Annotated in this window: 38 protein-coding genes and 1 pseudogene; 13 read left to right on the top strand and 26 right to left on the bottom strand. The window is 73.6% G+C overall.

The features are described 5' to 3' along the window. The 10 genes from FKN01_RS28155 to FKN01_RS28110 all read right to left on the bottom strand — a co-directional run. Positions 1 to 1,364: homocysteine S-methyltransferase family protein (locus FKN01_RS28155; protein WP_185993020.1), on the bottom strand; the 1,364-nt coding region annotated here is incomplete at its 3' end. Continuing rightward, positions 1,361 to 2,344 carry a carbohydrate kinase family protein gene (locus FKN01_RS28150; RefSeq protein WP_143625439.1) on the bottom strand — a complete coding sequence of 328 codons (984 nt, stop codon included), beginning with the start codon at positions 2,342 to 2,344 and terminating at the stop codon, positions 1,361 to 1,363. The genes FKN01_RS28155 and FKN01_RS28150, both read right to left, overlap by 4 nt. Positions 2,345 to 2,386: 42 nt before the next feature. After that, a complete protein-coding gene (gene metK / locus FKN01_RS28145) occupies positions 2,387 to 3,598 on the bottom strand; it encodes a methionine adenosyltransferase (protein ID WP_143625437.1) in 1,212 nt (403 codons plus the stop codon). 46 nt (positions 3,599 to 3,644) lie between these two features. After that, complete coding sequence (locus FKN01_RS28140; protein WP_143625435.1) at positions 3,645 to 5,708, bottom strand: condensation domain-containing protein; 2,064 nt, start codon at positions 5,706 to 5,708, stop codon at positions 3,645 to 3,647. A 279-nt stretch (positions 5,709 to 5,987) separates the two neighbouring features. Continuing rightward, a complete protein-coding gene (locus tag FKN01_RS28135; protein WP_143625433.1) occupies positions 5,988 to 6,821 on the bottom strand; it encodes a 4'-phosphopantetheinyl transferase superfamily protein in 834 nt (277 codons plus the stop codon). Continuing rightward, on the bottom strand, positions 6,818 to 8,599 hold the full coding sequence (locus FKN01_RS28130; protein ID WP_143625431.1) for an acyl-CoA dehydrogenase: 1,782 nt from the start codon (positions 8,597 to 8,599) through the stop codon (positions 6,818 to 6,820). The genes FKN01_RS28135 and FKN01_RS28130 overlap by 4 nt, the downstream gene beginning before the upstream one ends. 131 nt (positions 8,600 to 8,730) lie before the next feature. Continuing rightward, entirely contained in the window at positions 8,731 to 9,687 is a 957-nt protein-coding gene (locus FKN01_RS28125) for an aromatase/cyclase (protein WP_143625429.1), read from the bottom strand. Positions 9,688 to 9,751: 64 nt separating this feature from the next. Next, on the bottom strand, positions 9,752 to 10,546 hold the full coding sequence (locus FKN01_RS28120; protein ID WP_143625427.1) for an SDR family NAD(P)-dependent oxidoreductase: 795 nt from the start codon (positions 10,544 to 10,546) through the stop codon (positions 9,752 to 9,754). Continuing rightward, on the bottom strand, positions 10,543 to 12,261 hold the full coding sequence (locus tag FKN01_RS28115) for an FAD-dependent oxidoreductase (RefSeq protein WP_143625425.1): 1,719 nt from the start codon (positions 12,259 to 12,261) through the stop codon (positions 10,543 to 10,545). Before FKN01_RS28115 ends, FKN01_RS28120 begins: the two co-directional genes overlap by 4 nt. A 35-nt stretch (positions 12,262 to 12,296) precedes the next feature. Further along, positions 12,297 to 13,883: a class I adenylate-forming enzyme family protein gene (locus FKN01_RS28110; protein WP_143625423.1), complete on the bottom strand. Its 1,587-nt coding sequence runs from the start codon at positions 13,881 to 13,883 to the stop codon at positions 12,297 to 12,299. Positions 13,884 to 14,120: 237 nt separating this feature from the next. Between FKN01_RS28110 and FKN01_RS28105 the strand changes: the two genes are divergently transcribed. Further along, positions 14,121 to 14,609, top strand: coding sequence for a nuclear transport factor 2 family protein (locus tag FKN01_RS28105; protein ID WP_143625421.1), 489 nt, complete (start codon positions 14,121 to 14,123; stop codon positions 14,607 to 14,609). A gap of 6 nt (positions 14,610 to 14,615) precedes the next feature. Here the strand turns inward: FKN01_RS28105 and FKN01_RS28100 are convergent, their stop codons facing one another. The 6 genes from FKN01_RS28100 to FKN01_RS28075 all read right to left on the bottom strand — a co-directional run bounded on the left by FKN01_RS28100 (position 14,616) and on the right by FKN01_RS28075 (position 20,179). After that, positions 14,616 to 15,515 carry an MBL fold metallo-hydrolase gene (locus FKN01_RS28100; protein WP_143625419.1) on the bottom strand — a complete coding sequence of 300 codons (900 nt, stop codon included), beginning with the start codon at positions 15,513 to 15,515 and terminating at the stop codon, positions 14,616 to 14,618. After that, complete coding sequence (locus FKN01_RS28095) at positions 15,516 to 15,779, bottom strand: acyl carrier protein (protein ID WP_143625417.1); 264 nt, start codon at positions 15,777 to 15,779, stop codon at positions 15,516 to 15,518. It abuts the gene before it with no gap. Between the two features lie 94 nt (positions 15,780 to 15,873). Then, the gene (locus FKN01_RS28090) at positions 15,874 to 17,259 is read right to left on the bottom strand and encodes a beta-ketoacyl synthase N-terminal-like domain-containing protein (protein ID WP_313906182.1); all 1,386 of its coding nucleotides are present in this window, start codon (positions 17,257 to 17,259) and stop codon (positions 15,874 to 15,876) included. Further along, complete coding sequence (locus FKN01_RS28085) at positions 17,256 to 18,521, bottom strand: beta-ketoacyl synthase (protein WP_143625415.1); 1,266 nt, start codon at positions 18,519 to 18,521, stop codon at positions 17,256 to 17,258. Before FKN01_RS28085 ends, FKN01_RS28090 begins: the two co-directional genes overlap by 4 nt. Then, positions 18,518 to 19,273: a thioesterase II family protein gene (locus FKN01_RS28080; RefSeq protein ID WP_143625413.1), complete on the bottom strand. Its 756-nt coding sequence runs from the start codon at positions 19,271 to 19,273 to the stop codon at positions 18,518 to 18,520. Before FKN01_RS28080 ends, FKN01_RS28085 begins: the two co-directional genes overlap by 4 nt. An 84-nt stretch (positions 19,274 to 19,357) precedes the next feature. Beyond that, positions 19,358 to 20,179 carry an AfsR/SARP family transcriptional regulator gene (locus FKN01_RS28075; RefSeq protein ID WP_143625411.1) on the bottom strand — a complete coding sequence of 274 codons (822 nt, stop codon included), beginning with the start codon at positions 20,177 to 20,179 and terminating at the stop codon, positions 19,358 to 19,360. 303 nt (positions 20,180 to 20,482) lie between these two features. On the opposite strand from FKN01_RS28075, the gene FKN01_RS28070 reads away from it, so the two are divergent. Beyond that, a complete protein-coding gene (locus FKN01_RS28070) occupies positions 20,483 to 21,430 on the top strand; it encodes an AfsR/SARP family transcriptional regulator (RefSeq protein WP_143625409.1) in 948 nt (315 codons plus the stop codon). Here FKN01_RS28070 and FKN01_RS28065 read toward each other — a convergent pair. From FKN01_RS28065 to FKN01_RS28035, 7 genes are all read right to left on the bottom strand, one after another. Beyond that, a complete protein-coding gene (locus FKN01_RS28065) occupies positions 21,412 to 21,954 on the bottom strand; it encodes a phosphopantetheine-binding protein (protein ID WP_143625407.1) in 543 nt (180 codons plus the stop codon). The genes FKN01_RS28070 and FKN01_RS28065 overlap by 19 nt on opposite strands. 108 nt (positions 21,955 to 22,062) lie before the next feature. Then, entirely contained in the window at positions 22,063 to 22,896 is an 834-nt protein-coding gene (locus FKN01_RS28060; RefSeq protein WP_143625405.1) for an AfsR/SARP family transcriptional regulator, read from the bottom strand. A 108-nt stretch (positions 22,897 to 23,004) separates the two neighbouring features. Continuing rightward, on the bottom strand, positions 23,005 to 24,597 hold the full coding sequence (locus FKN01_RS28055) for an acyl-CoA carboxylase subunit beta (protein WP_143625453.1): 1,593 nt from the start codon (positions 24,595 to 24,597) through the stop codon (positions 23,005 to 23,007). Between the two features lie 10 nt (positions 24,598 to 24,607). After that, the gene (locus FKN01_RS28050) at positions 24,608 to 24,835 is read right to left on the bottom strand and encodes an acyl-CoA carboxylase subunit epsilon (RefSeq protein ID WP_143625403.1); all 228 of its coding nucleotides are present in this window, start codon (positions 24,833 to 24,835) and stop codon (positions 24,608 to 24,610) included. A gap of 84 nt (positions 24,836 to 24,919) precedes the next feature. Next, positions 24,920 to 26,917 carry a condensation domain-containing protein gene (locus FKN01_RS28045; RefSeq protein ID WP_185993019.1) on the bottom strand — a complete coding sequence of 666 codons (1,998 nt, stop codon included), beginning with the start codon at positions 26,915 to 26,917 and terminating at the stop codon, positions 24,920 to 24,922. 62 nt (positions 26,918 to 26,979) lie between these two features. Then, on the bottom strand, positions 26,980 to 27,786 hold the full coding sequence (locus tag FKN01_RS28040; RefSeq protein ID WP_143625401.1) for an AfsR/SARP family transcriptional regulator: 807 nt from the start codon (positions 27,784 to 27,786) through the stop codon (positions 26,980 to 26,982). Between the two features lie 357 nt (positions 27,787 to 28,143). After that, a complete protein-coding gene (locus FKN01_RS28035) occupies positions 28,144 to 28,728 on the bottom strand; it encodes a ScbR family autoregulator-binding transcription factor (protein WP_143625399.1) in 585 nt (194 codons plus the stop codon). A gap of 462 nt (positions 28,729 to 29,190) precedes the next feature. On the opposite strand from FKN01_RS28035, the gene FKN01_RS28030 reads away from it, so the two are divergent. Next, positions 29,191 to 30,147 carry a ScbA/BarX family gamma-butyrolactone biosynthesis protein gene (locus tag FKN01_RS28030; RefSeq protein ID WP_143625397.1) on the top strand — a complete coding sequence of 319 codons (957 nt, stop codon included), beginning with the start codon at positions 29,191 to 29,193 and terminating at the stop codon, positions 30,145 to 30,147. Positions 30,148 to 30,362: 215 nt separating this feature from the next. Here FKN01_RS28030 and tpg read toward each other — a convergent pair whose 3' ends face one another. Both tpg and tap read right to left on the bottom strand, forming a co-directional pair. Next, positions 30,363 to 30,917: a telomere-protecting terminal protein Tpg gene (gene tpg, locus FKN01_RS28025; protein WP_143625395.1), complete on the bottom strand. Its 555-nt coding sequence runs from the start codon at positions 30,915 to 30,917 to the stop codon at positions 30,363 to 30,365. 12 nt (positions 30,918 to 30,929) lie between these two features. Then, the gene (gene tap / locus FKN01_RS28020; protein WP_143625449.1) at positions 30,930 to 33,065 is read right to left on the bottom strand and encodes a telomere-associated protein Tap; all 2,136 of its coding nucleotides are present in this window, start codon (positions 33,063 to 33,065) and stop codon (positions 30,930 to 30,932) included. 534 nt (positions 33,066 to 33,599) lie between these two features. On the opposite strand from tap, the gene FKN01_RS28015 reads away from it, so the two are divergent. The 4 genes from FKN01_RS28015 to FKN01_RS28000 all read left to right on the top strand — a co-directional run bounded on the left by FKN01_RS28015 (position 33,600) and on the right by FKN01_RS28000 (position 38,201). Continuing rightward, positions 33,600 to 34,715, top strand: coding sequence for a bifunctional DNA primase/polymerase (locus FKN01_RS28015; protein WP_313906181.1), 1,116 nt, complete (start codon positions 33,600 to 33,602; stop codon positions 34,713 to 34,715). A gap of 17 nt (positions 34,716 to 34,732) precedes the next feature. Then, complete coding sequence (locus FKN01_RS28010; RefSeq protein WP_143625445.1) at positions 34,733 to 36,220, top strand: phage/plasmid primase, P4 family; 1,488 nt, start codon at positions 34,733 to 34,735, stop codon at positions 36,218 to 36,220. Continuing rightward, positions 36,217 to 36,609, top strand: a complete 393-nt coding sequence (locus FKN01_RS28005; protein ID WP_143625393.1) for a DUF6009 family protein — start codon at positions 36,217 to 36,219, stop codon at positions 36,607 to 36,609. Before FKN01_RS28010 ends, FKN01_RS28005 begins: the two co-directional genes overlap by 4 nt. 80 nt (positions 36,610 to 36,689) lie before the next feature. Continuing rightward, positions 36,690 to 38,201: an FAD-dependent monooxygenase gene (locus FKN01_RS28000; protein ID WP_260697041.1), complete on the top strand. Its 1,512-nt coding sequence runs from the start codon at positions 36,690 to 36,692 to the stop codon at positions 38,199 to 38,201. A 28-nt stretch (positions 38,202 to 38,229) separates the two neighbouring features. Here the strand turns inward: FKN01_RS28000 and FKN01_RS27995 are convergent, their stop codons facing one another. Continuing rightward, the gene (locus FKN01_RS27995) at positions 38,230 to 38,901 is read right to left on the bottom strand and encodes a ScbR family autoregulator-binding transcription factor (protein WP_143625391.1); all 672 of its coding nucleotides are present in this window, start codon (positions 38,899 to 38,901) and stop codon (positions 38,230 to 38,232) included. A gap of 125 nt (positions 38,902 to 39,026) precedes the next feature. Between FKN01_RS27995 and FKN01_RS27990 the strand changes: the two genes are divergently transcribed. From FKN01_RS27990 to FKN01_RS27965, 6 genes and pseudogenes are all read left to right on the top strand, one after another. Further along, a complete protein-coding gene (locus FKN01_RS27990; RefSeq protein ID WP_143625389.1) occupies positions 39,027 to 39,893 on the top strand; it encodes an NAD(P)H-binding protein in 867 nt (288 codons plus the stop codon). A 677-nt stretch (positions 39,894 to 40,570) separates the two neighbouring features. Beyond that, positions 40,571 to 41,596 (top strand): bifunctional DNA primase/polymerase, encoded by a 1,026-nt coding sequence (locus FKN01_RS27985; protein WP_143625441.1) that lies wholly within the window; start codon positions 40,571 to 40,573, stop codon positions 41,594 to 41,596. Beyond that, entirely contained in the window at positions 41,593 to 43,131 is a 1,539-nt protein-coding gene (locus tag FKN01_RS27980; protein ID WP_143625387.1) for a phage/plasmid primase, P4 family, read from the top strand. The genes FKN01_RS27985 and FKN01_RS27980 overlap by 4 nt, the downstream gene beginning before the upstream one ends. 123 nt (positions 43,132 to 43,254) lie before the next feature. Continuing rightward, on the top strand, positions 43,255 to 43,626 hold the full coding sequence (locus FKN01_RS27975; RefSeq protein ID WP_143625385.1) for a DUF6009 family protein: 372 nt from the start codon (positions 43,255 to 43,257) through the stop codon (positions 43,624 to 43,626). 173 nt (positions 43,627 to 43,799) lie between these two features. Next, complete coding sequence (locus FKN01_RS27970; RefSeq protein ID WP_143625383.1) at positions 43,800 to 45,038, top strand: ParA family protein; 1,239 nt, start codon at positions 43,800 to 43,802, stop codon at positions 45,036 to 45,038. Further along, a pseudogene (locus FKN01_RS27965) lies at positions 45,035 to 45,745 on the top strand (ParB/RepB/Spo0J family partition protein); the annotation flags it as partial. The gene FKN01_RS27970 and the pseudogene FKN01_RS27965, both read left to right, overlap by 4 nt. Positions 45,746 to 46,448: the final 703 nt, after the last annotated feature.

The raw sequence follows: 46,448 nt of genomic DNA, 5'->3' as shown, positions 1-46,448 counted from the left end.
GTGACCTTCGCGAAACGCGACTCGGGCCCGTCCCCGTCCTCGTAGTTGACCGAGTTGACGACGGCCCGCCCGCCCAGCCGTTCCAGGCCGGTCCGCAACACGTCCACCTCGGTGGAGTCCAGCACGATCGGCAGCGTCGACGCGGTCCCGAGGCGCCCAGCGAGCTCGTCCATGTCGGCGACGCCGTCGCGGCCCACGTAGTCCACGCACAGGTCGAGCATGTGCGCGCCCTCGCGGACCTGCTCCCGGGCCATCTCCACGCAGTCGTCCCAGCGGCCTTCCAGCATGGCCTCGCGGAACTTCCTGGACCCGTTGGCGTTCGTACGCTCACCGATCGCCAGGTACGCCGTGTCCTGGCGGAACGGCACCGTCTGGTAGAGCGACGCCGCGCCCGGCTCCGGCTGCGGGGCCCGGTCCGGCGGCACGATGCCCCGTACGCGCTCCACCACGGCCCGCAGATGGTCCGGCGTCGTCCCGCAACAGCCGCCCACCAGCGACAGGGCGTAGTCCCGTACGAACGTCTCCTGGGCGTCCGCCAGGCCGTCGGGCCCGAGCGGGAAGTACGCGCCGTCCGCGCCGAGCACCGGCAGACCCGCGTTGGGCATGCACATCAGCGGGGTCGCCGAGTGCCGGGCCAGGTGGCGCAGGTGCTCGGTCATCTCGGCCGGACCGGTCGAGCAGTTCAGGCCGATGAGGTCGATGCCCAGCGGTTCCAGGACCGTGAGCGCCGCGCCGATGTCCGAGCCGAGGAGCATCGTCCCGGTCGTCTCGAAGGCGAGCGAGCAGATCAGCGGGACCCGCACCCCCAGCGCGTCCATCGCGCGCCGCGCGCCGACCAGTCCGGCCTTGGTCTGGAGGAGGTCCTGCGTCGTCTCCACGATCAGCGCGTCGGCGCCGCCGGCGAGCAGCCCCTCGGCGTTCGCCTGGAAGCCGTCCCGGATCGTGGCGTACCGGATGTGGCCGAGCGAGGGCAGCTTGGTGCCCGGGCCCATGGAGCCGAGGACCCAGCGCTGCTCACCGGTGGAAGCGGTGACCGCGTCGGCGGCCTCGCGGGCGATGCGCGCACCGGCCTCGGACAGCTCGTGGACGCGCTCGGGGATGTCGTACTCGCCGAGGGCCGCCGTGTTCGCGCCGAAGGTGTTCGTCTCGACGCAGTCCACGCCCGCCGCGAAGTACGCGTCGTGGACCGAGCGCACGATGTCGGGGCGGGTCACGTTGAGGACCTCGTTGCACCCTTCGAGCTGCTGGAAGTCCTCCAGCGTCGGGTCCTGCGCCTGGAGCATGGTGCCCATCGCGCCGTCGGCCACCACCACGCGCGTGGCGAGCGCGTCCCGCAGGGCGGCGACCCGCTCCGCCGCGGTCATGACGCACCGCCCAGGACGGGGGCGAGCGCGTCGGCCGCCTCGGGGCCGTACTGCCGCCGCAGGATGTCCAGCAGGCGGCCGGCCTCCGGCTCGTAGGCCTGGGAGCCCACGGCCCCCAGCGCCAGCGAGGCGACCGCGCAGCCGAGCCGCGCAGCCTGCTCCGGGCCGGCGCCCCGGACCGTGGCGGCGAGGAAACCCGCGCGGAACGCGTCGCCCACCCCGGTCGGGTCGGCCGTCTCGACGCCCTCGATGCCCGGCACGGTCAGGGCGCCGGCGCCGGCGCTCTCGATGCGGACGCCCCGCGCGCCGAGCGTGGTGACCCAGGCTCCGACGCGGCCCAGCACGTCGTCGCGGTCCCAGGAGGCGCGTTCCAGCAGGAGCGCCGCCTCGTACTCGTTGGTGAACAGCCACCGGGCGCCGTCGACCAGCTCGCGCACCTCGTCGCCGTCGAGGCGGGCGAGCTGCTGGGAGGGGTCGGCGGCGAAGGGGACGCCGAGGGTCCGGCAGGCCGCGGTGTGCCGCAGCATGGCCGCCGGGTCGTCGGGTGCGACGAGGACGAAGCCCACGCCGCCGGCCCGGGCCGTCTCCGCCGCCAGGTCGATGTCCCGGGCCTCCGCCATGGCGCCGGCGTAGAACGCCGCGATCTGGTTGTCGTCCCGGTCGGTGATGCACGAGAAACGGGCGGTCTGCCGCTCGTCGCTCACCCGCACACCACCGGTGTCGACCCCGTGCTCCTTGAGCCACACCTCGTACGTGGCGAAGTCGCTGCCGACGGCGCCGACCAGCAGCGGGTCCAGCCCGAGCGAGCCGAGCCCGAAGGCGATGTTGGCCGCCACTCCGCCGCGCCGCACCTCCAGGTCGTCCACGAGGAACGAGAGCGACACATGGGCGAGCTGGTCGGCGATGAGCTGGTCCGCGAACCGGCCCGGGAAGACCATCAGGTGGTCGGTGGCTATGGAGCCTGTCACCGCGATACGCATACGAATCCCTGTCCCTCTCGACTGGGCACCGGTGGACGCCGGTCAGAGACCGGCGGCGGCCTTGAGCTGTTCGACGCGGTCGGTGCGCTCCCAGGCGAAGTCCGGCAGTTCGCGGCCGAAGTGCCCGTAGGCGGCGGTCTGCCGGTAGATGGGGCGCAGCAGGTCCAGGTCGCGGATGACGGCGGCCGGGCGCAGGTCGAAGACCTCGCGGATGGCGCTCTCGATCCGGGCCTGCGCGACCTTGGCGGTGCCGAAGGTCTCCACGAAGAGACCGACCGGCTCGGCCTTGCCGATCGCGTACGCGACCTGGACCTCGCAGCGGGTGGCGAGGCCGGCGGCGACGACGTTCTTGGCGACCCAGCGCGTGGCGTAGGCGGCCGAGCGGTCCACCTTCGACGGGTCCTTGCCGGAGAAGGCGCCGCCGCCGTGCCGGGCGTAGCCTCCGTACGTGTCGATGATGATCTTGCGGCCGGTGAGGCCGGCGTCGCCCATCGGGCCGCCGATCTCGAAGCGGCCGGTCGGGTTGACGAGGAGCCGGTAGTCGTCGGTCTCCAGCTTGATGCCCTCGTCGGCGAGTTCGTTCAGGACGTGCTCCACGACGTGCTCGCGGACGTCGGGGACGAGCAGGCCGTCGAGGTCGATGTCCGCGGCGTGCTGGCTGGAGACGACGACCGTGTCCAGGCGCACCGGGCGGCTGCCCAGGTAGCCGATCGTCACCTGGGTCTTGCCGTCGGGGCGCAGGTAGGGGACGGTGCCGTTCTTGCGTACCTCGGTGAGGCGGCGCGAGAGCCGGTGCGCCAGGTCGATCGGCAGCGGCATCAGGCTCGGCGTCTCGTCGCACGCGTAGCCGAACATCAGCCCCTGGTCGCCGGCGCCCTGCTGGTCGAGCGCGTCGTCGCCGGAGCCGTCGACGCGCTTCTCGTACGCGGTGTCGACGCCCTGCGCGATGTCAGGGGACTGCGCGCCGATGGAGACGGAGACCCCGCAGGAGGTGCCGTCGAAGCCCTTGGCGGAGGAGTCGTAGCCGATGTCGAGGATGGTCTGGCGCACGATGCCCGGCACGTCCGCGTACGCCGATGTCGTGACCTCGCCGGCGATGTGGACCTGCCCGGTCGTGATCAGGGTCTCCACCGCGACGCGGGAACCCGGGTCCTGTGCGAGGAGCGCGTCCAGGATCGCGTCGCTGATCTGGTCGGCGATCTTGTCGGGGTGTCCCTCGGTCACGGACTCCGAGGTGAACAGACGTGTCGTCATGACTCTCCTGAGGTGTGAGGTGGGGCGGTTGGCGTGACCGCGGCGGTCACCGGGTTCGGCGGACCACCGTTTCGAGGATGTGGGCGAAGGTCCCGGCCGGCGTCGCGGTGCCGGTGAGGACCACTCCGGGCGGCCTGCGCCCGGCCGCGACGAGTTGCCCGGCGAGCGCGTAGGCGCGCTCGCCGCCGCCGCAGAGCGCGCCGAGCACGAGGGGCCCGCCGAGGCCGGCCAGCGCCCCCACGACGGCCTCGGCGGCCGGGGCGGACGCGTCCGCGTACGGCGGTGGCCGCAGCAGCACCACGGCCTCCGGCCCCCGGTAGGCGTAGGCGACCCGGGTCAGCGTGGACAGCGGGGTCCCCGGCGCCCGGAGCAGGCAGACGGTGCCGGTGCCGGGGCGCGCGGCGGGGCGCAGCTCCGTCAGCGCGGCCACCCGCCGGGCGCCCGGCCGTCCGCGCGGCGCCCGGTCCGGCGGTCCCGCGAGGAGCGCGAGCGCCCCGCCGACCGTCGTCGCGGGCGTCGCCGTGCGCGGCAGCTCGCGCAGGGCGTGCGCGGTCCGGGTGAGCAGGTCCTCGGCCTGGGCGAGGCCCGACCCGAGGCAGGTGGCGGTGAGCACGAGGCCCCCCTCGTCGTCCCGGTGGGCGACGAGCGTGAGCGGGAACCCGGTGCGCGCCCCCAGCGTCTCGGGGGTGCTGACGCGGACGCCCAGCGCGGCGAGCGCCGGTGCCAGGTCGCCGGGCGGGCGCGGCCGGTTCTCGAAGACGACGAGGCTGCCGGTGCGCGGGGCGGCCGCCGGCGCGGCGGGGCCGCCGGGGCGGGTCCAGGACCGGACGCGCCCCTGCGACACCCACTCGTACCCGGACACGTCCAGGGCCTGGTCGCGCAGGCGGGCCGGGAGGTCGGCGAGCGGGGCGTGCGGGTTGACGCCGGCGGTCATCGGCAGCGGGTTGCGCAGGGCGGCGGGCAGCCGTTCGACGCCGTCGAGGAGGATGCCCCGGCCGGAGACCGCCGCGCTGAAGCTGATGTCGGCGGCGCCCTCGTGGCCGCCGGCCCGGTAGAGGGCCAGCGCCCACACGGCGTGCAGGGCGCTGCTCTCCGGGCAGCCGAGGCCCCCCGCCCACGCGGCGAGCCGTTCGCTCTCCTCGGGCGTGATCCGGGCGCGGACCTGGCCGGCGCCGGCGCCCGCGGGCGGGTACGTGGCGGGGCCGGGCGGGGCGTCGCGCCAGAACTCGCGGGCCGGGGCGGTGTCCTGGGCCGCGAGCCAGCGCGTGTAGTCGCCGAGGTCGGGGCGGCGGGTGCCGCCGGGCAGCTCACCGCCCGCCAGGTAGGCGCGGTAGAACTCGTGCAGCAGCAGCCGCACGCTCCAGTCGTCGAGGAGCGCCGGGTGGAAGCTCAGCAGGAGGCGGGTGCTGCCGGCCGCGTCCGGGCCGCCGCCCAGGAAGGTGACGCGCAGCGGTCCCGGGCGGCGCGGGTCGAGGCCCCGGCGCCGGTCGGCCTCGACCAGCGCGTGCCAGTCGACGCTGCCGGGCGGGAAGCGCAGCACTTCGGGTCCCGCGCCCTCGTGGCAGACGATCCACGGCTCGGGCCCCTCCTCGAAGGCGGCCCGCAGCACGCTCTCCCGTTCGGCGACGGACTGCCAGGCGGCGCCGAGCCGGTCCGGGTCGAGCGGCCCGGACCAGGTGACCGCGAGCTGTTCGCACCAGCCCTCGGTGCCGGGGTGCGCGTCCGCGTCCGCGAGGAGTTCCCGTTGCAGCGGCGTCGGCTCGATCCGGGGCGCGGGCCCGGGGCCGCTCTCCGTGACGGTGAGCAGGTCCGCGAGGAGCCCGGCGGGGAAGGGCGCGTCGCCGGCGGCCGGCCCGTCCGGGGTCAGGCGCAGGGTGTGGTGCCCGTCCTCGGCGGGCTCCAGGCTCGGCAGCCAGGAGCAGGCGGGGCGCGTACCGAGCCGGCCCAGGCGGTCGAGGGCGGCCTCGACGCGGTGCGGGTCCACGGGGCCGCGCAGCTCCAGGACGGGCGGTGCGGCCGGGTCCTGGCCGGCGAGGTCGAGGACGACGGTCATCGGGCCGCCGGGGGTGGCCCGGGCGGGGGTGGTGTGCGAGGAGTGGTCGGTGGCCATCGTCCTGCGGGGCACGCATGCGGGAGCGCGGCGGACCGGCTGCGGCGCGCATGCGGGAGACCCCTCCCCTCCCCTCTGTCGGCGAATGCGGAACGAGTATGCGAGGGCCCGCCCACACGGCACCGACACGGCACTGACACGGCGGTGGTCCGGTGGTGGGGCGCCGTGATCCCGCAGGGTTCCGTCGGGGAGGCGACCGGTTCCGTACCGTACGCGGGCATGCGAAGGCCCCGCGTCTTCCTCCAGCGGGACTGGACGCGGGGCCGAGTGCGGCACGATTCAGCCGAGCAGTTCGGTGACCGCCCCCGCGAAGCCCGTGTCGAGCATGGTGCGGACCGTGGTGTCGGCGGAGGCGGCCAGGCCGGTGTCGTGGCAGGCGACGCTGAGCAGGTACCGCCCGCCCAGGACCCGGTGGGTGGCGAACGCCCACTCGCCGTCGGCGGCGGGCCGGCCGTCGGGCGCGAGCAGTTCGCCGCCGCCCGCGGCGAAGCCGAACTCGGTGAAGTCGAGCCGCAGCCCCTGCCCGAGCGCCTTGGTGTAGGCCTCCTTGAGCGTCCACAGCGGCAGCAGCCGGGCCGTCCGCTCGTCCTCCGGGAGGTGTTCCAGCGCCTCGCGCTCGGCGGGCGTCAGCACGTGTCCCCGGAGCAGGTCGTACGACATGGGCCGGGTGGCGGGTTCGACGTCGACGCCGATCCGGCCGTTGCGGCTGATGCCGACGGCGATCATGTCCTCGGTGTGCGTGAGGCTGACGTCGATCTGGTCGAGGCTGCGCAGGTAGGGCCGGCCGCCGATCCGGTACGCGAGGTCGAGCTCGGCCGGTCCGGTGCGCAGGGCGGCGGCGGCGGTGTACTTGGTGACGAGGCGCGAGGCGAGGAACCGGTAGCGCAGCGTGGGGTCCTGGGTGCGCCGGTAGCGCTGCCAGTCGCCGCCGAGCAGCTGCCGCAGCGCCGGCTGGGTGACGGCCGCCCCCAGCCACTCGCCCCAGGTGGTGTGGACGACGGCGTTGCCGTGCCGGTCCATGGCCTCGCGCACCAGGTGCCAGGGCGCGCCGGGCCCCGAGACGTGGAGGGGTGCGCTGATCCGCCCGGCACCGGGCGCGGGGATGCTCGTCATGGCCTGCCTTCGTACGGGAGCGCGTCGAGGTCGTAGCCCAGGCCCTGGCCGTGCCGGCGGAGCAGCTCGTCGAGCACCTGGTCCTGGACGCCGTCGGGCAGGGCGGGCACGGGGATGCCGAGGCGCTGCCCGGCCCGGGTGAGGGCGAGCACGGCCCAGGCGGGGTCGGCGAGGAACGGGTCGGCGCCGTCCTGGCCCTCCCAGACGGCGAGCACCGCGGCGGCGCCGACGATCCGGCTGTAGCGGTCGCTGAGCCGGACGACGGCCGGGTCGGCGAGGGCGGCGGGGCCGGCCGGGATGCGGCGGCACTGGGCGCGCAGCCCGCGCAGCTCGGTGGCGAACGCCTCGGCGAGCCCGGCCAGCGCGCCGGTGTGCCCGCCGGCGTCGCGGAGCGGGGCGAGCCGTTCGGCGGTCGCGGCGAGCGAGGCGGCCATGAAGTCGCCGCCGCCCGCGATGCCGAGGAGCCGGTAGTCCAGGTCGGGCAGCGCGGCGCCGGCGGCGAACAGCTCGGCGGGCGGCTCCGGTTCGGCGAACCAGGAGCGTTCGGCGAGGCCGCGCAGCTGCGGCACCAGGACGGACTGGCAGGAGGCCGATCCGGCGTGCCCGAGCCCGGCGACGGGCAGGTCGCGGCTGAGCTTGCCGAGTGCCCCGTACGCGGGGCTCGCGTGGTCGTAGCCGCGGGCGCCGAGGACCGTGGCGAGCTCCTCCAGGTTCTCCCGCAGGAGTTCGGGGACCACGTATTTGACGGCGGCGGCGAAGAGGTGGGCGCTGGCGGGCAGCAGGCTCAGGGCGCGCAGCACGGTGGTGGACATCGCGTCGCAGGCCAGGAGGTCGGCGAAGACCCCGGTGAGCGGCTTGTGCCGGCGCCGGGCGACCCCGGCCGCGCGGCCCTCGGTCGCGGTGCGCGCGGCGGAGTGCAGGACCGTTCCGGCGGCGGCGGTGACGAGCCCGCAGATCAGGCTCCGGTTCACCTGGAAGGCGCGCAGGGCGATGCCGGCCCCGTCGCCCGGGTGGCCGACGAGCGCGTCGTCGGGCACGGGCAGCTCGGCGAACTCCAGTCCGGAGAAGAGCGCCCCGCGCATTCCGGAGCTCTCCACCCGGGGCAGGTGGCGCAGGTGTGCCGGGTCCTGCCCGGCCGGGTCGAGCAGCAGGACGGAGTGGCCGCGCGGGCCGGGGGCCTCGTCGGTGCGGGCGTAGACGACGTGGAGGTCGGCGCGCGAGGCGTTGAGGATGACGTCCTTGCGGCCGCTGATCCGGCGCCCGCCGACGGCCGGGCGGGCGGTGAACTCATGGCGCAGGATGGCGTTGGCGTGGGCGAGTTCGTGGTGCAGGATCGCGATCCGGCCGCCGCCCAGCAGCAGGCGGGCGGTCTCCCGGCGCTGCGGCTCGTTTCCGGCCGCCCACACGGCGCCCGCCGCGAACAGCGAGATGAGGCCGTGGCCCATGCCCAGCCCCAGGTCGCGCCGGAACACCGGCCGCACGGCCCGGGCCAGCAGATCGGCGCGGGTCAGCCGCCCGCCGAGGGCGACGGGCACGAATTCGGCGCCGAGCCCTTCGGCGGTGAGCAGCGCCTCGGTCGCCTCGGGCGGGGTGCGGCGGGCGTCGGCGTCGAACAGTGCGGCGAACCCGTGCGGGTTGGCGGGGTCGTAGGGGTCGCCGAGCCGCGCTTCCAGGCGTCGTGCCCGGTCGAGGGCGTCCGCGTCCGCGCGGCCGGGGGCGGGGGAAGCGGAGGCGGGGGGGGGGGGGGGGCGCCCGGGGAGCTCTGCGATGGTGGTCATGACGGCGGCGTCCGCCTCCTTCGTCGTACGGGCACGGGGTGCGGGTGGGCGTGGCTCGACCCTGCGGGCGGTCGCTCGCGACGCGGTGGAGAACGGCTCGGGAACCGCTCCAGGCGCCTTGGACCGCGCCGTCACAGCATGCGGACCGCGGTCTCCGCGTGCCGCTTCGCGAGGTTGAGCGTGGCCGTCGAGTTGCGGCCCAGCGCCTCGCGTACGTACCGGCGGGCCTGGGGGAGTCCGGCGCCCGCGCCCAGCACCTGTTCGACGGCGCTCTCGCGGAGCACGACGGTGTGCTGGGAGACGACGGTGACGCCGGTGGCGTCGGGGACCACGGACCACTCGCCGGTGTGCGCCTCCATCAGGACGGGGGTGGCGGTCTGCTTGTAGACGATGCGCCCGGCGTGCGGGAAGCAGATGCGGACGGACTCGGTGGTGTGCGTGCCGCCGTCGGCGGTGACCGTGTCCATCGCCATGACCTGGACACCGGGCGTCGGCTCGGTGAAGTCGAGGCGGGAGACGTGCGGGACCAGCTCGGGCCAGTCGCCGATCCGGTACAGGAAGTCGTACACCAGCTCGGCGGGGCCGTGGACGCGCACCGAGTCCTCGAAGGACAGGACGAGGTCGTCCAGGAGGGCCCAGCGCTCCGCGATCCCCTTCAGACTCGCCAGCTCGGCGCGGGAGTTGGTGTCGCAGGCGGTCTCGACCCAGCGCACGTCCTCGAAACGGTCCCCGGTGACGGTGAAGTCGTGCAGCAGGACGAGCCGGGTCCCGCCGCCCGGGCGCTCCTCGACGATCCAGGTGCCCTCCATCGTCTCGACCGGGGCCTGCGGCCGGGTCTGCCGGAAGGTGATGCGGCGCGCCGCCGGGTCCTGGGCCCGCTCGGAGAGCCAGGACCGCACGTCGCCGTTGGCGGTCGCCCACATGCGCAGCCGCTCGTCGCGGCCGTCGAACTCCAGCCGCTCGACGTGCACGTTGGGCGGGAAGAACAGCGGCCAGCGCTCGGCGTCCGCGATCAGCCCGTAGACGACGCCCGGCTGGGCGTCCACGTCGACGCTGTGCCTCGTCCGGTGCACACGTACGTCCGACACCACACACCTCTTTCTCGGTTGCTCGTGGACCCCGCCCGCGCGCGGCGCGGGTGGTCGGGGAGGGTCAGAAGTTGCCCAGGCCGCCGCAGACGTTGAGGGCCTGCGCCGTGATGGAGGCGGCGGGCCCGGACGCCAGGTAGCCGACCAGGGCCGCGACCTCCTGCGGGGTGGAGTAGCGCCCGAGCGGGATCTTCGCCTCGAACCGGGCGAGGACGTCCTCTTCGGTGGTGTCCCAGGCGGCGGCGTAACCCGCGCGCACCCGCTGGGCCATCGCGGTCTCGACATAGCCGGGGCAGACGGCGTTGACGGTGACGCCGGTCGGGGCCAGCTCACGGCCGAGCGCCTTGGTGAAGCCGACGACGCCGTGTTTGGAGGCGCTGTACGGGGCGCCGAGCAGGACGCCCTGCTTGCCGGCGGTGGAGGCGATGTTGATGATCCGGCCCCGGTCGGCGGCGTCCTGGAGCCCGCCGTTCGCCAGGGCCTCGCGGGTCACCAGGAACACGCTGTTGAGGTTGGTGTCGATGACGTCGTACCAGAGCTCGTCGCTGAGCCCGGCGGTCACGCCGCCGCCGCTGCGCCCGGCGTTGTTGACGAGGACGGACAGCGGCCCGTAAGCGGCGACGGCGGCGCGCACCAGGGCGGCGACGTCCTCGCGGGAGCGCACGTCGGCGGCCTGTCCGGAGACGTCGAGGCCTTCGTCGCGCAGGGCGTCGACGGTCTCCTTCACCGCGGCGTCGGTGCGGGCGCACAGGAAGACGCGGTGCCCGGCGCGGCCGAGCGTACGGACCACTTCGAGGCCGATGCCGCTCGTGCCGCCGGTCACCAGGGCGACGGGACGGATCTCGGGGGTGGCGGTCATGGTCGGTGCTCCTTCGTCGTGGCCGGGGACATCGTGGCCGGGGATACGGGAACGGCCCGCGGCTCCACCCGGGCCGGCAGCGCGAGCGGGGCGGACGGCCCCACCGGGGCGAGCGCCCGGTCCAGGGCGGTCCGGCTGAGCACGGGCCCGCGCGCGGCGACGTAGCCGTCGGGCCGCACCAGGAGCCAGGAGCCGGGGCGCAGGCCGAGCACGGTGCGCAGCGCGCCGCCGGGGTCGGCGAGCGGTGCGGGGCCCTCGGAGCCGTCGGTGCGACCGCCGAGGGTGCGCACGGAGAGCCATTCCGCGTACTGGGCCGCCGCGGTGACGGCGACGCCCACGGGCACGTCGCCGGGTCCGGTGCCGCCCGCCCCGAGCAGCAGGCTCCACCGCACGTCGCGCAGTTCGGCGGCGAACGCCTCGCGCACGGTGGGCTCCAGGCCGTCCAGCGCGACGCCCCGGGCCCGTCCGCCGGGGGCGGGGCCGGCGGCGGCGGTCCCTGGGGTGGTGAGCGGGGAGGCGCCGTAGCCGATGCGCAGCCCGGACATCCCGCCGAGGACCTTGCGCTGGATGGCGCGGCGCAGCGGGGTGACGTTGCGTACGACGGTGAAGACGACGGGCAGCACGGCGGCGGCGAGCAGGTTCTTCAGCTGCACGAGGACGGTGGCGGTGCGGGTGGAGTCGAGCAGGGCGGCGCCGATGGGCACGCGCTCGGCGCCGTAGCTGTCGAGCAGCGGCTCGCCCGCGTGGCCCTGTTCGACCTGGGCGAGCTTCCAGGCCAGGTTGTACGCCTCCTGGATGCCGGTGTTCATGCCCTGGCCGGAGGCGGGGCTGTGCACATGGGCGGCGTCGCCCGCGACGAAGACCCGGCCCTCCCGCATCCGGTCGACCCGGCGCTGCTGGAACGTGAAGACGGACGTCCACTCGCTGGGCCCGACGGTGACCGGCCGGCCCAGGCCCTTGGACAGCTTCGCGCCGAGGCGTTCCTCGACGCCCTCTGCGGCACGGTCCGGCACGGTGTCCAGGAGCCGCCAGTGGCCCTCGCGGGCGTACGGCACCATCATCAGGGCCTGTCCGCCGGTGTGCGCCCAGTAGATGGTGTCGGGCGGCAGGTCCATGGTGACGGGCACGTCGGCGAGCATCCAGGTCTCGCTGCTGGTGCCGGCGAGTTCCAGGCCGAGGAGCTTGCGGACGGTGCTGTGGCCGCCGTCGCACCCGATCAGCCACGAGGCCTCCGCGGTGCTCCGGGCTCCGTCGGCGTCCTCCAGGGTCACCCGCACCCCGTCCGGGTGCTGGTCGAGGCCGGTGAGCCGGACGCCCCACTCGATGTCGACGCCGAGCCGGGCCACCGCCTCGCGCAGGACGGCCTCCGTGTCGGTCTGGCCGATGACCAGCGTGAAGGGGTACGCGGTCGGCATCGACGCGTAGTCGGCCTGGAGGCGGACCAGGCGGCGGCCCTCGGCGTACATCGTGAAGGCGGCGTTCCGGCGGCCCCGGGCGAGCATGGCGTCCACGACGCCCATCTGGTCGTACGTCTCCAGGGTGCGCGGGTGGGTGGCGACGGCGCGGCTGGTGCGCGCGGGGCCGGGGGCCGCGTCGATCAGGCGGACCCGCAGGCCGCGGCGGGCCAGTTCGTGGGCGGCGGTCAGGCCGACGGGGCCGGCGCCCGCGATCAGCACCTGCGGCGGGGCGGCCGGCTCCGTGCCGGAGTTCACCATGGTCGGTCTCCCGGGGTGGTGAGGCGGATGGGCGGTCACAGGGCGGCGCTGGCGCGCAGCTTCTGCCGGACGGCGCGGCGCCGGGGCTTCCCGGTGGGGGTGCGCGGCACGGTGTCGATCGCCTCGGCGAAGCGAATGCGCTCGAAGCGGCCGAGGCGTTCGTTGGCGCGTTCGGTGATGGCGTCGAGCACGTCGAGCACGCCGTGGCCGAACGGGTCGCCGCCCGTCCCGGCGTCCTCGCGGAGCACGATCCCGGCCCAGACCAGGGCGCCGTGCTCGGGGTCGGGCCAGTCCGCGACCAGGCAGTCGGCGACCCGGGGGTCGTCCGCGAGTATCCGCTCGATGCGGCTGGGCGAGACGATCTCGTTGTCGTACTTGAAGACGTCGGCGAGCCGGTCGACCAGGCTGAGGTTGCCCTCGTCGTCCAGGCGCCCGACGTCACCGGTGGCGAAGAAGCCGTCGGCGTCGACCCGGGCGGGGTGCCCGTCGCCCAGGTAACCGGCCATCAGCTGCGGCCCGCGCACCATGACCTCGCCGGCCGACCAGGGGCCGAGCGGGCGCCGGGTGGTGAGGTCCACGACGCGGCACTCGGTGCCGGCGACGGCGGAGCCCACGGTGCCGTGGCGGTAGCGGCCGGGCCGCTGGCTGTGCGTGAGCGGGGACAGCTCGGCCATGCCGTAGCCCTGGATGACGGGGACGCCGAGCCGTTCCTCCAGGACGCGCGCCGCCTGCGGCCGGAGCGCCGACCCGCCGGAGAGCACGGCGGTCAGCCGCAGCCCGTCCGGCGCCCCGCCCGCCGCCAGGCGCTCGTCGCCGGCCAGGGCGTGCAGCCGGGCGGGCAGCCCGTAGTAGTGCGTGGCCCCCGCGCCGGCGGCGGCGCCGAGCGACGCGAAGGGGTCCGGGTCCTGGCAGAGGACCTGGCAGGACCCCGCGTACAGGGCCGAGTTCAGGTGCATGACGTGGTACAGCGGCAGGTGGTTGAGGGTCACCGAAGCGCCGGTCAGGCCGTGCGCGTCGGCGGTCTGCCAGGCGTTGGCGACCACGTTGCGATGGGTCAGCAGGACCCCCTTCGGGGCGCCGGTGGTCCCGGTGGTGAACTGCACGCACGCCACGTCGTCCGGGGACGCGGCGGGGCCGGTGCGGGGCCGCTCGTACGGCCGCGCCCCGGCGATCAGCTCGTGCAGCGGGACGGTGCCGGCGGGGGCCCGCCCGTCCATGACGACCACGGTGCGCAGCGCGGGCAGCCCGGGCGCGAGCCGCGTGAGGGACGCGGCGGTGTCGGCGGGCGCGAGGACGATCCGGGCGCCCGACGTGCCGAGCACGTGGCGCAGCCCGTCCGGCGGGAGCAGCGGGTTGACCAGGACGACCGTGGCGCCGGCGCGGACGACCCCGTGGTAGGCGGCGGCGAACTCCGGGGTGAGGGTGTGGGTGACCCCGACCCGGGTGCCGTGTCCGGCGCCCGCCGAGGAGAGCCAGCCGGCGATCCGGTCCGCGTAGGCGTCGAGTTCGGCGAAGCGCAGCACGCGGGTGGCGGTGCGCACGGCGGTGCCTTCGGGGTCGCGCCGCGCCGCGCGCCGCAGCAGTCCGTCGACCAGGAGGTCGCTGTACGGGGTGTCGCGCACCGAGGTCCCCTTCCGTCGTCCACCGGCGGTCTTTACCTCCGGATTGCCTTCACCCTCCGCCGGTGCGCTTGAGGAATCTTTGAAGAGCGCTCGATCAGCACCACGGAAGGTGGGAGAGAACCAACCGAAGACCCCCCGAAGAACCAACCGAAGACCCCGAAGCCCCCCGAAGAACCGCCCAGGAACCACCCGGGAACCGCCCGAAGACCCTGCGGACGAGACGAGAAGGAAGACACGATGACGGCCGACACCACGCACCTCACCGGGCCCGCGCCGGACACCTCGGACTTCGGTTCGCTGTACGCCGAGGTGCAGCAGTTCTACGCCCACCAGATGCAGCTCTTCGACCGGCACGAGGCCGAGCGCTGGGCCGCCACCTTCACCGAGGACGCGGTGTTCAGCGTGCCCACGCTGGACAGCCCGGTGCACGGGCGTGCGGAGCTGGCCGCCAACGTCCGCCGCAACCGGGCCCGCCAGGAACGCGAGGGCGGGCAGCTGCGCCACTGGATCGGCATGCTCGACGTGGACGTCCGCCCCGGCGGCGTCCTGCACACCCGCGCCTACGCCCTGGTCTTCGCGACGGCGCGCGGCGGGGTGCCCGCGGTGTCCCGGTTCTGCGTGATGGCGGACGAACTGGTGCGCTGCCGGGGCCGGCTGCGGGTGCGGAGCCGGGTGGTGACCCGGGACGACCTCACGGCCGGCCACCCGGCCCCGGTGCTGGTGTAGGAGACGTCAGGCGCGGCAGACCGGCAGACCGCCGTGGTACCGCGCCATCTCCTGGAACAGCGCCCCGATGTCCAGGGGCGCGCCCGGGAGGGCGCCGCGCTCCTCCGCGTAGGCCCGGTGCAGATTGGGCACCAGGCGCTCGGAGTCCAGGAGCCCGGCGTACGGGCCGGGCCCCGCCTCCTGGGCGGCCTCGTACGGGGTCAGGCCCGCCGCGACGCCCTCGCGGGCGAGTTCCTGGAGGCGGCGGAAGTACCCCGCGTCGGCGTCCAGGAGTTCCGGGCCGCCGACCGGCCCGTGGCCGGGGACGACCGTGACCGGGTCCAGGGCGCGCAGCGCGTCGAGGGCGCGCAGGGACCCGCTGACCGAGCCCATCGGGCAGAACGGGGTGACGCCGCTCATCACCACGTCACCGGCGAACAGGACGCGCGGCCCGGGCAGCCACACCACGGTGTCGCCCCGGGTGTGCGCGGGCCCCACGTGCAGGAGTTCGGCCCGCAGCTCCCCCACGTACAGCGTCATCCGCTCCTCGAAGGTGACCTGCGGGACGACGACCTCCAGGTCCCCCCAGCGCACCTCGGGCCAGAGCCCCGTCAGGTGCAGCCCCGCCGCGGCGGCCTCGTCCCGGGCCCGTGCGTGGCCGACGACGACCGCCTCGGGGAAGACGCAGTTGCCGAAGGTGTGGTCGCCGTGGAAGTGGGTGTTGACCAGGTACCGGGGCGGACCGGCGGTGACCGCCAGGACCCGGGCGCGCAGGGCGCGGGCCCGGTCGAGGGTGGCGACGGTGTCGACCAGGGCGCTCTCCCCGCCGTCGGCGAGCAGCCCGGAGTTGTTCAGGCACCAGCCACCGTCGCCCTGGACGTGCGCGTGGACTCCGTCGGCGATCTCGGTGAGCCGGCTGTCGGTCATTCAGGCCGCCGCCCTGGCGGCCAGCGCCCCGTTGACGAGGTCGAGGTAGGCCCGCGGGGTCTGCGCCTCGTCCAGCGCCTCCTCGTCCAGCGTCACGTCGTAGTCGCGCTCGACGACGCCGGTGACCTGGAGCAGGGCCAGCGAGTCGTACCCCAGGTCGAGGAAGAGGGTGTCCTGGGCGGCCTCGTCCAGCGGCGCGCCCTCGTCACCGCCGGCGGCGTCGCGCAGCAGGGCGGCAAGGTCGGTCAGGTGCAGGCGGTCCACGGTGTTCCCTTCCTGGTACGGGTTGTGCGTAGGGGTGGTGCGCAGAGGTGTACGGCGCTCACGCGCCAGGGGGCGTCTCCCCGGTGTCCGCGCATCAGCCCGCGGCGTCCGGTGCGGTGCGTCGGCGTGCGGCCGAGTCGCCCTCGTACGGGAGGTACGCGGGTGATGCGGGCGTACGGCGAGGTGCCGGGCCAGGCGTCGCGGGGCCGCGAAGATCCGCCGGGCAGGCCCCGGGCGCCCGCACCACGGCCGCCGCGTTGAAGCCGCCCCGGCCGCGTGCCAGGACCAGGGCGTGCCGCAGCCGCGCCGGGCGCGGTGCCCCGGTCACCAGGTCCACCGGGCAGTCGTCGGCGAGCGGCCCGACCGGGGCGCCCGGCGGGACGACCTGGTCGCGCAGGGCGAGCAGGGCCGCCGCCAGATCCAGGGCGGAGCCGCCCGAACCGAGGCGCCCGAACAGTGTCTTCGGGGCCGTCACCGGCACCCCGTACGGGCCGAAGAGGGCGGTGAGCGCGGCGGCCTCGGCGCGGTCGGCGTCCCGCTCCCCGGCGGCGTCCGCGAAGACCACGTCCACGTCCGCCACGTCGGTCCCGGCGTCGGCGAGGGCGAGGCGTGCGGCGTCGAGCAGGCGGGGCGCGCCGCGTCCGGGCGCCGGGTCGAAGGTGGCGGCGCAGCCCTCGACGGTGCCGAGGACGCGGGCCCCCCGGGCGTGCGCGGCGTCGCCGTCCTCCACGACGAGCAGGGCGCCGCCCTCCCCCACGACGTGCCCGGAGGCGTCGGCGGAGAACGGCAGGTAGGCGCCGGCCGGGTCGCGCCGGGTGCTCAGGCCCCCGGCGGCCAGGTGGGCGGTGAAGCCCCACGGGCACACCGTCGCGTCGAAGCCGCCGGTGAGGACGGCCCGGCCGCCCTTGCGCAGCTGGCGCCGGGCCTGGGCCATCGCGTCGAGGCCGCCCGCCTGCTCGGAGACGACGACACCGCTGGGGCCGCGCAGGCCGTGCCGGATGGAGATCTGGCCGGAGTTGGCGGCGTAGAACCAGGCGAAGGACTGGAAGGCGCCGACATGACGGCTGCCCTTGCTCCACAGCTCCTGGAGCTCGCGCTGGCCGAACTCGAAGCCGCCCGCGCCGTTGGCGGTGACGACGCCCATGCCGTACTCGGGCAGGGCCGACGGGTCGATGTCCGCGTCGGTGATGGCCTCGGCCGCCGCCGCGAGGGCGAGCCGGGTCACCCGGTCGGTCTGCGGCAGCAGCTTGGACGGGATGTGCGCCGCGTCCTCGAAGCCGGTGACCTCGCCGGCGAGGACCGCCGGGTAGCCGGAGGCGTCGAACCGGGTGACGGGACCGATGGCACGGTGCCCGCGCAGGACCGAGGACCACCAGGCCTCGGTGCCGACGCCGCCGGGTGCGGCGATCCCGATGCCGGTGACGGCCGCGGTCGCGGTACGGGCGGGGGCGGGGGCGGTCATCGGGGCGGGGGCGGTCATCGGCGTGCCTCCGTCCGGGGCGCGGTGAGCACCATCGCGCTCTGGAAGCCGCCGAAGCCGCTGCCGACGCTGAGGACGGTGTCGGTGCGCTGCTCGCGGGCGACGAGCGGTACGTAGTCGAGGTCGCAGCTCGGGTCGGGCTCGTGCAGATTGGCGGTGGGCGGCACCGTGTCGTGCTCGATGGCCAGCGCACAGGCGGCGATCTCCAGGGAGCCGATCGCGCCGAGCGAGTGCCCGATCATCGACTTGATGGAGCTGACGGGCACCCGGTAGGCGTGCTCGCCCAGGCTCGCCTTGAAGGCCGCGGTCTCGTGCTTGTCGTTCTGCTTCGTCCCCGAGCCGTGCGCGTTGACGTAGTCGACGGCGGTCGGGTCGAGCCGCGCCTCGTCCAGGGCGGTCCGGACGGCCTCGGCCATCTCCCGCCCGTCCAGGCGCAGTCCGGTCATGTGGTACGCGTTCGAGCGGCTGGCGAACCCCGCGATCTCCGCGTACACATGGGCACCCCGGCGCACCGCGTGCGTGTACTCCTCCAGGACGAGCACGGCGCCGCCCTCACCGAGGACGAAGCCGCCCCGGGTCCGGTCGAAGGGGCGCGAGGCGGTCTCCGGCTCGTCGTTGCGCGCGCAGGTGGCGCGGATCGCGTCGAAGGAGGCCAGGGTGATCGGGGTGATCGGGGCCTCGGACGCACCGGCCAGCATCACATCGGCGCTGCCCTCGCGGATGAGCTCCGCGGCGTGCCCGAGCGAGTCCAGGCCGGAGGTGCACCCGGTGGAGACGACGGCGACGGGGCCGAGCGCCCCGGCGTCCCGGGCGACCTCGGCGGCCACGGAGCTCGGCACGAGGTAGTCGCCGAGCCGTTCCTCCGCGCGGGCCGGGTCCAGCAGCCAGTGCTCGCCGCCCTCGCTGACATGCGCGTACACCTCGTCGAGCCCGCTGCTGCAGCCGACCGCGGTGCCCAGGGAGACGCCGGTGCGCTCGCCCCCGGCCGCCAGGTCGAGGCCGCTGTCGGCGACGGCCTCGCGGGCGGCGGTGAGCGCGAACTGCGCGACCCGGTCCAGGCGGTGGGCATCGGCGGCGTCGAAGCCGTGGTGCGCGGGGTCGAAGTCGGCCTCGGCGGCGATCCGGGACCGGAACGACGTGGCGTCGAAGCGGGTGATGCGGCGGGTGGCGGTACGGCCCTCCGTCAGCAGCGACCAGAACGCGGCGGTGCCGGTGCCGCCCGGGGCGACCACCCCCACCCCGGTGATGACGACCCGCCTCATCGGACACCCGCCGGCTGCGGGGCGAGCCGGCGCACCACGCGGGCGGCGCGCCCCACCAGCCGGGGCAGGTCGTGGCCCCGGAGGAAGAAGTGGTCGCCGGGCACGGTGCGGACGGCGAAGGGGCCGGTGGTCCAGGAGCGCCACCGCTCCATGGCCGCGGGCCGGGCCAGCGGGTCGTCGGCACCGGCCACCGCGAGGACGGGGACCGCGAGCGGACGGGCCGGCGAGGGTTCGCGGGCGGCCGTCCGCAGCTCGTGGGCGAGGACCAGGTCGTCGCGGAGCACCGGCAGCACGGCCTGGTGCCAGAAGTCGCCGGGCCGGGCGCGCGCGGGCAGGGCGCCCGCCTCGCCGAGCAGGCGCAGCAGCTCCTCGTCGCCGGCCCGGCACTGGTCGGCCAGGGCGGACAGCTCGTCGGGCGGCGGGCAGGCGCCGACGACGAGCAGCGCGGGCCCCGGGAGCCCCGCCTCGTGCAGGGCCCGGGTGACGCTGTACGCGACGAGGGCGCCGAGGCTGTGCCCGTACATGAGGTAGGGGGCTTCGCCGCCCTCGCCGGTGAAGCGGGGCAGCTGGTCGGCGAGCAGGTCGGCGGGGCGGGTGAGGCGCGGCTCGGAGCGCCGGCGTTCGCGGCCGGGCAGCAGGTGCGGCACGGTCTCGACGCCGGGGCCGAGGCGCGGGCCCCAGCCGTAGAAGGCGGAGACGCCCGCTCCGGCGTGCGCGAAGCAGTGGAGCCGTACGGGCCGTTCGTCGGACATGGGCCGTCCTCTCACGCGGTAGGGGTGTGAGCCCTCTCCGACCGGAGCCTGGCAACTCCCGCTCGAACGGTGCTGGACCAGCGCTCAGGCCGCGTACAGATCGAACGTGGACAGTCCGCGCGGCCCGCTCAGCACATCGAGCGCGGGGTCGACGGTGAGCATGGCCCGGTGCAGCCGCTGCATCTGCGGCGACGGCTCCACGCCCAGCTCCTCCACCAGGCGCAGCCTCAGCCTGCGGTAGACGTCGAGGGCGGTGGCCTGCCGGCCCGACCGGTAGAGGGCGACCATCGCCTGCGAGTGCAGCCCCTCGTGCTGAGGGTGACGCATGATCAGGTCGGTGAGCTCGGCCAGGACCTCGGTGTGCCGGCCGCAGCGCAGATCCGCGTCGATGCGCCGCTCGACGGTGACCAGCCGTGATTCCTCCAGCCTCATCACCTCGATGTCGAGCACGGGGCCCAGCCGTACGTCGACCAGCGCCGAGCCCTGCCACATGGCGAGGGCGTCGCCGAACAGCGACGAGGCCCGGGCGTCCTCGCCCCGGTCGAACGCGCCGCGACCGGCCGTCACCAGCTCCTCGTAGCGGTGCACGTCGACGGCGTCCGGCGGGATCTGCATCAGATAGCCGCCGTGCCGGGTGGCCAGGACCTCCTTGGCGGCGCCGGGGGTGTCGGGCCCCATGGCGGTGCCGAGCCGGCGGCGCAACTGGAGGATGTAGGTCTGCAGGGTGGTCATGGCGCTCTGCGGCGGATTGCTGCCCCAGATCTCTTCCATGAGGGTGGGCACGGGCACGACGCGGCCCGGATGGAAGGCGAGCAGCGCGAGGAGCTGTCGCGGCTTGCCCGCGGTGGGCACGATCGACATCCCGTTGACCTCGGCGCTCAACGGACCCAGAACCTGTATTCGCACGGTGGCCTCCCAAGGACCGGCCAGGGTGGACCCGGCCGTGATCGCCTGTGCCGGCGCCCTCGCCCCCGTGGCCGAAAGCCGTCGGCGCAAGGCACGCTAGCCCCGGCCGCGCCGCGCACCTCATTCTCTCGTTCAGCGTTCGAGCAGCCTTCCAACCAGGTCTTGCGCCCGGATTGCGGCGCCCGGAGCGCCGCCTCAAGAACACGCTTACGACGGCTGGAGGGGCGCTCGGGCGGTGTCCCCCGGCCATCGGACGGTCGTTACCGTCCATGCCGTGACCGGATTCCGAGGGAGAGCCACCCGATGAGCGTCCTCGCCACTCCGCGCCCGGAGGCGGCGCGGTCCGCCGCCGCGAACAGCCGCGTCGAATTCCGGCTGCTGGGTCCGGTCATGGTCCACGACGGCACCGGGGGCGCCGACATCGTCCCGGCCGGGTCCAAGCAGCGGGCGCTGCTCGCCGCTTTCGTCACGCACGCCGGGGCGCTGCTCGACGTGGACCGGCTGGCGGCGGAGCTCTGGGACGGGGCACCTCCCGGGAACGCGGCGAACGCCCTTCAGGCCCATGTGGCCCGGCTGCGGCGGCTGCTGCCCGCGCCCGCGGAGTACGGCCACGCGTGGATCAGCACCCTGCCGACGGGCTACCTGCTCGACCTGGGCGGCGCCTCCACCGACGTCCAGCGCTTCGCCCGGCGCTCGGCCGAGGGGCGGGCGGCCGTCGCCACCGACCCGGCCCGGGCGGCGAAGATCCTGCACGGCGCCCTGGAGCTGTGGCGCGGCCCGGCGCTCCAGGACTGCCGCAGGGGCCCGGTGTGCGCGGCGGAGGCCGACCGGCTGGACGAGATGCGGCTCACCACGCTGGAGGCGCTGTACGAGGCGACCCTGCGCTGCGAGCGGCACGGTGAGTGCATCGGTGACCTGGAACGGCTGACCGCCGACCACCCGCTGCGCGAGCGGTTCTACGACCTGCTCATGGTGGCCCTGTACCGCAGCGGCCGTCAGGCGGAGGCGCTCGGCGTGTACGAGCGGGCCCGCCGCCGCCTGGTCGCCGCCCTCGGCATCGAACCGGGCCCGGCACTGCGCAGCCGCCTGGAGTCGGTGCTCACCCACTCCCCCGGCCTGTCCGCGCCCGTGGCCCCCGGCCTCCTGGACGAACTGGACCGGCTGCGCCGCCGGGTGGACGAGCTGGGCCGGCAGCAGCTGGAGCTGACCCGCCGGCTGAACGCGGCGGGCCCTCAGGCGGTGGCGAGGTGAGCGGCGAGCGCGGTGAGGTCCGGGTGGTCGTGAAGGGCGACGGCGCGCTCCCGTAGCCCGTACAGCCGGTTGACCGCCGTCATGAACTCCGCGCCCGCCCGGGCGTCGACCCCCAGATCGCTGAACGGGGTGCACGGGTCCAGGTCCCACGGATCGCAGGCCAGCACCTGCGCCAGCTCCTCGCGCAGCTCGTCGGCGGACGGCAGCGGACGGCGCGGCGGCGCGGCCGGGACGAAGACGGGCCCGGGGTCCGTCCCGCACCGCGTCTCCCGCGCGACATGCAGGGCGAACGCCTCGAGGCTGGGGTGGTCCAGGACGGCCGCGCCCTTGATGGCGGTACCGAAGCGGGCGTTGACGGTCGCGACGAACTCCGTGCCGAGCAAGGAGTCCAGGCCGATCTCCGGGAACGGCTGCCAGGGGTGCAGGGTGCACGCCTCGCGCCCGGTGACGTCGGCCAGCAGGCCGAGCAGCGCGGCCAGGACATCGGCGGGGGCGGCCACGCCGTCCCGCGGTGAGAGGGTCATGGGGCGTTCTCCGGACGGGCGCCGGGCCGGCGCGGCGGGGGCGGAGGGCGTGTCACGCGGCCCGCGCCGCTCCCGCGTTGCGCCCTCCCGGGACCGTGGGACGCGCGCTCAGCCGACCTGGGTCAGCCGCTCGCCGGTGTCGGCTGCGACCGTCCCGGGTGCGGGTGCGGACCCGGCTCTCAGAATGGAGCGCTGCAGTCGTTGCAGCCCTGCGGATGGCTCGAGCCCCAGCTCACCGACGAGCCTGGCCCGCAGCCGGTGGTAGGCGTCCAGCGCCTCGCTGCGCCGGCCCGAGCGGTGCAGGGCGACCATGTAGTGGGCGTGCAGGTTCTCGTGGGTGCGGTAGCGGCTGACCAGGACCGTGAGTTCGCTCAGCAGCTCGCGGTGCCGGCCGAGCCGCAGGTCGGCGTCGATGCGCTGGTCGAGGGCGCACAGCCAGGTCTCTTCCAGGCGCCGGATCTCCATGTCCAGCCGCGGCCCCGTCCGTACGTCCACGAGGGCGGAGCCGGTCCACAGGGCGAGCGCGTCCCGCAGTTCGCGGGCGGCGCGCCGGTAGTCGCCCGCGTCGCTCGTGCGGTAGCCGCAGCCGACGAGCCGTTCGAACTCGCGGACGTCGACGCTGCCGCCCGAGGTGTGCAGCGTGTACCCGCCCGGAGCGGTGACCAGGACGTCCTTGGCCGTACGCGACGGGGCGTCGCCCGGGGCGCGTTCCAGCGCCGCGGCGATGAGCTCGCGCACCTGCAGCACGTAGGTCTGCAGCGTGGTGCGGGCGCTGCGCGGCGGGTTCTGGCCCCACAGCTCCTCGATCAGGTCGGGCACGGAGACGACGCGGTCGGCGTGCACGGCCAGGAGGGCCAGCACCTGCCGGGCCTTCGGCGCGGTCGGGGTGACCGAGATCCCGCCTTCGGTGACGACCAGCGCGCCCAGTACTTCGATGTCCATGGTGCTCCCCCTCTTCACGCACGAGTCATCAGCGAAGCTAAAAACAGGCCACGCGGTTTGTCAATACCAAACCGCGTGCCCTGTTTACAAGGGAGGTCCAGGCAGCCTCTACTGCGGGGGGTTGCCGTGCTTGCGGGCCGGCAGGTCGGCGTGCTTGGTGCGGAGCATCGCGAGCGAGGCGATCAGGACCTCGCGCGTTGCGGCCGGGTCGATGACGTCGTCCACGAGCCCCCGCTCGGCGGCGTAATAAGGGTGCATCAGCTCGGTCCTGTACTCCTTGACCATCCGCGCGCGCATCGCCTCGGGGTCCTCGGCCTCCGCGATCTGCCGCCGGAAGATGACGTTGGCGGCGCCCTCCGCGCCCATGACCGCGATCTCGTTGGTGGGCCAGGCGTAGGTGAGGTCCGCGCCGATCGACTGCGAGTCCATGACGATGTAGGCGCCGCCGTACGCCTTGCGCAGGATCAGCGAGATACGGGGCACGGTGGCGTTGCAGTACGCGTAGAGCAGCTTGGCCCCGTGCCGGATGATGCCGCCGTGCTCCTGGTCGACGCCCGGCAGGAAGCCGGGCACGTCGAGGAGCGTCACGATGGGGATGTTGAAGGCGTCGCAGAGCTGCACGAAGCGCGCGGCCTTCTCGGACGCCTCGATGTCCAGCACCCCGGCCAGGGACTTCGGCTGGTTGGCGACGATGCCCACCACCTCGCCGCCCAGCCGGGCCAGGACGCAGATGATGTTGCGCGCCCAGTGCTCGTGGACCTCCAGGTACTCCCCGTCGTCCACCAGTTCCTCGATGACCTCCGCCATGTCGTACGGGCGGTTGCCGTCCACCGGCACCAGATCGAGGAGGGTGTCCGAACGGCGGTCCACCGGGTCGGCGGTCGGCGCCACGGGCGGGTTCTCGCGGTTGTTCTGCGGCAGCAGGGACAACAGGTACCGGACCTCGGCGATGCAGGTCTCCTCGTCGTCGTACGCGAAGTGCGCGACGCCCGACGTCTCGGCGTGGACGTCCGCGCCGCCCAGGCCGTTCTGGGTGATCTCCTCACCGGTGACCGCCTTCACGACGTCCGGACCGGTGATGAACATCTGCGAGGTCTCACGGACCATGAACACGAAGTCGGTGAGGGCCGGGCTGTAGGCCGCACCCCCCGCACACGGGCCGAGCATCACACTGATCTGCGGGATCACACCCGAAGCCCTGGTGTTGCGCTGGAAGATCCCGCCGTAACCGGCGAGCGCCGAGACGCCCTCCTGGATACGGGCGCCCGCGCCGTCGTTCAGGGACACCAGCGGCGCACCCGCCGAGATGGCCATGTCCATGATCTTGTGGATCTTCGTCGCGTGCGCCTCGCCCAGCGCCCCGCCGAAGATCCGGAAGTCGTGCGCGTACACGAAGACCGTCCGGCCCTCGACCGTGCCCCAGCCGGTGACGACGCCGTCGGTGTACGGCCTCTTCGCCTCCAGGCCGAAACCCGTCGCCCGGTGACGGCGCAGCTGCTCCACCTCGTGGAAGGAACCCGGGTCGAAGAGGAGCTCGATGCGCTCGCGGGCGGTCAGCTTGCCCTTGGCGTGCTGCACCTCGGTCGCCCGGTCACCCGGTCCGCGCTCCGCCGCCGCGTGGATCTCGCGCAGTTCCGCCACGCGGCCACGGAGACCGGCCTGCCCCAGCAGTTCCGGGACGGGGACGGGGGAAGTGGTCATCGACATGTCGTCAGGTCCCTTCCTGGAATGCGTTGCCGCGCCGGCGCCAGCTGCGCGGAGCTCGGTAGACGGGCACCGGGCTCCACCCCGGGACGCGCCCGGCCGGGACCTCGCCCCGCTGCCCGCCGGCCTCCGCCCGCAGGGCGAGCAGCACGACCATGAGCGCGGCCAGCTCCTCCTCGGTGGCCCGTCCGCGCTCGATGCGCAGCGCGGGCGCTGCCGGTTCCGGACCGCCCATAACCCACCTCCAGCGTTTACGGCAGCATCGGCCACCCCGCTGGAGCACCGCTCCGGCCCCACTGGAGAACCGCTCGGCAGCCGGTCAACGGCTCCCCGCGCGCACCGATTCCAGCCCGGCCGCCAGCGCGACGGCACAGCCCGGACCGCTGCCGACCCCGGTCATGACGACGGCCGCGACCGTGCCCTCGGGCGCCGCGCACGCCATCTCGTACGCGGCCACGCCCCCCGGCCCGGCACCGCACAGCACCAGCCGCCCGGCCCCCGACAGCCCGGGCAGCGCCGAAGGCTCCCCCGGACGCGCCGCCCGCAGGCTCACGATGCGTTCCGGGCCCCGGTGATGACGTACCAGCGCCTCGTACGCACCCGCGGGCACACCCGGCACCCGCACCAGCACGATCGTGTCGGCCGACGGGCCCCCGGCGCGCAGCACCGTCGCGTCGGGCCCCTCCGGCACGGGCGGACGGGGCAGCACGCGGGGCACCTCGGAGCCCCGGAGGAGTTCGAGGAGATCGCCGACGGCGGACTGCGGATCGCGGTGGTCCGGCAACGACCTCAGCAGCCGGACGCAGTGCGAGAGCAGGGCGGAGGCGTCCACGTCCCCCAGACACCGGCGGTCGTAGCGCACCGTGAGGGAGAGCCCGCCGTCCGCGTCGTGCCGGGCCGCGAGGGTGAGCGGCAGTCCGGGGTGGGCGCTGATGACGCGCGGGGCGTCCACCTCGACGTCCTGGGCGCGCAGCTCCGCCAGCAGCGCTACGGGCAGCTCGACCCGGCGGTCGAACACGATGCCGGTCTCGAAGAGTTCGGCATCGGGGTTCCGGCCGGTCCAGACCCGGACCCGGTCGCCCGGCACCCAGGCGTGGACGGCCAGATCGAGCGCGGCGTCGCGCGCCTGCCCCAGAAGACCGGCCACGGGCTCGGCGGGGTCGACGGTGACCGTCATCGGCAGCGGGTTGCCCAGCAGCCCGGGAATCCCCGCGGCGCCCTCCATCGGGATGTCCCGGGCCGACAGGTGCACGCCGAAGCTGACCGGCACCGGGCCGACCGCACCGCCCGCCCGGTACAGCAGCAGCGCCCACACGGCGTGCAGGGCGCTGGACTCCCCCGCCCCGCGCATCGCTGCCCAGGTGCGCAGCCGGGTGGTCTGGGGCGGTCGCAGCCGCCGGTGGACGCGTCCGGTGCCGAGGGCCGCGGCCGGCGACCCGTCGTCCGGGGCCTCGGGGGCGGCCGTCTCCGGGGGCACGTCGACCGTCGCCCAGTAGGCGCGGGCGCCCTCGGTCCGCTGCCGGGCCAGCCACCGGGCGTGGTCGCGCACATCGGGGCGCCGCTCACGTCCGGGCAGGGTGCCGCCGCGGACGTAGGCCCGGTAGAACTCCCGCAACAACAGGTGGACCCCGCGCTCGTCCAGCAGCGCCCGGTGATGGGTGAGCAGGACGCGGGTGGGCGCGCGGGTGCCCCCGGGCCGGGGCGGCCCCTCCAGCAGGGTCACGCGCAGCAGACCGGGGCGGTGGGGTGCGAAGCCGCGCAGGCGGTCGCGCTCGATGAGGTCGCTCCAGGAGACGGCGCCGTGCGCGAGGTGGGCGACGTCGATCTCCGCCCACTCGTGCAGCGCCAGGCGGGGCAGGTGCGTCCAGTCGAAGGCCGCCCGCAGCACGGTCTCCCGGTCGGCCACGGACAGCCAGGCGGCGGTGAACCGGGCCAGGTCAACCGGCCCCGTCCAGTTCCAGGCGACCTGGCCGACGTGGCCGCCCGCCGGCTCCTCGACCGCCGCCCGGATCAGGTCCTGCTGGTGTCCGGTCACCGCGACGGTGTCGCGAGCGCCGCCCGCCAGTGCCAGGACGTCGGCGAGCACCGCGGGTCCGGGCCGGGCCGGGCCGCCCCGCGCGTGCTCGACGCGCAGGGTGTGGCGCCCGGTGCCGGACGCCGCCACGGTCACCGTGTACGCGTGACGCTGGGTCACCCGGGCCGCCACCGACTCGGCCCGGCCGGGGCCGAGGGGGCCGCACAGCTCCGCCTCGACCGACGGGCCGGAGGCGGCGGGCACCGGCGCGAAGACCACCGCGAGCACCGGATCGTCACTCATCGGGGCCCTGATCCCGCGTACGCCGCATCACATGCCCTCCCTCAGCCGGTACGGCTGCCCTCTCAGGCGAGCCGCACTCCGCCCGCCCCCGCGACGCCCTCGGGCCGGGCCATGAGAATGGAACGCTGCAGCTTGGCCAGCGCGGGCGAGGGTTCGAGCCCGAGCGTGCGGACCAGCGTGGAGCGTAGCCGCTGGTAGGCGTCCAGCGCCTCGCCGCGCCGCCCGGAGCGGTAGAGGGCGAGCATGTACTGGCCGCACAGGCTCTCGTGGGTGGAGTACCGGCTGAGCAGGACGGTGAGCTCGGAGAGCAGTTCGCGGTGGCGGCCCAGCTTGAGATCGGCCTCGATGCGCTGGTCCAGGGCGCACAGCCGGCTCTCCTCCAGCCGCTTGATCTGGGTGTCCAGGTGCGGCCCGGTGTGTACGTCGGCGAGTGCCGGACCGGTCCACAGGGCCAGCGCCTCGCGCAGCAGCCGCGCGCCCTCGGGGAAGTCCTCGGCGTCCATGGCCCGGTATCCCATGCCGGCCAGCCGCTCGAACTCCTGCACGTCGTGGCTGCCTTCGCCGCTCCGCAGTAAGTAGCCCCCGGGAACGGTGAGCAGGACGTCCTTGGCGGTGCGGGTGTCGTCGCCGTGCTCTTCGAGCGCCGCGGTGATCAGCTCGCGCAGCTGGAGGATGTACGTCTGGAGGGTGGGCCGGGCGCTGCGCGGCGGCTCGCTCCCCCACAGCTCCTCGGTGAGGGCGCCCACGGGCACCACCTCGTCGGCGTGCAGGGCCAGCAGAGCGAGCACCTGCCGGGGCTTGGGGGCGGTCGGTGTGATCGAGGTGCCCATTTCCCGCACGTCGAGCGTGCCGAGTACGTCGATGTCCACGCCGTCTCCCCGTCATCCCCCCGGCCGCCCCGGGCGGCCTGGAACTTCTGCTGACGGAATGATTTAAAAACAGCACGAGCGGTATGTCAATACCAAACCGTGCGTCCTGTTTAGTCTCGCGCGGAGCACCAGCGATCCTTGAGGGTGGGCCATCTTGATCCGATAAATGTCCCCAAATACGGACAAGGGGAAGGGCGTTAGGGGCGCGCCACCCCTGCCATCCACCCCCGATCGACCAGACCGCACGGGCTGTTTTTCCCGGTGGAGAGCGGGAGGGACGGGCGCGAGGGCGGGGCAGCTGCGAGGCGGCGGTCGGCAGGATGCGCGGAACCCACCCGCCCCGGGCGGCCCCCGATCCTACTCCGCCGGGCTCAGCCGAGGCAGCGCGAACGACCACAGCTGGACCAGCCGCTCAGCGGACCGCCAGTACCGGTCGACCGCGCCGAGGGTCTCCAGGCCGAGCGTCGCCGCCACGATGACCACCGCCGCGTCCTCGGCCGAGACGTCCTCGGCCAACTCACCGTCGACGCGGGCCTGGACGAGGGCCTCGCGCACCCACTCGTACCACCATTCGTGCAGTTTGGCCTCGCTCTTGCGCGAGGGGTCGCCGCCCAGCCGGAAGCCCGCGCGCACGACCGGGTCGTCGGTGACCGCGTCCATCAGCCGGCCCACGGCGGCGACGAGCCCCTGGAGCCGGCCGCCCGCGGCGGTCCGCACACTCTCCTCGGTCAGCGCGAGGGCGGACTGCGCGGCGGCCGACTCCACGGCGGCGGCCAGCGCGTCCTTGTTGGGGAAGTGGAAGTGCAGGGCGCCCGAACTCACTCCGGCCCGGCCGCTGATGACCGGGAGCGTCGCCATCGCGTACCCGTCGGCGCCGAAGACCTCCGCGGCGGCCGAGATGAGGGCCTGACGCGTCACAGCCGCTCGCGCCTGCTTCACCATCGTGTCCTCCTCGGGGCGGGGCGAGGGAACCGGCGTGGAGTCGCCCGATTCACCCTGGATTCTCCATACTGACTCGTGCTCACCTTAGCAAACCGCACGGCTGGTTGGTTTATGCGTCCCCGGGCTCGCGCACGCCACCCCTGGGAGCAGTTGGTTTCTCCAGTCCCTCTCGTCGGAGAATGCACCGCAAACCAACAAAAGAAACCGCCTGACAGGTTTCTTCTTGCGAGGCACACGCACCTGCCTCGACCAGCGACAGCCCCTCGTGCACCTTCTGCCCGTTTTTCTGCCTCATTGAGAAGGGTCAAGTACCCGTTAGGAAGCATGAAACGGAATGCGATATTCAAGTAAACGCTTGATTCTTGGTAAAGTCTTTACTTTTGGGCCGATTGAAGAAAACCGGTAGGTCCGTATCTTAAGTGGCGTCGCCGAACGCAGGTTTCAAGTCAAGACGGGGGCCCCATGAGTCTCACCACTGCTGAAGCCAGAACCGCACTCCCGGCCGCTCCGCGGCTGACCAGCACGGTCGCGAAGGAGTACGTGCACCGCGACTCGGTCGCCGAGGTGTTCCTCACCGGGTGCGACTCCCGGGACGGGACGAACTTCGCGCTCACCGGCCAATGGCCCCGCGCCCACACCATGTTCCGGAGCCAGGACGGCACGAGCCATGACCCGCTGCAGGTCGCGGAAACGTTCCGCCAGGCGGGCATCTACGTCTCCCACGTGGAACTGGGCGTGCCGCTCGGCCACGCCTTCGTGATGTCGTCCATCACCTACACGGCCGACCCCGAGAACCTGCGCATCGCCTCGGGCCCCACCGACTTCGACCTCGACACCCGGTGCACGGACGTCGTCCGCCGCAGGGGCGTCGCCAGCCGTGTCGCCTTCGAGTTCGCGCTCCGCCGGAGCGGCCGTTCCCTGGCGGGCGGCACCGGGCAGATCTCCGTCATCCCCCCGGCCGTCTACAACCGGTTACGCCAGAGCCGTACCGCCCAACCGCCCGTCACCGAACCGCACCCGGCCCGCAACCCGCTGCCGCCGGCCGTCGTCGGACGGCCGTTCACCACGGACGTCGTGCTCTCCCCCGCCCCCGGGTCCGCTCCCGGCGGCAGCCCGCGCTGGCTGCTCACGCCGGATCTCGACCACCCGATCCTCTTCGACCACAAGGGCGACCACGTGCCCGGCATGGTGCTGCTCGAAGCGGCCCGCCAGGCCGCCTGCGCCGTCATGGCGCCCCGGACGTTCACCCCGGCCGCCGCCGCCAACGACTTCCACCAGTACGCCGAACTCGACCGGCCCTGCTGGATCGAGGTGACCCGGGTGGAGCACGAGCCCGGCAACATGGTCACCGTGGAGATCACCGGCCACCAGGACGGCACGGACGTCTTCACCTCGGTGCTCACCGGTCCGGTCGACTAGGCGGCCCTGCCCGCCACCCGGAAACCACCCCCGTACCGCTCTGGGTCGCTGACCCGCCCGCGCGAGAAGAAGCGCAGGTCACGCCCGTACGCGCCGCGACCACAGCGACCGAAGCGACCGAAGGACCCGCCGCGCCCGTACGCGGGAGGCACGCCCCACCGGAGGGCCGTGCCTCCCGCGTACACGTGCGGCGGACGCGGACCAGTGGCAGCCCGTCAGAGGTCGAAGGCCACGTGCTCCAGGTCGGTGTACTCCACCAGGAGCCCCTGGGCCCGCCGCCCGCCGTCCTTGAAATAGATCTCCTGCAGACCCTCGGCAGCGACCTCCTGGAGCTGGCGGTCGCTGCCGCCCTGCTCCCGGAGTTCGAAGAGCCGCGCCGCGTACACCGGCGGGAGCGCCACGGTGAGGTGGCGCAGCCGGGCGTCGTCGGTGGAGCCGGGCGCCGCCGTGTAGCCGAACCGGGCGCGGGTGTCGATGACGATGCCCCCGGTGGTCGCCGCCGCCTTGCGGGCCTTCGCCTGGATTCGCGGCTGCCAGCGCCGCCTGACCTCGCGGTCCATGCGGGCGGCCAGCTCCGGGCGGGGCTTCCTCAGCTGGTCGCGCACATACCGTTCGACCGTGCGCTGGCTGATCCCCAGCAGTCCGGCGACGGCCCTGGTGCCCTTGAGCTGCTTGACGAGGTAGCGCATCTGCGCACCGGCCGACTTGGGCGCGGGCCGGGTGAACGCCCGCTGGAGCGCCTCGTCGAGACCTTCCCCGACCGTGTTCATCGGCTGGTTCCCCTACTCTCCGTCGTCCTTGGCGGTGACCGCGCCGTCCTTGATGTACCGGGCCAGGTTGAGTTCCGGACCGTACTCCTCCCGGACGCCCTCCGCCCACAGCGTGGTCTGCGAACCCTCGTGCTTCACCATTCCCGGGCTGACCCCGAGCCGGAAGCCCCCGGGCAGCGGTTTGCCGCCCGGGTACGGCAGGAAGTCCAGCGGGGACGGCCCGTCGGAGGCGTACACCGCGCAGTCCGAGAGCACGGCCACCGGGTACTGGCCCGTCGCGGCGGCCAGCCGGACCATCTTGCGGTGCATGTTGATCCGGGCCCGCGAGATGACGGCGGCCCGGATGTCGGGGCGCCAGGTCGGCCGGCTCAGCGCCGGCCACGGCCGGCCGGGCCGCCAGCCACCGCCGCGTGGCCGCTCCCTCAGCTTCCCGATGCCCCCCTTGACCGTCGCCTTGATCGCCGAGAGGACGACCGCCAGCTGCGGATCACGGTCCCGGTATCCCTCCATCGCCGCCAGGAACGCGTCGGGTGTCAGTCCCTCGTCCACGCCCAGGTCCGCCATGGTCGCCAGGTACGCATCGCGCAGCCGCTTGTACCAGCCGTCCAGATAGCGCCCGTTGACCGGGCGCACCCACGCCTCGGCGGGCGCCACCTCGTAGCCGAGCTCCACGGCGTACGCCACGGTCGGCGTCGCGTACCAGGCAGGGCCCTCCGGGCGGTCGCCCTTCGGCGTGAACGGGCTGGGGAGCAGGTCGCCGTCGAGCCGCCGCCACTGCTTGCCGATCATGACGTGGGACGGGTCGACGTGCGAGAGGTCCACCAGCCAGGAACCGGGCAGCGCGGGGTCGAACGCGGGGCTTTTCACATGCACAGGCGCCTCCAGGCCGACGACCGCCCCGTTGGCGGCAGCGCCGAAGGCGAGGTTGACGTCGATGCCGACCAGGTGGCGCTTCAGGCACTCGTCGTCCGTGAGGGGCCGCGCCCAGTCGTACGCCTCCTCGAACAGCATCTCGGCCGGACCGCGCTGGTGGAAACGGGGCAGGTCCGCGAGGAGCGGGTGCCCGTCGGGGGCCTCGCAGGGGGCGCACTCGACCGGCTCGGAGCCCAGCGAGCCGGGATTGCGCTCGCGGTGCCGCCGGCCGTCCGCGTCGGGCGCGCTGGCCCGGGTCGGCGGGTGCAGCGAGGTCATGAGTTCGAGCCCGGTGACGGCGGTGGAGCCCCGGGGCGTCATCACGCGGGAGGCGTACGTGCCCAGCAGCCGTACGAGTTCGGCCGGCGGAAGCTGCGAGGCGCCGTTCCAGTGGCGGGCGTCGAGCGCGTTCCAGCCGGGGACGCAGAGCTGGACGCAGCTGCGGCGCGAGCCCTGGGCGGGCCGGTAGATCCGCGCCCAGGGGCCGAATCCGCGCCGGGTGAGCTTCCAGTCCGCCCGGACCAGCTGCTTGATCACCTTGTGGTCCTCCGGCAGCCTCCCGGCCAGCCCCTCCTCCCGCGACAGCCGTACGGGCAGCCCGAACCGCTCGCACGCCGCCTCGGTGAGGACGAGCAGCGGATCGGCGTCCTGACCGCTCGGGTGCAGCCGCTCGGCGCCCAGGCGCGCGTCGCCCAGGGCCCATTCGACCAGGGCGGGGAGCGACTTGGCGGGCACGTCGAGCACCAACCCGCCCACGCAGTACGCGGACGCCTCGCCGCCCTCCACGTCCACGACGGCGAGCGGCCCGTGCTCGTAGCGGGGGGACTGGGAGGCCCGGGCGTTGCGGACCTGACCGGGCTCGGCAGCCGGCGCTTCGCTCTCACGGGCGGCGGGGAGCGCGTCGGCCGCGACCGGTTCAGACGCGACCGGCTGCGTCGCAACCGGCTGAGTCTCGACCGGTTCAGACGCGGGCTCCTCCGGGGCGAACCGCGCGGCAAGCCCTTCCAGCAGCCGGGCGTACGCGGCCCGCTTCGGCGGCCGGGGCTCGCTGCGCCCGGCCTCCCAGTTGCCGACCGACTCGCGGCGGCTCTTCAGTGCCTTCGCGACCTGGTCCTGGCTCAGCCCGGCGGCCTCGCGCAGCCGCTTGCGTTCGGCCGGCGGCGGCAGCGGGTCCTGCGCGATCTGCTCCAGCAGCGCGTCGACCGCGCTGAACAGCAGCTGCTCCTCGTGGGACAAAAAGATCACCTCGTACGCCACCCTACCGAACCGCTCATTGGAACACTCGTGGATGTCGCACGGATTGCGCACGCCGTTCGGTGCGCTGGAGGCGGGATTCAGCCCGGCTGGAAACGACCGGACTGTTTTCCGGCATCCGGCGACCGGACCGGAGCGACCGGAAGTCCGCTCGGTAGCTGGAATCCCGAGAGCAGAATCGCAGGTCACACGTGCGACCCGATTGCGGAGCGACCGAAGCGACCCAGGGATCAGATATATGCGGCCATTGGCGTGTGCGCGCGTGCGCGTCATATATGGAGAGCTTCGGTCGCTTCAGTCGCTTTTCCCTCAGGCACACGGCTGTGACCTGCGGGTTCACGGACACCATGGGGAGCGACCGAGCGACCGGGAATCGCTCGCGGCCCGGTCACTGCGTAGCTGCGGGCACGTTTCGACGGGCACATCCGTTCTGCCGCAGGGGCCTCTTCTCCCTCGGGGCTTTCGCTAATCTATTTCTGCGAGTTGAGTCGCTTCAGTCGCTGATGGGGGAAGTGAATGGCAGCTGAACTGCGGGTCTCGCGCGGCGACTCACGGCAGTTCACGGGGGCCGAGCCGGTCGCTGCGCAGCCTCTGACGACAGCATGGTGGTGTGCGCGCCAGGGGTGGCCGGTTCATCCTCTTGCGCCGGGCCGCAAGACACCGGTGGCGAACTGCGAGGCGTGCCGCCGCCCGGGCCACGACCGCGCCCGGTGCGGCTGTCTGCGTTCGGGCCGCTGGTGCCACGGGTTCCACGCGGCGACGCTCGACCTCGACCGTATCGGGCAGTGGTGGGGCGTCCGCCCGGAGCCCGGGGTCGGCGTGGCCACCGGCCCGGCGGGCCTCGTCGTCATCGACGTCGACGCGCACCCCCGCGAACTCCCCGGCCGGGACCGCCTGTTGCCGGGCGTCGGGATAGCCGCCGGGATCGACCTGACCGGCCTGGCCAACGGCTTCCACACCCTGGGCCTGCTGGCCGCCCTGCGCGGCGCTGCCAGCCCTGCGGACGACGCGTCCACGCTCCGGGTCCGCACCCCGTCGGGCGGCATGCACGTCTGGTACCGCAACGACGGCGGCCACCGCTGGCAGTGCTCGGCCGGTTCGGGCAGCGGGCGGGCCCTCGCCTGGCAGGTCGACGTCCGGGCGCACGGCGGGTACATCGTTGCGCCCGGCACCGTCACCGAGGCCGGGACCTATCGCCCGGTCGGAGCCGTACGCACTCCCGCCCCGCTGCCCGCCTGGCTCGCCCGGGAGCTCCAGCGCACCGGCCACCTGCCCGCCAGCCCCGCGCGGGGGCCCAGACCGGTGCCGCCCCGGGCCAGGCAGGCGGTGCTCGCGGCGGGCGGCCGGTCCGACGCTGCGGGCGAGCGCCTGCTGGCGGGCCTCCTCGCCGAGGTCAGGGCCTGCGCGGCCGTCCCGGAGGGCGCCGCGTTCTCCGAGAAGCTGAACCGGGCCGCGTACACGGCGGGCGGTCTCGTCGCCGCCGGGCACGTCACCGAGGACCAGGCCGTACGGGCGTTGCGCGAGGCCTCCGAGCTGGCCCGGCCGGGCCAGGAGCGGCGCGGCCTCGCCATCATCCGGGGCGGCCTGGGCGCGGGGCGGCTGCGGCCGCTGGCCCTCGGGGGGCGCGCGTGAGCGCGGACCAGGACAGAGTGCTGCCGTCGCCCTCCTTCGACGTACGGGCCGTGGCCGCGCAGATCCTCGCGCAGCCCTTACCGCAGCCCCGGCAGCGCGACGACGCGTCCATGCCGTACGCCACGGCGGACGGGCTGCTGCCCGACACCCTCACCGACCGGGGCAACGCCAAGCTGTTCGTCAGGCTCTACCGCAACGACTACCGCCATGTGCCCGGCATCGGCTGGTTCCGCTGGGACGGCACCCGCTGGCAGTTCGACGAGGACGACACGGTGTTGTGGTCGGCGGGCGACCTGGCGGAGTCACTCGCCACCACCGACCCGCGCGGCGTGTTCACCCCCGCCGCGCTCCAGCAGCACCGCCGGCGCACGCTCAGCACGAGCGGGATGAACGCGATGCTGACCCAGGCCAGGTCCGCGCCGGGCATGGTCCTCAACGCGGCGCTGCTGGACGCCGATCCGTACGCGCTGTGCACTCCGGCGGGCGTGGTGGACCTGCGCACCGGATTCATCCGCCCCGCCGAACCCACCAAGGACTTCCACTCCCGCTCCACCTCGGCGGCCCCTCAGGCGATGCCCACACCGCGCTGGGACCGCTTCCTGGCCGACACCTTCGGCGAGGGTCCGGACGGCGCGGAGATGATCTCCTTCCTCCAGCTGCTGCTCGGCTACTCCATCACCGGTGACGTCGGCGGCCAGGTGATGCCGTTCCTGTTCGGCTCCGGCAAGAACGGCAAGTCGGTGCTGCTGGACGTCCTGATGAAGCTTCTGCGGGACTACGCGGACGCGGCGCCGCCCGGCTTCCTGATGTCACGCCCGTACGAGGGCCACCCCACGGACCTGGCCGAACTGCACGGCCGGCGGGTCATCGTGTGCAGCGAGGTCAAGCCGGGCGACCGCTTCGACGAGGCCCGGGTCAAGCTCCTGACCGGCGGGGACCGGATCAAGGCCCGCCGGATGCGGCAGGACTTCTTCAGCTTCGAACCGACCCACAAGATGTGGCTGCTGGGCAACCACCGCCCCGAAGTCGGCACGGGCGGCTTCGCGTTCTGGCGGCGCATGCGCCTCATCCCGTTCGAACGCGTCGTCTCGGACCACCGCAAGATCGACAACCTGGCGGACATCCTGGTCACCCAGGAGGGCCCGGGCATCCTCAACTGGCTGATCGAGGGCGCCCGTCGCTACCTGGGCGGCGACAAGGACCTCTCGGGACCGGAGAGGGTGCGGATCGCGACGACCGTGTACGCGGAGACCGAGGACCACACCGGGCGGTTCGTCGGCGAGACCTGCCGGCTCGACGCCGGGCTCCGCGCCGAACAGGCCCAGCTCTACGCGGCCTACAAGCGCTGGTGCCAGAATGAGGGCGTTCCGGCGATTTCGTCGAGAGCCTTCGCGGCGCACATCCGCGAAGTGGTGGGGCTGGCATCACCGAAGGAAATGATCTTTTCCAACCAGCGCAAGTACTACCCGGGCATCGGCCTGCTCGCGGACGAGGAGACATCATGAGCGCCCTCATCGCAGAGGACGAGATCGTCCACGAGGTGGACCTCGTGTGGCTCGAGGACATCAGCGTGCTCGACTACGTCCGCCAGAGCCTGGACCGCCTCCCGACCCGCCGGGGCAGACCCGCCTACCACCGCGACGGAAGAATGGTCGGCTACGCCCTGCTCGGCCCGAAGGCCAAGCCGTCGCGCTCCTCGGGCACCTTCCGGCGCCGGGTGTTCTGGCTGCTCCCCCACGACCGGGACACCGACCCCGACGGGCTGTACGCGCGGGGCGCGCCGGCCGAGGCCGTGGACGTGCGGACGCTGGCACCGGGCAGCAAGGGCCACAAGACCGAGCGCTCGGAGGGGGGCCCGATGTCGTCGGCGGGCGCCCGGGAACTCCGGCCGTAGCGGTACGTCCACGGCCTGGCCCTGCCCGGGATGGTTGAAAAACAGCACGTCCGGTATATTTCTTCCTGACGGGGACAACCGTGGACAGGAAGGGCACCGCCGTGCAGGGGGAACGTTTCACCGGGACCCAGGTGCTCGTCGCCGGCGGAGGGCCCGTCGGCATGCTCGTGGCGGGCGAACTCGCGGCGTACGGCGTCGACACCGTACTGCTCGAAGCCAGGACCGAGGTCTGCGACCAGCCCAGGGCGACCACTCTGCACGCCCGTGCGGTGCAGTCCCTGGCCCGCCGGGGCCGCCTCCCTGGCCCGTCCTCGCACCCGGCCGGACCGGCCACCAGCGCCTTCCACTTCGCGGGGCTCCCCGGCCTGACCATCGCCGCCGCCCCGGCCGAACCGGAACCGGTCCTCAAGTGCGTCCAGGCCGCTCTGGAACGCCGTTGGGAGGCCGAGGCGCGTGCCGCCGGGGCCCGCGTCCTGCGCGGCCACCGCCTCCTCGACGTCGTCCAGGACGAGGACGGCGTACGGGTCACGGCCGAGGGCCCCGGGGGGCGGGCACTCTTCCGCGCCGGGTATCTGGTCGGGGCGGACGGCGCCCGCAGTACGGTCCGCGCCAGGGCGGGCATCGAGTCCGACGTCTTTCCGGCGACGGTGTCCGCCCTGATGGGGACCGTCACGCTGGCCGATCCGAAGTCCCTGCCCAAGGGCTGGCACCGCACCCCGCGCGGCTGGATCGTCGCCAAACACGACGGGAACCGCACCCATCTGCGCACGCTCAACTGCGCCGGCCCCCACCCGGACCGGCGGCGGCCCGTCACCCTGGAGGAGCTGCACCGCGAGGTGGCACACATCGCGGGCCGCGACATCGCGATGCATTCCCCGTCCTGGCTGAGCCGCTTCAGCGACTTCGCCCGGCTGGCCCGCACCTTCTCCCGGGGGCGCGTCTTCCTGGCCGGCGATGCCGCGCACGTCCACTTCCCCATCGGCGGCCAGGGCCTGAGCACCGGAGTGCTCGACGCGCTGAACCTGAGCTGGAAGCTCGCCCTCGCGGTGCAGGGCTCGGCGGGGCCCGCCCTGCTGGGCGGCTACGACGCGGAACGCAGGCCGCTCGCCCGGCGCGTGATCGACGGCACCCTGGCCCAGCTGGCCCTGATGCGCCCCGGGCCCGAGGCGGACGCCCTGCGCGCGGTCTTCACCGGCCTGCTCGCGGACGAGGCCGGATACGGCCACCTCAGCGGCCTGATCAGCGGCCAGGACACCGTGCTGCCCGACCCGACCGGCGCGGGCGGCCCGGCCGCGGGGACGTACCTCGGCAACACCGCACTGAGCACCCCGGACGGCGACACCGACGTCATCCGCCTGCTGCACGACGGGCGGCCGCTCCTGCTGCTCCTCGGTGAGAAGACGGACGGCCACCGGGAGGACGCCCGCGCCTGGGCGGGCATCCTGCGCATCGTGAGGGCACGCCCCACACCGGGCGTGCCGTACGAAGCGGCGCTGCTGCGGCCCGACGGCTACCTCGCCTGGGTCCCCGGCGACGGCCGCCTGCGAGAGGTGCTGGCGGCGTACTTCGGCCCAGGCACTCCCGCCGGGTGAGCCCCGCGGTCTGCGGGGCCTTCGCCGCTCAGCTCGCGGTCTCCAGAACGTCGCGCCGGTCGGCCGCCCTCACGGCCTCCGCGTACACCCTGGCCCCCCGGGTCTCGGACAGGTCGAGCGAGGCCAGCACCGACGGCACCACCGCACTGGGCAGCAGATGACGCATCAGGGCGGACACCCGCACCACCAGATCGCGGTACTCGCACACGGCCTGGGACATGGACTGGATACCGGCGAAGGAACCCACGATGACCTCGGCCGTCTCCGCCGGCACGATGTGCGGCAGCAACTCGCCCTGGGCCTGCGCCTGCTGGAGCAGTTCCACGCCGACCTCTCCCCACCGCAGGAACGGCCCGCTGCGGTCGAGGTTCTGCGTCAGCTGGTCCATCGTCAGCCGGACGCCCGCCCGCACCATCGGATCGGTCTGGAGGCGGTGCGCCTGAAGCATCACGACGTCCACCACCTCCTGCACCTTGGACGCGCGGATCGGCACGATGATGCGCTGGTCCTGCTCGGAGAGAACGCCCTGGGCCAGGTCTTCCTTGGAGTGGAAGTGGAAGTACAGCGCGCCCTTGGTCACCCCCGCCTCGGTGAGGATCTGGGAGATCGTGGCCGCTTGGTACCCCTGCTCCTCAAAGATCTTGGCCGCCGCCGAAAGAATCGTCTGCCGGGTACGGATGGCCCGCAGCTGCTCAGCCACTGTGTCTCCTCCCTCCTCGGGGTGGTCGAACGTGGAGAGATAAATAAACCGTCCAGTTCGTATCTTACAGGCCGGCCTCCTCCCTCCGCCCCGGTCGGGGAAATGTCCGGCAGGAAAGGGAAACCATGATCCTCGTCACGGGCGCAACCGGGACGATCGGCCGTGAAGTGCTCCGCCGCCTCCCCTCGGACCGGCCCGTACGCATCATGGCCAGGCACCCCGAGCGGGTCACCGGCGCGCCTGCGTCCGCCCGGATCGTCCACGGAGACTTCACCGACCCCGCCTCCCTGACGGACGCTCTGCACAACGTCCACACGGCCTTCCTGGTCACGAATCCCGACGGGGCCGACGACGCGCGCTTCCTGGATCCGGCCCGCGCGGCCGGTGTCCGGCACATCGTCAAGCTCTCGGCAGCCGCCGTCACCGATCCCGCCGCCCAGGACCTGATCACCCGTCGCCAGCGCCACAACGAGGACCTGCTGCGCGCCTCGGGCCTGCGCTGGACCCTGCTGCGCCCCCGCGCCTTCATGTCCAACACCCTGTCCTGGGCCCGCTCGATCCGCTCCGGCCGGGTGGTGCGCGCACCGTACGGCACCTCGTCCAACGCCTGCGTCGACCCCGGGGACGTCGCGGAGGTGGCCACCCTGGCCCTCACCGGGCGGGGCCGGGACCACCTGGACGCGGCCTACACCCTGACCGGCCCTCAGGCGCTTTCGGCGTCCCAGCAGACGGCTCAGCTCGCCGAGCTCCTCGGCCTGCCGCTGCGCTTCGAGGAGCTGAGCCCTCAGCAGGCCCGTACGGCCCTCGAAGCCCGCTACCCGGCCGATATGACCTCCGCCCTCCTGGAGAGCGCCAGACGCCAGCACAGCGGCTCCAAGGCCTACGTGGACCCCACCCTCCCCGGCCTGCTCGGGCGCCCGGCCCGGACGTTCCGCGACTGGGCCGCCGACCACCTGGACGCGTTCCGGCCCGACTCCCCCGCCAGGGACTGAAGCCCCTTCAGTCCCTCACCCCTCGGTCCCCCTTCGGTCCCTCCGACAAAACCGCAGGTCAGAGGCCTGCACACCTCAAGAACCAGGGTCCAAAGGGACTGAAGGGACTCAAGGTCGGTAGTTATAAGCCAATTGCGGGTGCGTGTGTATGCACCCGCGCGTAGAACAACCCTATATATCCCTTTGTACCTACTACTCTGGTCCTGAAGCGCTGATAACTACCGACCTTGAGTCCCTTCAGTCCCTCCGTTTTTCACCCGCAAGCCTCTGACCTGCACTTTCACCCGAGGGACCGAAGAGGGACCGAAACTCCCAGTCCCTCCGCTCCACGTTCAGTCCCTCCCCTTCGGTCCCTCCCCACCGCCCCGGCTCGGCTCCCCGACACGCCCGGCCCGAACACACGACCCATCCCCGGCCAAGGGACCGAAGGGACTCGCGGAACGAGGAGTCCCGCCCGCTGCGGGCCGCCTGTTGTAGGCTCTGATCCGAATCTGAAAACTCAGTCCCTTCAGTCCCTTAGCCTGGCAGCGAAACCCTTCTGACCTGGCCTTTTATCTGAAGGGACTGAACCGTTCAGGACTGAACCACCTGTTGGCCCCTCGGCAAGGACGATCAGCGTGCCGCGTCAAAGAGAGACCGGTGGCCCGCGCGCGGCGGGACCCACGCGTCCCTTCGACATGGCCCGTTGGTGCGCGGCGAACGGCTGGCCCGTCCACCCCCTGGCCGCCGGACGCAAAACGCCTGCGGGCAACTGCCGGGCCTGCCGCGAGGACCCCCACCGCCCGGCGGACTGCCCCTGCCTGCCCGCCGGCAAGTGGTGCCACGGCTTCCACGCCGCGACCACCGACCCGGAGCGCCTGGCCGCCTGGTGGGGCGTCAACCCCTCGCTCGGCGTCGGCGTCTCGTGCGGCCCGGCCGGTCTCGTCGTACTGGACATCGACGCGCACAGTGCCGAAGTCCCGCACCGCGACCGGCTGCTGCCCGGCATCCCGATCCACGAGAGCATCGACCTCACCGGCCTGGCCTCCGGCTTCGACACCCTCGCGCTGCTGGCCGCCCTGCGCGGCCGGCCGAGCCCCGCGGACGACGAGGCCACCCTGCGCGTCCGCACCCCGTCCGGTGGCCTCCACATCTGGTACCGCACCGCACCCGGCGGACCGAACTACCGCTCGTCCGTGGGCTCCAGCCCCAAGGTCGCCCTGGCCTGGCAGGTCGACGTCCGGGCCACCGGCGGCTACATCGTCACCCCGGCCACCCGCACCCCCGCGGGCACCTACACCCCCGTCGGCGCGACCCGCCTGCCCGCCCCCCTCCCCGACTGGCTCGCCGCCGAACTCCGGCGCACCGGCCACGCACCGGACCCCGAGCCGGTACGGGTCCCGGCGCCCCGCCCCGTACGCGCGAAACGCACCGCACCGGGCACCCCGCGCGCGCTCCGGGTGCTGGAGCCCCTGCTCGCCGAGGTCCGGGCCTGCGCGGCGGCTGCCGAGGGCACCGCGTTCACCGAGAAGCTCAACCGGGCCGCCTACACCGCCGGCGGACTCGTCGCCGCCGGACGCCTCGCCGAACCCCGCGCCCAGATCCTGCTCACCGAAGCGGCCGACGCCGCGCGCCCGAACCGCCACCGGCACAGCCTCACCGTCATCGCCTCAGCCCTGTCCGCCGGCGCAGCCCGCCCGCTCGATCCCGAAGGACGCCCATGAGCAGCGCCGACAGCGGCCCGCGCTTCGACGCCACCGCCGCAGCGCAGCAGATGCTCGCCCTCGAAACCGAGGGCGGCCTCCCCGGCCTGCCCGCCCAGCAGAACGCCTCCGTGACGAGCGAACCACCGCCGCCCGAGGGCCGCCTGCCCGCCCTCCTGACCGACCGGGGCAACGCCAAGCTGTTCGCCGTCATGTTCGGCGACCAGTTCCGGCACGTCGAGGGCCTGGGCTGGTACCACTGGGACCAGTACCGCTGGAAGCGCACGGGCGGCGAGAAGGCCGCGGTCTGGGCGGCGGGCGACCTGGCCGAGCAGATGCCCCCCACCGATCCCACCGGCCAGTTCACGGACCGGGAAGTGCGCGCGCACCGCCGCCGTTCCATGTCGACCCCCGGCATCAAGGCCATGCTCACGCAGGCGAAGGCCTCCCCCGCCCTCGCCCTGGACCCCGACGTCCTGGACGGCGACCCCTACGCCCTGTGCACCCCGGCCGGCGTCGTGGACCTCCACACCGGGCACCTGCGCAAGCCCGACCCCGTGGGCGACATGCACTCCCGGGCCACCAGCGTCGCACCCGAGGCGACGCCCACCCCACGCTGGCACCGCTTCCTGCACGACACGTTCGGCGACGACGCCAAGGGCGAGGAGACGATCCACTTCCTCCACCTGCTCCTCGGCTACTCCGTCACCGGCGACGTCGGCGCGCAGGTGCTCCCGTTCCTGTACGGGACCGGAGCGAACGGCAAATCCGTCCTGCTGGACGTCATGACGCAGATCCTCGGCGACTACGCACAGGCGGCCCCGCCGGGCTTCCTCATGGAGAAGGGCAAGTTCTCCGAGCACTCCACCGAGCTCACCGAACTCCACGGGAGGCGCATCGTCGTCTGCTCGGAGCTCAAGCCGAACGACAAGTTCGACGAGTCCCGGGTGAAGCTGCTGACCGGCGGCGACCGCATCATGGCCCGCCGGATGCGGCAGGACTTCTTCAGCTTCAACCCCACCCACAAGCTCTGGCTGCTGGGCAACCACCGCCCCGAAGTCGGCACCGGCGGCCACGCGTTCTGGCGGCGCATCCGCCTCATCCCGTTCGAGCGCGTCGTCCCCGCAGCCCGCAAGATCGACAACCTCGCCAAGGAGCTCGTCCAGAGCGAGGGCCCCGGCATCCTGCAGTGGCTCATCGAGGGCGCCAAGCTCTACCTCGCCACCCGTGACCCGCTCGACGGCCCCGCAACGGTCCGCTCGGCCACCGCCGCCTACGCCACCACCGAGGACCACATCGGCCGCTTCCTCGCCGAGTGCTGCACCACCCAGACCGCGGACCTCCGCGTGGAACAGGGCCTGCTCTACGCGGCGTACAGCAGCTGGTGCGGAGCAGGCGAAGGTATCCGGCCTGCCACGGCCCGCGCGTTCGCGACCCGGGTCCGCCAGGAACTCTCCCTCGCCTCGCCCGCCGACATGATGAAGTCCAGCGGCAAGAAGTACTACCCCGGCCTGGGACTCCTCACCGACGACGACTCCAGGACCGGCCATGCCTGACGTACGTACCCGGCACACACCCGCCGGTCCGGCCTACCATGAACACGGTGCCCCCACCAGGGAACGTGCTCACACCCACCCCGGCCTCCTCCCGGCCGGCCGACACACAAAGGGGCTGCAGCCATGAGCTCGCTGCTGAACGAGAGCGACCTCCACCACGAGAACGCCGTGGTCTGGCTGGAGAACCCCGACAACCTCGACTACGTACGCCAGGCGCTCGACAAGACCACCCGCCGCCGCGGAAAGCCCCGCTACGAACGCGACGGCCGCATGGTCGGCTACACCGAGCTGGAGGCCCACACCGAGGCCGACCCCGACAGCGGACTCCACCTGCGCCGGGTCTTCTTCCTGCTCCCCCACGACCGCGACGCGGACCCGGACGGCCCGTACCACGAGGGCGCCCCCGGAGAGGCGGTCGACCCGAGCACCATCGAGCCGAAGCGCGTCGGAGACAAGACGCCCCGCTCACAGCGCGGCCGACTTATTACGCCGTAATACGCGGCCGACTGATTATTACGCCGTAATAATCGCCTTCGCACTCCCCCACCCCCCGAGCCCGGCTCCACGTCCACCCAGGAGCCGGGCTCCTGAGTACCCCCCAGCAAATAACAGCCAGAACTAACGCGTCGGTACCAAAAAGGATCACCGAAGTTAGTAAGGTGGCTGCCATGACTTCGCCCTCCCCCGGCGACCGCGAGAAGGTCGTCTCCAAGCTGCCCCCGGTACTGCAACAGGACCTGAAGGTCCGAGCAGCCCAGCACAACATCGACATCCAGCACGCCGTCGAAGCAGGCATCGAGGCATGGCGACGGCTCGGCTCCAACCTCTCCCCCATCGAGACCGCCGGCGCCAAGTCCTTCGCCACCTTCCTGCCTGACGGTCAGTGGGACGGCTTCCGCGCCGACTGCGCCTCCCGGGGCGTCTCCCTCATCCAGGGCCTCGCCCAGTCCGTCCTGATGTGGCTGGAGACGAACCCGGCCCCCACAGTCGTGCGCCCCGAGCACCCGAAGCGCATCATCACCTGCAACCAGAAGGGCGGCGTGGGCAAGACCGCCATCGCCGCCGGCACCGGCGAAGCCCTCGCCGAGGACCCGGGCGCCCTCCACCCGGTCCGCATCTCCAAGCACTTCGCGGCCGCCCTCGCAGAGGACGAAGCCCCCTCGCCCCTCGACTACGAAGACCTCCCCGGTCTCGGACTGCGCGTCCTCCTCGTGGACTTCGACCCCCAGTGCCACCTCACCAAGCAGCTCGGCCACCAGCCGCTGCCCATCGAGGGCGACAGCCTCACCAAGCACATGGCCGGGGAGGCCAAGGGCCGGCTCGCCGACCTCGTCGTCCCGATCGAGGACCCCCGCTTCGGCAACCGCCTCCACCTGCTGCCCGCCTGCACCGACGCCTTCCTCCTGGACGTCAAGCTCTCCGGGGTCCGGGCCCGCGAAGCGGCCCTGGAACGCGCCCTGTCCGCCATCGAGGCCGACTACGACGCCGTCATCATCGACTGCCCGCCCAGCCTCGGCCTCAGCATGGACGCCGCCGCCTACTACGGCCGCCGCCGCCAGGGCGAAGCCCCGGGCAACTCCGGCGTACTCGTCGTCGTCCAGGCCGAGGACAGCTCCGCCGACGCCTACGGACTCCTCACCTCCCAGATCGAGGACCTCCGTGACGACATGCACCTCGAACTGGACTACCTCGGCATCGTCGTCAACCACTACGACGCCCGCCGCGGCTACATCGCCACCTCGTCCCTCAACTCCTGGATGGACATAAAGGACCCCCGGGTCGTGGGAGTCATCGGAGACCTCAAGGAACAGAAGGAGGCCGTACGCGTGAAGCAGCCCCTGCTCGCCTACTCCCCCCGCTGCGACCAGGCCGTCGGCCTGCGCGCCCTCGCCCGGGAGATCTCATGAGCAAGGCATCCCGGCTCGGCGCCGGCTCCTCCTTCGGCCAGACCCAGTCCATCAGCGCCCGCCGCGCCGCCATCAACCAGGTCGCCGCCGCCCCCACCGAGGGTGCCCCGCCCCCGGTCCAGCTCCCCGTCGACACCATCAGCCTGAACCCCGACAACCCGAGGTCCGACCTCGGAGACCTCACCGACCTCGGCAACAGCCTCCGCGACCACGGCCAGAAGACCGCGATCAGCATCATGGGCCGCTTCGCCTACCTCGAAGGCAACCCGGGCCGCGAGGACGACCTCGAACCCGGCACCAAGTACGTCGTCATCGACGGCAACTCCCGCCTCGCCGCCGCCCGCGAAGCCGGCCTCACCGAGATCAAGGTGATGCTCGACGACAAGCTGGGCAGCAACCCCGACGAGATACTGGAATCGGCCCTCGTCGCCAACATCCACCGTCAGGAACTCAACCACCTGGACGAGGCGAAGGCCCTCGAACAGCTCCTGAAGATCCACGGCACCCAGGAAGCCCTCGCCGCCCGCCTCCACCGCTCCCAGGGCTGGGTCTCCCAGCGCCTCGCGCTGCTCTCCCTGACCCCCTCGCTCAAGGAGAAGCTCCAGTCGGGCGAGGAATCCGCGGCCACGCTGCGCCTGGTCGGCAAGAAGAAGGCCGAGGAGCAGGAGGCCCACCTCCAGCACCTGAAAGCCACCAGGACCCAGAAGCCCCGCACCCCCAAGCAGAAACGGCAGTCCCCCGAAGGGCCTCCCACCCGCCTGCCCTCGACCGACGCCTACACCCTGGCGCGCCTGATCATCGAGGAGCTCGACGTCGCCTCCCGGCGCAAGCTGACGGAGCTCCTCGTGGACTACAAGATCGAGGAGTCGAAGCGGATGAGAGCGGAGAAGTAGCCTCCGCCCAGGGCTGGGTGCGCATTATTACGCCGTAATAATGCGCACCCAGCCCTCGAGTATTACGCCGTAATAATCGAGGGGCCCGGTCTGCCTCGGGCCCGAACGACGGCGCTGGCAGGAGACGGCCACCGAACCGCCGGCACCGGGGCCCCGAGGGCAGCCGGGACGACGACCGCGAGCCGGCGGACAGGGGCGCCCGCCGAGCACGGAATGAGCGGAGCGCACCCGTCCCCCAGCGCGGACCGCCCGCAGTATTACGCCGTAATAATCCACGTCCAGGGCCCACGGGCCGCCGCACTATTACGCCGTAATAATCGGCGGCCGACGCGCAGGCACGAGCCGCCCGGGGGAGAGCACGCCGGACTCAGTCGGTCCCCGAAGGGTGGTCAGCTTCAAGCCCCCGGGGTCCGGTCAGATGGTGGTGCAGGCTTCACCCTGGTTCGGGTGCGCGGTGTACTGACCGTCGCCGCCGGGCCGGGCAGCATGGAGGGGACGGCGCGGGGGACCGCGTGAC

Source organism: Streptomyces sp. 130 (assembly GCF_007096885.1).
GTDB lineage: Bacteria > Actinomycetota > Actinomycetes > Streptomycetales > Streptomycetaceae > Streptomyces.
This window is presented reverse-complemented; position numbering and strand designations above follow the sequence as displayed.

Excerpts from the sequence above, each read along its gene's own strand:
- FKN01_RS28140 (WP_143625435.1), bottom strand. The coding sequence starts at position 5,708 with ATGGCCACCGACCACTCCTCGCACACCACCCCCGCCCGGGCCACCCCC.
- FKN01_RS28105 (WP_143625421.1), top strand. The coding sequence starts at position 14,121 with ATGACGGCCGACACCACGCACCTCACCGGGCCCGCGCCGGACACCTCG.
- FKN01_RS28120 (WP_143625427.1), bottom strand. The coding sequence starts at position 10,546 with ATGACCGCCACCCCCGAGATCCGTCCCGTCGCCCTGGTGACCGGCGGC.
- FKN01_RS28055 (WP_143625453.1), bottom strand. The coding sequence starts at position 24,597 with ATGACCACTTCCCCCGTCCCCGTCCCGGAACTGCTGGGGCAGGCCGGT.
- FKN01_RS27975 (WP_143625385.1), top strand. The coding sequence starts at position 43,255 with ATGAGCTCGCTGCTGAACGAGAGCGACCTCCACCACGAGAACGCCGTG.
- FKN01_RS28100 (WP_143625419.1), bottom strand. The coding sequence starts at position 15,515 with ATGACCGACAGCCGGCTCACCGAGATCGCCGACGGAGTCCACGCGCAC.
- FKN01_RS28050 (WP_143625403.1), bottom strand. The coding sequence starts at position 24,835 with ATGGGCGGTCCGGAACCGGCAGCGCCCGCGCTGCGCATCGAGCGCGGA.
- FKN01_RS28085 (WP_143625415.1), bottom strand. The coding sequence starts at position 18,521 with ATGAGGCGGGTCGTCATCACCGGGGTGGGGGTGGTCGCCCCGGGCGGC.
- FKN01_RS28150 (WP_143625439.1), bottom strand. The coding sequence starts at position 2,344 with ATGCGTATCGCGGTGACAGGCTCCATAGCCACCGACCACCTGATGGTC.
- FKN01_RS27970 (WP_143625383.1), top strand. The coding sequence starts at position 43,800 with ATGACTTCGCCCTCCCCCGGCGACCGCGAGAAGGTCGTCTCCAAGCTG.
- FKN01_RS28090 (WP_313906182.1), bottom strand. The coding sequence starts at position 17,259 with ATGACCGCCCCCGCCCCGATGACCGCCCCCGCCCCCGCCCGTACCGCG.
- FKN01_RS28045 (WP_185993019.1), bottom strand. The coding sequence starts at position 26,917 with ATGAGTGACGATCCGGTGCTCGCGGTGGTCTTCGCGCCGGTGCCCGCC.
- FKN01_RS28070 (WP_143625409.1), top strand. The coding sequence starts at position 20,483 with ATGAGCGTCCTCGCCACTCCGCGCCCGGAGGCGGCGCGGTCCGCCGCC.
- tpg (WP_143625395.1), bottom strand. The coding sequence starts at position 30,917 with ATGAACACGGTCGGGGAAGGTCTCGACGAGGCGCTCCAGCGGGCGTTC.
- FKN01_RS27985 (WP_143625441.1), top strand. The coding sequence starts at position 40,571 with ATGGCCCGTTGGTGCGCGGCGAACGGCTGGCCCGTCCACCCCCTGGCC.
- FKN01_RS28080 (WP_143625413.1), bottom strand. The coding sequence starts at position 19,273 with ATGTCCGACGAACGGCCCGTACGGCTCCACTGCTTCGCGCACGCCGGA.
- FKN01_RS28005 (WP_143625393.1), top strand. The coding sequence starts at position 36,217 with ATGAGCGCCCTCATCGCAGAGGACGAGATCGTCCACGAGGTGGACCTC.
- FKN01_RS28015 (WP_313906181.1), top strand. The coding sequence starts at position 33,600 with ATGGCAGCTGAACTGCGGGTCTCGCGCGGCGACTCACGGCAGTTCACG.
- FKN01_RS28060 (WP_143625405.1), bottom strand. The coding sequence starts at position 22,896 with ATGGACATCGAAGTACTGGGCGCGCTGGTCGTCACCGAAGGCGGGATC.
- FKN01_RS28130 (WP_143625431.1), bottom strand. The coding sequence starts at position 8,599 with ATGACCACCATCGCAGAGCTCCCCGGGCGCCCCCCCCCCCCCCCCGCC.
- FKN01_RS28030 (WP_143625397.1), top strand. The coding sequence starts at position 29,191 with ATGAGTCTCACCACTGCTGAAGCCAGAACCGCACTCCCGGCCGCTCCG.
- FKN01_RS28135 (WP_143625433.1), bottom strand. The coding sequence starts at position 6,821 with ATGACGAGCATCCCCGCGCCCGGTGCCGGGCGGATCAGCGCACCCCTC.
- FKN01_RS28065 (WP_143625407.1), bottom strand. The coding sequence starts at position 21,954 with ATGACCCTCTCACCGCGGGACGGCGTGGCCGCCCCCGCCGATGTCCTG.
- FKN01_RS27990 (WP_143625389.1), top strand. The coding sequence starts at position 39,027 with ATGATCCTCGTCACGGGCGCAACCGGGACGATCGGCCGTGAAGTGCTC.
- FKN01_RS28035 (WP_143625399.1), bottom strand. The coding sequence starts at position 28,728 with ATGGTGAAGCAGGCGCGAGCGGCTGTGACGCGTCAGGCCCTCATCTCG.
- FKN01_RS28115 (WP_143625425.1), bottom strand. The coding sequence starts at position 12,261 with ATGGTGAACTCCGGCACGGAGCCGGCCGCCCCGCCGCAGGTGCTGATC.
- metK (WP_143625437.1), bottom strand. The coding sequence starts at position 3,598 with ATGACGACACGTCTGTTCACCTCGGAGTCCGTGACCGAGGGACACCCC.
- FKN01_RS27980 (WP_143625387.1), top strand. The coding sequence starts at position 41,593 with ATGAGCAGCGCCGACAGCGGCCCGCGCTTCGACGCCACCGCCGCAGCG.